The 43,867-nt window shown below is 67.7% G+C and carries 40 protein-coding genes; 20 read left to right on the forward strand and 20 right to left on the reverse strand.

Features of this window, described 5'->3' with window-relative positions; all coding sequences use genetic code 11:
- Positions 1 to 78: 78 nt before the first annotated feature.
- Both OK17_RS14415 and OK17_RS14420 read right to left on the reverse strand, forming a co-directional pair.
- Positions 79 to 1,611, reverse strand: coding sequence for a catalase (locus tag OK17_RS14415; RefSeq protein ID WP_232716901.1), 1,533 nt, complete (start codon positions 1,609 to 1,611; stop codon positions 79 to 81).
- 101 nt (positions 1,612 to 1,712) lie between these two features.
- A complete protein-coding gene (locus OK17_RS14420; RefSeq protein ID WP_232716902.1) occupies positions 1,713 to 2,897 on the reverse strand; it encodes a CaiB/BaiF CoA transferase family protein in 1,185 nt (394 codons plus the stop codon).
- A 121-nt stretch (positions 2,898 to 3,018) separates the two neighbouring features.
- Here OK17_RS14420 and OK17_RS14425 point away from each other — a divergent pair, with 121 nt between their 5' ends.
- Entirely contained in the window at positions 3,019 to 3,648 is a 630-nt protein-coding gene (locus tag OK17_RS14425; protein ID WP_461417856.1) for a TetR/AcrR family transcriptional regulator, read from the forward strand.
- The gene (locus OK17_RS14430) at positions 3,645 to 5,036 is read left to right on the forward strand and encodes a DJ-1/PfpI family protein (protein WP_461417857.1); all 1,392 of its coding nucleotides are present in this window, start codon (positions 3,645 to 3,647) and stop codon (positions 5,034 to 5,036) included. Before OK17_RS14425 ends, OK17_RS14430 begins: the two co-directional genes overlap by 4 nt.
- Here the strand turns inward: OK17_RS14430 and OK17_RS14435 are convergent.
- Positions 5,031 to 6,722, reverse strand: coding sequence for an MDR family MFS transporter (locus OK17_RS14435; protein ID WP_461417858.1), 1,692 nt, complete (start codon positions 6,720 to 6,722; stop codon positions 5,031 to 5,033). The genes OK17_RS14430 and OK17_RS14435 overlap by 6 nt on opposite strands.
- 260 nt (positions 6,723 to 6,982) lie before the next feature.
- Positions 6,983 to 7,495: a MarR family winged helix-turn-helix transcriptional regulator gene (locus OK17_RS14440; protein ID WP_461417859.1), complete on the reverse strand. Its 513-nt coding sequence runs from the start codon at positions 7,493 to 7,495 to the stop codon at positions 6,983 to 6,985.
- A 166-nt stretch (positions 7,496 to 7,661) separates the two neighbouring features.
- Between OK17_RS14440 and OK17_RS14445 the strand changes: the two genes are divergently transcribed.
- Positions 7,662 to 8,078, forward strand: coding sequence for a DUF5313 domain-containing protein (locus OK17_RS14445; RefSeq protein ID WP_461417860.1), 417 nt, complete (start codon positions 7,662 to 7,664; stop codon positions 8,076 to 8,078).
- A gap of 677 nt (positions 8,079 to 8,755) precedes the next feature.
- Positions 8,756 to 10,363: a GMC oxidoreductase gene (locus OK17_RS14450; RefSeq protein WP_461417861.1), complete on the forward strand. Its 1,608-nt coding sequence runs from the start codon at positions 8,756 to 8,758 to the stop codon at positions 10,361 to 10,363.
- Between the two features lie 201 nt (positions 10,364 to 10,564).
- On the opposite strand, the gene OK17_RS14455 is transcribed toward OK17_RS14450, so the two are convergent.
- Complete coding sequence (locus OK17_RS14455; protein WP_461417862.1) at positions 10,565 to 11,203, reverse strand: TetR/AcrR family transcriptional regulator; 639 nt, start codon at positions 11,201 to 11,203, stop codon at positions 10,565 to 10,567.
- 207 nt (positions 11,204 to 11,410) lie between these two features.
- Between OK17_RS14455 and OK17_RS14460 the strand changes: the two genes are divergently transcribed.
- Positions 11,411 to 13,432 (forward strand): OPT family oligopeptide transporter, encoded by a 2,022-nt coding sequence (locus OK17_RS14460; protein ID WP_461417863.1) that lies wholly within the window; start codon positions 11,411 to 11,413, stop codon positions 13,430 to 13,432.
- 25 nt (positions 13,433 to 13,457) lie between these two features.
- Here the strand turns inward: OK17_RS14460 and OK17_RS14465 are convergent, their stop codons facing one another.
- Positions 13,458 to 14,780, reverse strand: coding sequence for an aspartate aminotransferase family protein (locus OK17_RS14465; protein ID WP_461417864.1), 1,323 nt, complete (start codon positions 14,778 to 14,780; stop codon positions 13,458 to 13,460).
- A gap of 134 nt (positions 14,781 to 14,914) precedes the next feature.
- Here OK17_RS14465 and OK17_RS14470 point away from each other — a divergent pair, with 134 nt between their 5' ends.
- The gene (locus tag OK17_RS14470) at positions 14,915 to 15,532 is read left to right on the forward strand and encodes a maleylpyruvate isomerase family mycothiol-dependent enzyme (RefSeq protein ID WP_461417866.1); all 618 of its coding nucleotides are present in this window, start codon (positions 14,915 to 14,917) and stop codon (positions 15,530 to 15,532) included.
- Positions 15,533 to 15,536: 4 nt separating this feature from the next.
- Here the strand turns inward: OK17_RS14470 and OK17_RS14475 are convergent, their stop codons facing one another.
- A complete protein-coding gene (locus OK17_RS14475; RefSeq protein ID WP_461417867.1) occupies positions 15,537 to 16,106 on the reverse strand; it encodes a type 1 glutamine amidotransferase domain-containing protein in 570 nt (189 codons plus the stop codon).
- Between the two features lie 224 nt (positions 16,107 to 16,330).
- Between OK17_RS14475 and OK17_RS14480 the strand changes: the two genes are divergently transcribed.
- Entirely contained in the window at positions 16,331 to 17,398 is a 1,068-nt protein-coding gene (locus OK17_RS14480; protein ID WP_461417868.1) for an alpha/beta hydrolase, read from the forward strand.
- On the opposite strand, the gene OK17_RS14485 is transcribed toward OK17_RS14480, so the two are convergent.
- Positions 17,395 to 18,531 carry a hypothetical protein gene (locus OK17_RS14485; RefSeq protein WP_461417869.1) on the reverse strand — a complete coding sequence of 379 codons (1,137 nt, stop codon included), beginning with the start codon at positions 18,529 to 18,531 and terminating at the stop codon, positions 17,395 to 17,397. The two genes, OK17_RS14480 and OK17_RS14485, sit on opposite strands and share 4 nt — an antisense overlap.
- A gap of 4 nt (positions 18,532 to 18,535) precedes the next feature.
- Positions 18,536 to 19,669: a phosphotransferase family protein gene (locus OK17_RS14490; protein WP_461417870.1), complete on the reverse strand. Its 1,134-nt coding sequence runs from the start codon at positions 19,667 to 19,669 to the stop codon at positions 18,536 to 18,538.
- A 104-nt stretch (positions 19,670 to 19,773) separates the two neighbouring features.
- On the opposite strand from OK17_RS14490, the gene OK17_RS14495 reads away from it, so the two are divergent.
- The 3 genes from OK17_RS14495 to OK17_RS14505 are packed head-to-tail and all read left to right on the forward strand — an operon-like array spanning position 19,774 to position 21,697.
- Entirely contained in the window at positions 19,774 to 20,406 is a 633-nt protein-coding gene (locus tag OK17_RS14495) for a TetR/AcrR family transcriptional regulator (RefSeq protein ID WP_461417872.1), read from the forward strand.
- 58 nt (positions 20,407 to 20,464) lie between these two features.
- The gene (locus OK17_RS14500) at positions 20,465 to 20,905 is read left to right on the forward strand and encodes a CoA-binding protein (RefSeq protein WP_280072652.1); all 441 of its coding nucleotides are present in this window, start codon (positions 20,465 to 20,467) and stop codon (positions 20,903 to 20,905) included.
- Between the two features lie 18 nt (positions 20,906 to 20,923).
- Complete coding sequence (locus OK17_RS14505) at positions 20,924 to 21,697, forward strand: hypothetical protein (RefSeq protein ID WP_232716923.1); 774 nt, start codon at positions 20,924 to 20,926, stop codon at positions 21,695 to 21,697.
- 10 nt (positions 21,698 to 21,707) lie between these two features.
- On the opposite strand, the gene OK17_RS14510 is transcribed toward OK17_RS14505, so the two are convergent.
- On the reverse strand, positions 21,708 to 22,586 hold the full coding sequence (locus OK17_RS14510; RefSeq protein WP_461417873.1) for a LysR family transcriptional regulator: 879 nt from the start codon (positions 22,584 to 22,586) through the stop codon (positions 21,708 to 21,710).
- 97 nt (positions 22,587 to 22,683) lie between these two features.
- Between OK17_RS14510 and OK17_RS14515 the strand changes: the two genes are divergently transcribed.
- The 5 genes from OK17_RS14515 to OK17_RS14535 all read left to right on the forward strand — a co-directional run bounded on the left by OK17_RS14515 (position 22,684) and on the right by OK17_RS14535 (position 26,560).
- Positions 22,684 to 23,052 (forward strand): YybH family protein, encoded by a 369-nt coding sequence (locus OK17_RS14515; RefSeq protein ID WP_461417874.1) that lies wholly within the window; start codon positions 22,684 to 22,686, stop codon positions 23,050 to 23,052.
- Between the two features lie 114 nt (positions 23,053 to 23,166).
- Positions 23,167 to 24,561, forward strand: a complete 1,395-nt coding sequence (locus OK17_RS14520; protein WP_461417875.1) for a phosphotransferase family protein — start codon at positions 23,167 to 23,169, stop codon at positions 24,559 to 24,561.
- Between the two features lie 32 nt (positions 24,562 to 24,593).
- On the forward strand, positions 24,594 to 25,865 hold the full coding sequence (locus tag OK17_RS14525) for an acyl-CoA dehydrogenase family protein (protein WP_232716927.1): 1,272 nt from the start codon (positions 24,594 to 24,596) through the stop codon (positions 25,863 to 25,865).
- A 58-nt stretch (positions 25,866 to 25,923) separates the two neighbouring features.
- Entirely contained in the window at positions 25,924 to 26,400 is a 477-nt protein-coding gene (locus OK17_RS14530) for a hypothetical protein (RefSeq protein ID WP_232716928.1), read from the forward strand.
- A 7-nt stretch (positions 26,401 to 26,407) separates the two neighbouring features.
- Positions 26,408 to 26,560: a hypothetical protein gene (locus OK17_RS14535; protein WP_232716929.1), complete on the forward strand. Its 153-nt coding sequence runs from the start codon at positions 26,408 to 26,410 to the stop codon at positions 26,558 to 26,560.
- Between the two features lie 144 nt (positions 26,561 to 26,704).
- On the opposite strand, the gene OK17_RS14540 is transcribed toward OK17_RS14535, so the two are convergent.
- From OK17_RS14540 to OK17_RS14550, 3 genes are all read right to left on the reverse strand, one after another.
- The gene (locus OK17_RS14540; protein ID WP_232716930.1) at positions 26,705 to 27,244 is read right to left on the reverse strand and encodes a DUF1697 domain-containing protein; all 540 of its coding nucleotides are present in this window, start codon (positions 27,242 to 27,244) and stop codon (positions 26,705 to 26,707) included.
- Positions 27,245 to 27,265: 21 nt separating this feature from the next.
- Positions 27,266 to 28,552 carry a DUF4185 domain-containing protein gene (locus tag OK17_RS14545; protein WP_232716931.1) on the reverse strand — a complete coding sequence of 429 codons (1,287 nt, stop codon included), beginning with the start codon at positions 28,550 to 28,552 and terminating at the stop codon, positions 27,266 to 27,268.
- Positions 28,553 to 28,790: 238 nt separating this feature from the next.
- Complete coding sequence (locus tag OK17_RS14550) at positions 28,791 to 29,558, reverse strand: methyltransferase domain-containing protein (protein ID WP_232716932.1); 768 nt, start codon at positions 29,556 to 29,558, stop codon at positions 28,791 to 28,793.
- Positions 29,559 to 29,677: 119 nt separating this feature from the next.
- Between OK17_RS14550 and rnhA the strand changes: the two genes are divergently transcribed.
- The 3 genes from rnhA to OK17_RS14565 are packed head-to-tail and all read left to right on the forward strand — an operon-like array spanning position 29,678 to position 31,925.
- On the forward strand, positions 29,678 to 30,166 hold the full coding sequence (gene rnhA / locus OK17_RS14555; protein ID WP_232716933.1) for a ribonuclease HI: 489 nt from the start codon (positions 29,678 to 29,680) through the stop codon (positions 30,164 to 30,166).
- Positions 30,163 to 31,074: a D-isomer specific 2-hydroxyacid dehydrogenase family protein gene (locus tag OK17_RS14560; protein WP_461417876.1), complete on the forward strand. Its 912-nt coding sequence runs from the start codon at positions 30,163 to 30,165 to the stop codon at positions 31,072 to 31,074. The genes rnhA and OK17_RS14560 overlap by 4 nt, the downstream gene beginning before the upstream one ends.
- 59 nt (positions 31,075 to 31,133) lie before the next feature.
- Positions 31,134 to 31,925, forward strand: coding sequence for an SDR family oxidoreductase (locus OK17_RS14565; protein WP_154884477.1), 792 nt, complete (start codon positions 31,134 to 31,136; stop codon positions 31,923 to 31,925).
- Between the two features lie 68 nt (positions 31,926 to 31,993).
- On the opposite strand, the gene OK17_RS14570 is transcribed toward OK17_RS14565, so the two are convergent.
- Positions 31,994 to 32,566, reverse strand: coding sequence for a YdeI/OmpD-associated family protein (locus OK17_RS14570; protein ID WP_461417877.1), 573 nt, complete (start codon positions 32,564 to 32,566; stop codon positions 31,994 to 31,996).
- A gap of 45 nt (positions 32,567 to 32,611) precedes the next feature.
- Between OK17_RS14570 and OK17_RS14575 the strand changes: the two genes are divergently transcribed.
- Positions 32,612 to 33,307, forward strand: coding sequence for a hypothetical protein (locus OK17_RS14575; RefSeq protein WP_461417878.1), 696 nt, complete (start codon positions 32,612 to 32,614; stop codon positions 33,305 to 33,307).
- 102 nt (positions 33,308 to 33,409) lie between these two features.
- On the opposite strand, the gene OK17_RS14580 is transcribed toward OK17_RS14575, so the two are convergent.
- The 6 genes from OK17_RS14580 to OK17_RS14605 all read right to left on the reverse strand — a co-directional run bounded on the left by OK17_RS14580 (position 33,410) and on the right by OK17_RS14605 (position 42,338).
- Positions 33,410 to 35,326 (reverse strand): ABC transporter ATP-binding protein, encoded by a 1,917-nt coding sequence (locus OK17_RS14580; protein ID WP_461417879.1) that lies wholly within the window; start codon positions 35,324 to 35,326, stop codon positions 33,410 to 33,412.
- Positions 35,323 to 37,056 (reverse strand): ABC transporter ATP-binding protein, encoded by a 1,734-nt coding sequence (locus OK17_RS14585; RefSeq protein ID WP_461417880.1) that lies wholly within the window; start codon positions 37,054 to 37,056, stop codon positions 35,323 to 35,325. The genes OK17_RS14580 and OK17_RS14585 overlap by 4 nt, the downstream gene beginning before the upstream one ends.
- A 97-nt stretch (positions 37,057 to 37,153) precedes the next feature.
- Positions 37,154 to 37,954, reverse strand: a complete 801-nt coding sequence (locus tag OK17_RS14590; RefSeq protein WP_461417881.1) for a family 1 encapsulin nanocompartment shell protein — start codon at positions 37,952 to 37,954, stop codon at positions 37,154 to 37,156.
- 49 nt (positions 37,955 to 38,003) lie between these two features.
- On the reverse strand, positions 38,004 to 39,008 hold the full coding sequence (locus tag OK17_RS14595; protein WP_232716943.1) for a Dyp-type peroxidase: 1,005 nt from the start codon (positions 39,006 to 39,008) through the stop codon (positions 38,004 to 38,006).
- A 114-nt stretch (positions 39,009 to 39,122) separates the two neighbouring features.
- On the reverse strand, positions 39,123 to 40,784 hold the full coding sequence (locus OK17_RS14600; RefSeq protein WP_461417882.1) for an FAD-binding dehydrogenase: 1,662 nt from the start codon (positions 40,782 to 40,784) through the stop codon (positions 39,123 to 39,125).
- A 75-nt stretch (positions 40,785 to 40,859) separates the two neighbouring features.
- Positions 40,860 to 42,338, reverse strand: a complete 1,479-nt coding sequence (locus OK17_RS14605; RefSeq protein WP_232717100.1) for an amidase — start codon at positions 42,336 to 42,338, stop codon at positions 40,860 to 40,862.
- A 410-nt stretch (positions 42,339 to 42,748) separates the two neighbouring features.
- Here OK17_RS14605 and OK17_RS14610 point away from each other — a divergent pair, with 410 nt between their 5' ends.
- On the forward strand, positions 42,749 to 43,711 hold the full coding sequence (locus OK17_RS14610; protein WP_232716945.1) for an alpha/beta hydrolase: 963 nt from the start codon (positions 42,749 to 42,751) through the stop codon (positions 43,709 to 43,711).
- Positions 43,712 to 43,867 lie beyond the last annotated feature (156 nt).

Consider the following 43,867-nt stretch of genomic DNA (forward strand, 5'->3'; position numbering starts at 1 on the left):
ATTGCTCCTCGCACCTCAGGGAGCGAGGGGGCGTGCTACCGCTCCTCGCGCCGCAGGGAGCGGGGAGGAGCGGTGAGGTCAGGGCTTCTCGGCCTTCGCCTTCTCCTGCATCGACGACCGGGCCGGGTTGGCCTGGTCATCCGCCTTGGGGTCGGACTCGTCCTTCTTCTCGGTCACGCCCGACTTGATGCGGGCACCGATGTCGGGATCGACGCGGTGCCAGTACTCGAACGCGCGCTGCAGCACGGGTTCGGAGACACCGTTGAGGAGATGGCCGACGACGTTGTCGACGAACCGCTCTCGTGCGGCGTCGTCGAACACCTCGCGGACCAGCGTGCCCGCCTGACCCCAGTCGTCGTCTTCCGGATGGTCGACGTAGGCGCTGCGGAGGATCTCACCGTTGGCGGCCCACTGTGGTTCGCCCTGACCGGGATACAGCGCCGACGGCCCGCCCTTGGAGTTGGGCGCGTAGACCGGGTCGGTGACGTTGTGGATGCGCATCGCGCCGTCCTTGGAGTACGAGTGGACCTCGTTCTTCGGCGCGTTGACCGGGATCTGCTTGTAGTTGCCGCCGAGACGGTGCCGGTGGGCGTCGGCGTAGGAGAAGACGCGTCCCAACAACATCCGGTCGGGGCTGAAGCCGATACCGGGGACGACGTTGTTCGGCTCGAAGGCGACCTGCTCGATCTGCGTGTGGTGATCGACCGGGTTGGTGTGCAGCGTCATCTTGCCGACGTCGATCAGCGGGTAGTCGCCGTGCGGCCACACCTTGGTCAGGTCGAACGGGTTGAAACGGTAGTTCACCGCGTCGTCGAACGGCATGAGCTGGACCTTCAGAGTCCAGCTCGGATGGTTGCCGTCGGCGATGTTCTCGAACAGGTCCCGGGTGTGGAAATCGGTGTCGGCAGCGGCCATCTGGTCGGCTTCGTGCTGCGTCAGGTGTTCCACGCCCTGGTCGGACTTGAAATGGTATTTGACCCAGTGCTTCACACCTTCGGCGTTGACCCACAGGTAGGTGTGCGAGCTGTAGCCGTTCATGTGGCGCCACGTCTTCGGGATGCCGCGATCACCCATCAACCAGGTGACCTGGTGGGCGGACTCCGGCGACAGCGTCCAGAAGTCCCACTGCATGTCGTGGTCGCGAAGGTTGTTGTCCTGCCGACGTTTCTGGGAACGGATGAAGTGCTGGAACTTCATCGGGTCCTTCACGAAGAAGATCGGCGTGTTGTTGCCGACCATGTCGTAGATGCCCTCGGACGTGTAGAACTTCAGCGCGAAACCGCGCGGGTCACGCCAGGTGTCGGGGCTGCCGCGTTCGCCGGCCACCGTCGAGAACCGTGCCACCATCTCCGTCTTCACGCCGGGTTGGAACAGTGCGGCGCTGGTGTAGGCCGAAACGTCCTCGGTGGTCTCGAACGTCCCGAAAGCGCCGCTGCCCTTGGCATGTGGCTGTCGTTCGGGGATTCGTTCGCGGTTGAACTGGGCCATCTGCTCGATGAGGTAATGATCGTGCAGGACGATCGGTCCTCCGGCGCCCACCGTCAGAGAGTGTTCGTCACTCCCGGCCGGCGCACCCGAGTCCCGGGTTGTGTAGAGCGAATCGTCGGACATATCGCCTCCAAGAGGTCGTCGTATCCGTGCATGAAAAAGCGTGACCCGAGGGCTGCAGGTCTGCCCCGCCGATCCTACGCCGAGCCGACCACCCGTCAGGGCTACTCGCCCGTGGCGATGCCGAACTCGCGGAGCACCGCTTCGGTGTGTTCGCCCAGTGCGGGTACCGGACCCATCGCGAGTTCGATGTCGTCGAAGGTCATCGGCGGCAGCACGGCTTTGATCGGACCGACCTCGGTGTCGACGTCGCGCCAGCGGTCGCGTTCGCTGAGTTGGGGATGCTCCACCACGGCCTCGAGGTCGCGGATCTCGGCGGCGGGCACACCCGCGTCGGCGAGACGGCGGTCGAGTTCCGCGGTGGTGAACCGTTTGGTCTCTGCCGCGATGATGGCGTCGACCTCCGCCCGGCGCGAGACGCGGTCGATGTTGGTCTTGTACCGGGGGTCCTCGGCGAGGTCGGGCCGTTCGAGTACGACGCGGGTCAGCGTGTCCCACCCGCGGTCGTTCTGGACTCCGATGAGGATGGTCCCGTCCTGGGTGGGGTACTTGTCGTACGGCACGATCGCCGCGTGGCCGAGGCCGACGCGGGCGATCTGTTTGCCGCCGTAGAGCCGCATGTACATCGCGTGACCCATCCACTCGACCGTGGCGTCGAACATCGACACCGCCACCCGTGCACCGACCCCGGTGGTGGCGCGGCGGAACAGTGCCGACAGCACCGAGGTGAGGGCGTACATCCCGGCGGCGATGTCGGAGGACGGGATGCCGGTCTTGGTCATGTCCTCGGGCGTTCCGGTCACCGAGATCAGCCCGGTCTCGGCCTGGACGAGCATGTCGTAGGCCTTGCGGTCGCGGAACGGGCCGGCGTCGCCGTATCCGGACATGTCGACGACGATCAGCTCCGGATGATCGGCGCGCAGCACGTCGGCGCCGAGTCCGAGGCGGGCGGCGGCGCCGGGTGCCAGGTTCTGCAGGAAGACGTCGGCCCCCGCGATCAGGGTCTTGATCGCGTCGCGGCCGGCCTCGCTCTTCAGGTCGAGTTCGACCGATTCCTTGCCGCGGTTCAGCCAGACGAAATGCGTACCCGCGCCGCCGCGTACGGCCGAGTCGTACTGCCGGGCGAAGTCCCCTTCACCCACGCGTTCGACCTTGATGACCCGCGCGCCCAGGTCCGCCAGATGCCGGGTGGCCAGGGGAGCGGCGACGGCCTGCTCGAGTGCGACGACGGTTATCCCCTCCAGCGGCAGCAGGGCTGAGTCCGACGGGGGCGACTGGTCCGATTTCACCGGCCAAGGATCCCCTGCGGTCGCCGGGTTCGTCAACGCGACCGGAAATAACCCGAACATAGGTGTTCGAGTTGTGTTAACTTGAACACATCTGTTCGAGATACTCGGTGAAGGAGCCGTCATGGCCGAGACCCCGACACGTACCCAGCGTGCGGACGCCCGCCGGAACGTCGAGGCGATCCTCGACGCCGCAGTCCGCGTACTCGCCCGCGATCCCGATGCCTCGGTCGCCGTCATCGCCAGGGAGGCCGGCGTCGGACGCGTGACCCTGTACGGGCATTTCCAGAACCGCGTCGCGCTGCTGTCAGCCGTCGTCGACCGTGCACTGAACGAGACCACCGCGGCAATCACCGGGGCACGCCTCGACGAGGACGAACCGTTCGATGCCCTGGCCCGGCTCGTCGTCGCCACGTGGTCGGTGACCCACCGTCATGGCGCACTCGTCGTCGCGGCTCAGCGGTCGCTGCCGCAGGATGCGCTGACGTCGGCCCACGCCGCACCGATGGCCGCAGCGGAGACGCTGTTCGAGCGGGGGCAGAGATCGGGTGCATTCCGCGACGACATCGCCGCCGCGTGGCTGGTCACCCTGCTGCACAACGTGACCCACGGTGCGTCGACCGCGGTGCACGACGGCCGGCTCGATGCCGTCGAGGCGCCGCGGCTGATATTCGCGACGATGGCCGGGACCGTCACCCCGCCCGGGACGCCGGTTCCGACGGCAGTCGATCAGGCAGTCGGGGGTATGTCGTGAGCGCCGGTCCGCGAGGGGTGGTCCGGCGTTCGGTGGGTGTGGCGGCCTGGACCGCGGTCACGCTTCTGGTGGCGGCAGGCGTGTTGGTGGCGGTGGGCCTGCCGTCGGCGAAACATGCTGCATCACAGGTGTACCCGGAACCGGCCGTCCTACCCGCCGCGGCTGTGTCGATGGCCTCGGAGCGGGCGCCGGAGTTCCGTCCCGACCGCCCGACTGTCGCGATCCTGCTGGCCGCGGAGGGAACGAACGTCGCCGATTCGCTCGCGCCCTATGAGGTCTTCGCCCGGTCCGGTGCGGTGAACGTCTTCCTGGTCGCCGAGAAGTCAGAGCCCATCACACTCGGCGGCGGGCTGACAGTGCTGCCCCAGCACACGTTCGCCGAGATCGACACGATGACCGGCGGCGGACCCGACGTCGTCGTCGTGCCACAGCTGCACGGGAACGTAGACGACGAGATGCGCTGGGTCACAAGGGTCTTCGAGCGAGAACCGAAGTCGACGGTGATGAGTGTCTGTGTCGGGGCGGAATACCTCGCCGAGGCCGGATTGCTCGACGGGCGACGGGCAACCGCGCACTGGCTCAAACTGATCGGTTTGCGCCGCGATCATCGACAGGTCGACTGGGTCGACGACGTGCGGTTCGTCGAGGACGGGCGCATCATGACCACGGCGGGCGTGCTCTCCGGGATCGACGGTGCGATGCGCGTGCTAGAACGCCTCGGCGCCGGTGACCAGGTGCGTCGGATCGCCGACGAGATCCATTGGAACGGATACGGTTCGGGCACACCGGTGGAGATCGACGCGGCGGGGCCGGGTCCCGCTGATCTCCCGTTCGCCCTGAGCGCCGCCTATCGATGGGACCGCCCGCACAACAACGTGTTCGTGACCGACGGGGTGGGTGAGATCGAATTGGCCTCCACGTATCGGCCGTACACCGAGCTGTCCTGGCTCGCAACGATGACCACGACGACCGTCGACGGGCAGCCCGTCGTCTCGCAACACGGTGTCACCGTGGTGCCCGCGGAGGCGGCGGACAAGGCCGGGCAGGTGGACCGAATGCTCGTGCCCGGCGGCGAGGCCGCCCGCACGCGGATCGCCGAGGCCGCGCCGTCCGGGCCCGACCCGACGTACCTGCACTCCGGCGACCGTTTCGCCTTCGACCCGGTCATCGACGACATCGCGGTCCACTACGACCGAGCGACGGCGACCTGGGTGGCCAAGAGTCTGCAGTATCCGGTGGACGATCCGGGGTCCGGTCGAGACGGGGTGTCGTCGTGGCCCTGGGCCCAGACGGCGATCGCGGCCGCCTTGGTGGCGGCCGCGATCGGTCTCGTTCAGTTGTCCCGCGTCACGATCGGCGCTGCGCGTCGTCGCGGGTGGGGGTCATGACCTGCGGTCGACGGGGTCCGCTGCCGGGTCGGCGAGCGCCCGCCGGTCGAGGTCGGTGTCGACCCCGGTGCCGTCGACCGTCTCGCCGGCGACGACCTGTGCGAACTCCTCGTCGGTCGGCGCCACGGTCGCCTGCGCGGCGAGTCGCTGCTCTTCACCGGTCAGGGTGTTGAGGGCGACCTCCTTGATGAACAGGACAGCGATCGTACCGACGATCGCCATCGCCATCGAGACCAGGAAGATCCGGGCCGTGCCGTCGCCGTACGCGCCGCGGACGATCGCCGCGATGGGTGCGGGCAGTTCGTTGAGGTTCGACAGGCCCGCACCGCCGGAGCCGGACTGGGTGATGCCGATCGCACGCAGGCCCTGACCGATGAGGTCGGTGACGTGGTTCGACAACACCGCTCCGAGCACGGAGACGCCGGCGGCGCCACCGAGCGAACGGAAGAAGGTCACGGTCGAGGTGGCCGCGCCGAGGTTCTTCGGTTCCACGGTGTTCTGCACCGCGAGCACCAGGTTCTGCATGGTCATGCCCATGCCGAGTCCCAGGGCGAACAGGTAGCCGCTGAGGACCGCCATGTTGGTGTGGGCATCGATCGTCGCCAGGAGACCGAAGCCGATCGCCATCACGATGGAACCGGCGAGCAGGTAGTTCTTCCAGCGGCCGTACTTGGTGATGAGGCGTCCGGAGAGGGTCGCCGAGACCACCGAGCCGAAGACCATCGGGAGGGTCAGCAGGCCGGCCGCGGTGGGGGAGTAGCCGCGAGCGATCTGGAAGTACTGGCCCAGGAACACCGCGCCGCCGAACAGTGCCACGCCGACCGCGATGCTCGCGATGGTCGCGAGGGTGGTCGTGCGCTCCTTGAACAGGTGCAGCGGGATGATCGGGTCCTTCGCCTTGGACTCGGCCCAGATCGCGGCGGCGAGCAGTGCGAGCCCGAGTGCGACGAGACCGAACGATGTGGCTGAGACCCAGTCGAAGTTCTTGCCGGCGAGGGTGACCCAGATCAGGATGACGCTGACGCCGCCCGAGATCAGCAGGGCACCGGCGTAGTCGATGTAGACCTTGCGCCGGACGACCGGGAGGTTCAGGGTGCGCTGCACGACGACCATCGCGATGACGGCCAGCGGGACGCACACATAGAACGTCCAGCGCCAACCGAGCCAGCTCGTGTCGACGATGACGCCACCCATCAGCGGTCCGGCGACGGTTGCGATCGACATGACACCGGCGATGGCGCCCTGGTAGCGGCCGCGCTCACGCGGGCTGAACATCGATGCGATGACGATCATGACCAGCGACTGCATGCCGCCGAGGCCGAGGCCCTGGATCACGCGGAAGCCGATCAGCATCGAGACCGAGGTCGACAGACCGGCGAGCATCGAGCCGATCGTGAACACGCCGAGCGACAGCTGGACGAGGAGCTTCTTGCTGAAGACGTCGGACAGCTTGCCCCAGATCGGGGTGGCGGCCGTCGAGGCGAGGAGGGTCGCCGTGACGACCCAGGTGTACTGATCCTGGGTGCCGTGAAGCTGGGTGATGATCGTCGGCAGCGCGTTCGACACGATCGTCGCCGAGGTCAGGGCGACGAACATGCCGAGCAGCAGCCCGATCAGCGCGTTGATGCGCTGCTTGTGGGTCATGGGGGCGTCGACGGGTTCCACGACTGGTGGGGACGTTGTCATACGGGGGGTACCTCCGGGGTCGAGCGTGCGCCGTGTGGACGGAGCCGAATGGCGGCGACCACAGATCGTCGACGAAACGGGCTCGTCGACCTCGTGGACACAGGTGCCGGGAACGGGCTGGTGGAAACGGGGGTCCGGCATAGGCCGCCGCCCGTTTAGTTGAATGCTGCAACTATAGGGCGTGAAAGGTGTAACGCGCAACTAACCGAGTTATTCCCCCGGGGCTCGGGAACCCTGCGCCTGCCCGACCGTGGTCGGCGTCAGGACTCAGGGTCGACGGAGGACTCTGGCTCGACGGTCGGGTCGTTGGTCGCCTCGCCGAGTCGATGGAGCAGGCGCGTGAGGGTGCGGATGTCCTCGGGGTCCCACTGGGCCAGGCGGGCGCGCCACTCGGCGACCGCCGAGGCGAGGACGGCGTCGACCCGTTCGCGCCCGTGATCGGTCAACGTGACGACGCGGGCCCGCGCGTCACGGGGGTCGGGGTGCCGCTCGGCGAGCCCCAGGCGCACGACCGCGTCGATCTGCCGCGTGACCGTCGACTTCTCCATGCCGACGGCGCTCACCAGGTCGGACATCGGCATCGAGTTCTGGCGGGCGAGCACCGAGATGAGTGGATAGCACGACGGATCGAGGCGGGAGTCGATCTCGCGAGCACGCAGACGCGTCCGGATGCGACCGCGGCGCCAGAAGTCGGTCAGCTCGGCTTCGAGACCCCCGATGGCGTCGGGATCGATAGGACCCGGGGTTGCGACGGGGGTCGGATCCGAGCTCATGTCGCGGAGTCCTTTCGCCGAATCGCTGTGCCGAGTCGCGGTCAGACTACCGACCGCGACGTGCTCGGGCACACGCAGCCATGTCTGATTTGCCGCGCTCTGTCCGCGCCCGGACCGGTCGCGTGGAGTGTGGCCTGCGTCAACCTCTTTGGAGACGGCCTCCCCGATGGTGCACGATCGAAGAGTGAGCACGACTGAACGCACCACCCCGAACGCCGCCGAGTACGTCAAGTACTGCTACTGGGCGCCCCTGCCGAAGTCGATGACCGCCTGGGTCGAGAACGACCTCGCAGGGCCGGGGGCCTCGGCACGTATGGTCGTGCGCTGGGCGATCCCGTGCATCATCATCCTGCTCCCGATGCTCTTCGTCCCGGCGGACTGGGGCGTCAGGTTCACCATGACGGCGCCGATCCTCATCGCCTATCTCTTCTTCTCGATCGCGCTGAACCGCGTCTACCGCCGGCACCGGCTGGCCCAGCACGGGCTCAACCCCGACCTGGTCAACCGGCTCGAGCGCGAGAAGAACTCCGACCTCTACGACGAGTACCACCGCAAGTACCGCGGCGAGCAGCGTCGTCGCTGATCCCGGCTCTCACGCCGCCGGTGGGGTGACCGGCGACGTCAGCCGATAATTCCGGGGAGGCAGAGGCTACCGGTGCATTCGGGGCCGCTCCGGCCAGGTGTACGAGCCCGCCCCGCCGCCTCGTGTTGGCCTGTCGCGACAAAGGTCGAGTCGGTGCCCGGTTGCTCACTCGGCGGGGTGATCTGCTCATTCTTTTTGCAGAGTGCGGGTTGAGTGCCGGAGACCGCCACTCGGCCTGCACGTCAACGTCGACGTCCAGTGGTCGGGTCATCCCAACTGTCAACGCGGACAACGGAATCGACGCGCGTCACCCGGCCACGGCGTGCACCCCTCAGTACGCCGTGACCGAGGCGACGCATCAGGGGAGCGGGCCGGATCCGCGGCCCTGCTCGGAAAGACCGGCCCCGGTCGATCGTCTGGTGTGGGTCTGTGGTGCAGACCCGCCTGCCATCGATTCAGTCATATGACTGAGGATCTGTCAAGCCGCACAGCCCGCTGGTAAGGACAAGAGCCGAAAACCGTTGTAGCCCTTGACAGGGCTGTCTTCATGCCGAATTCTGCTTCGGGCGGCTGCATCTCGCAGGCGTCGTCTTCTCCCTCTCGCGGTCGAGAGAGCCGTGAGTTCCCTCAGTGCATGCGTGTGCGGGATCTTCTCGTGCACCGACGACAGGAGATCCATGACCGGGGCGTTACCGACCAGACGTACCTTCCTCAAGGCCGCGGCGGTCACCGCGGCCGGCGCTGCGAGCGCGGTCACTGTGTCCGCGAACGGAACTGCGGCGTCGGCGGCGCCGGCCCGCCGTGTCCGGCGCACTCGAGAAGAACACCGGGTGGTGGTCGTCGGCTCGGGTTTCGGCGGAGGCGTCTCCGCGCTCCGTCTCGCGCAGGCCGGTGTGCCGGTCCTGATGCTCGAGCGGGGCAAGCGGTGGCCGACCGGGCCGAACTCGGAGACCTTCCCGCGCGCGCTGAGCCCCGACAAGCGCATGCTGTGGCACGAGTCCACCCCGAATCTGTTCGGCAAGCCGCTGAGCGTCGAACCATATGTGGGACTGTTCGAATCGGTTGCGGGAGCGAACATGACGGCGCTGTGCCCTGCGGGGCTCGGCGGCGGATCGCTGGTCTATCAGGGCATGACATTGCAACCGAGCGAGGCGGTCTTCAACGAGCACTTCCCCAACGCTCTCGACTGGGAGCTGATGAACCGCGTGCACTATCCGCGGGTCGCGAAGATGCTCAAGGTCGCGGTCGCGCCCGACTCGGTCGTGCGGTCGCCGCAGTACCTGGCGCCGCGACAGTTCGCGAAACGGGTTCGGGCCGTGGGGCTCCCGTTGCAGAAGATTCCGATGCCCATCGACTGGGGATACGCCGAGGCGGAACTCCGCGGTGAGATGAAGCCGTCGTACACCAACGGCGACGGTGCCATCGGTGTGAACAACGGCGGCAAGCACAGCGTCGACGTCACCTACATCAAGCAGGCCGAGGCGACCGGGCTCGTGACCGTGCGGACACTGCACACCGTCCGGCAGGTCGGCAGGCGCAAGGACGGCAAGTGGTACCTCGACGTCGAACGCACCGACGAGAGCGGAAAGGTGCTGGAACACAGGGAGGTCATCACCCAGACGCTCATCATGGCGGCGGGCAGTGTGAACACCACCAAATTGCTCGTGCGCGCCCGCGAGGCGGGCACGATCACCGACCTGCCCGACGGCCTCGGTCGAGGCTGGGGGACCAACGCCGATCGCATCTACACGTGGACGAGCCCGAGCATCGATTTCGGCGCGGTGCAGGGCGGTCCGGTCGTGTACGGCAGTCCCAACTGGAGCGACCCCAAGAGTGCGTTCACCGTCATCCAGGCGTCGATCCCCCCGATGCCGGTCTCCGCCAGGACCACGATGCTGGTCGGCTTCGGCGTCAGTTCGGGACGCGGCGTCATCTCCTACGATTCGGCGGCCGGCGATGCGATCATCAAGTGGCCGCACGAAGGCGACTCGGAGATCCAGACCAAGCACATCGACGGCGCGGTCCGGAAGATCGCCGGACCCGACGCGATCCTCACCGACACCAACGCCTTCTTCCCGTCGACCTGGCATGCACTCGGCGGCGCCAACATGGGCACGGTCTGCGACCTCGAAGGGCGGGTCAAGGGGCAACCCGGTCTCTACGTTCTCGACGGTGCGCTCATGCCGGGCACCACCGCGGCCTGCAACCCATCGATGACCATCGCCGCGGTGGCCGAACGCGCGCTCGACCACATCGTCGCCGAGGACGTGGGGGTGACGGTCTGACCCTTCGTGGCTCGCTTCGCTCGCACCTCAGGGAGCGGCGGGTGGACGCTTCGCTCGCACCTCAGGGAGCGGCGGTCTTGCGTCTGAGATCCGCCCCTGGAATCCGCCCTCCAGGGTCCGCCCGTCGACACTATGTCGGCGGCGCCCCTGCACAGGGCGCATTTCCGGGGTGGTTCTCAGCAGCGGTCCACACCGCGCACCTCAGGCAGCAGTGGTCGGGGCGAGCCACATCCCGGTGAGGGCGTCGACGACGATCTCGCACTGCTGCTGCCAGGGCGTGACCGGGTGATCACGGGACTCGGCGGCGCGCTCGATGTCGGCCAGCGTGTTCACGATGATGTGGCGCGTCATGTTGTTGCGCATCTCGAGGACGGGACCGGGGAACTCCGGCAGCGCGCCGTAGAGGCCCTCGAGGATCGCCAGCAGGGGTTCGGACTCGCCCATCTTCTCGTACAGCAGGATGGTGGTCGCCGGGTCGCTGGACACATTTGCGAAGAACCGGGCGAAATAGGTCGGTGCACCGAGCCCGCCGAGATACTCGATCTCGGGGCACACCAGGCACCGGATCCAGTCGCGGACCTCCGGGTCCGACGCGATCGCGTCGAGTGCCTTCTGGCGCAGTCGATCGATGGAGGCGTTGTGTCTGTCGAGGGTGGCCCGGATCAGGTCGTCCTTGGAACCGAAGTGATGTCCGACCGCGTAGTTGTTGCCCTGACCGGCAGCTTTGCTGATCTGCCTGCTGGAGACCGCGGACACGCCGTGCAGCGCGATCAACTCCTCCGCCGCGCCGATCAGCGCCAGGCGGGTACGGGCAGACTGCTCGGTCTTCCCATCGGTCATGGGTAGATGATGCCCTACCGTGGTCGTCGTCGGGCGCCGGGATCGCGACCTGTCTCCGCCGCATTCGACGCCCGCGCCGACCTCCGCGGAGGGACCGGGTTTGCGTCGGTCAGGCCACCCGGTCCTAAGGTGGATCGACTGTACTCAAGTGAATCCGGTCCGCGTTCTCATGCGGCGGGCCGTTCACGACCTGTGTGAGGGGACCTGATGGCGACGACGCCCACGGCCACGACAAGTTTGCGAGAACTGACGTTCCGAGGGGTCATCCTCGGCGGGGTCATCACGCTCGTCTTCACCGCGGCCAACGTCTATCTCGGGCTCAAGGTCGGCCTCACCTTCGCCACCGCCATCCCGGCAGCGGTGATCTCGATGAGCATCCTGCGGTACTTCGCCAACCACTCGGTGGTGGAGAACAACATCGTCCAGACGATCGCGTCCGCGGCCGGCACGCTGTCGGCGATCATCTTCGTGATCCCCGGTCTGGTGATGATCGGGTGGTGGACGGGATTCCCGTACTGGATCACGGTCGCGGTCTGTGCGATCGGCGGCATCCTCGGCGTCATGTACTCGATCCCGCTGCGCCGGGCGCTGGTCACCGGATCGGACCTGCCCTATCCCGAAGGCGTTGCGGCAGCCGAGGTCCTGAAGGTCGGCGACTCGGCCGGCGGTGCCACGGAGAACAAGGCCGGTTTGCGCACGATCGTCATCGGTTCGATCGCGTCGGCGGGATTCGCCCTGCTGACGAAGCTGAAGGTCCTGAGCGACTCGATCGCCACGACGATCAAGATCGGCGCGGGCGGCACCCTGTTCACCGCCGGACTGTCGATGTCGCTCATCGGCATCGGGCACCTCGTGGGCGTCACCGTCGGTGTGGCGATGCTCGTCGGTCTGCTCATCTCCTACGGTGTGCTGCTGCCGATCCAGAGCCAGAACCAGGGTGAGGCCGGGGAGTCGCTCAGCGACGTGGTCTCCGGCGTCTTCGCCAACGACGTCCGACTCATCGGTGCGGGCGCCATCGCCATCGCCGCGATCTGGACCCTGATCAAGGTCATGGGACCGATCGCCCGCGGGATCAAGGGTTCACTCGCCTCGTCGCGGTCACGTCGCGAGGGCCAGACCGTGGACATCACCGAGCGCGACATCCCGTTCAACATCGTCGGCGGCAGCATTCTGGTGCTGCTCATCCCGATCGGCCTGCTGCTGTGGGACTTCGTGCACGACACCGTCCTCGAGGGCAGCGCCGCCGGGATCATCGCGGTGAGCATCGTCTTCGTCTTCGTCATCGGTCTCGCGGTGGCGGCGGTCTGCGGCTACATGGCCGGCCTCATCGGCTCGTCGAACTCCCCGATCTCCGGTGTCGGCATCCTGGTGGTCCTCATCGCCGCGATCCTCATCAAGGCGACCTTCGGTGGCGCCGACTCCTCCCAGACCGACGCCCTGATCGCCTACACGCTGTTCACGGCCGCGGTGGTCTTCGGCGTCGCGACGATCTCCAACGACAACCTGCAGGACCTCAAGACCGGTCAACTGGTCGGCGCGACCCCGTGGAAACAGCAGGTCGCATTGGTGATCGGTGTGCTCTTCGGTTCGGCCATCATCCCGCCGATCCTCGGCCTCATGTACGACGTCTTCGGCTTCGTCGGCGCCCCCGGTGCCGGCCCCGACGCACTGGCCGCACCGCAGGCGGGCCTGCTGTCCACCCTCGCCAAGGGTGTGCTCGGCGCCGATCTCAACTGGGGCCTCATCGGACTCGGCGCCCTCATCGGCGCAATCGTCATCCTCATCGACGAACTGCTGGGCCGTGCGGGCAAGTTCCGCCTGCCGCCGCTCGCGGTGGGCATGGGCATGTACCTGCCGATGTCGGTCACCCTCATCATCCCGGTGGGCGCCTTCCTCGGACACTTCTACAACCGCTGGGCCGAACGCAGCGGCGGCGCAGTCGAACACAAGAAGCGTATGGGTGTGCTGCTCGCGACCGGCCTGATCGTCGGTGAGGCACTCTTCGGTGTGGTCTTCGCGGGCATCGTCGCCGCGACCGGTGACGACTCCGTGCTGGCCATCGTCGGCGACGGCTTCGAGACCTGGGCGCAGATCCTCGGTGTCATCGTGTTCGCCGGCGTGATCGCCCTGCTCTACGACCGCATCGCCAAGCTCGCCGCCGCCAGCGGCACCGTCCCGGACACGGCTGTCGCCGGAGTCGACACCACCAAGACCGACCCCAAGGGCTGAGGCCCGAGGGGTCAGCCTCGGCGGATCAGACTGCCGCCGAGGCGCATTCGCCGATCGCGGTGTCGAGGATGTCGAGACCTGTGCGGATCTCCTCGTCGGAGGCGGTCAGCGGGGGCGCGATGCGGAAGATCCCGCCCATGCCCGGGAGCTGGACGACGTTCATGTGGAGTCCGAGCTCGAAACACCGTGCGGTCACGGCCGATCCGAGCCGGTCGGCGCCCTGCTTGGTCGCGCGGTCGGTGACGAGTTCGATGCCCTGCATGAGTCCGCGGCCGCGCACGTCGCCCACGCAGTCGTGGCGATCCTGCAGTTCGAGCAGTCCGGCGCGCAGGACCGAACCCGCCTGCGCTGCACGGATGTCGAGGCCGTCGCGCTGAAGTACGTCGAGCACGGTCACGCCGACCGCCGCCACCAACGGGTCGGACACGTGGGTGGTGAAGAAGAGGTAACCGCGGTCGTGGGCGGCCTGCTCGATCTCGGCGGTGGTGATGACCGCGGCGAGCGGTAGACCCGCACCGAGTGTCTTCGACAGGGTGAGGATGTCGGGCACGATCCCGTCGCGTTCGAAGGCGTACCAGGAACCGGTACGGCACAGTCCGGTCTGCGCCTCGTCGACGATCAGCAGCATCCCGCGTTCCTCGCATTTGCGTTTCAGCGCGGCGAAATAGCCTGCCGGCGGCTCGATCACGCCACCGGAGGAGAGGATCGGTTCGACGATGCACGCCGCCAGGGAACCGGTCGACTGGGCGTCGATGAGTTCGAAACCGAAGTCGAGCTGGCGCTGCCAGTCGAGAGTGCCGTCGGCATCGGTGAAGTCGGGACGGTAGGGGTTGGGCGTCGGCAACGCGAAGTTGCCGGGTGCGACCGGTCCGTAGCCGGTACGGCCCGCGCTGTAGGTCGAGGCGGCCGCGGCGTGGGTCATGCCGTGCCAGGACCGCGCGAAGGACACGATCTCGTGCTTGCCGGTGACGAGCTTCGCCATGCGGATCGCGGCCTCGTTGGACTCCGCGCCGGTGCTCAGCAGGAGCACCTTCTCGAGTGCGTCGGGCAGCGTCTCCGCCAGGCGGGACGAGAGTTCCAGCACCGGAGGGGAGATCATCCCGCTGAACAGATGATCGAGCTCGCCGATCTGCCGGGTGACGGTCGAGACGATGTCGGGGTGTGAATGCCCGAGGATCGCCGACATCTGCCCCGAGGTGAAGTCGAGAAGGGGTCGCCCGTCTGCGGTGTGGACCCAGCTGCCAGACGCCCGGACGATCAGCTCCGGCGAGAACTGGCCGCCGTAGCGGACGAGATTGCGGGTGTCGACGCCGGTGGTGCCGGTGATGCTGTCGGGCTGCGTGGTCATGACAGACACGGTACGAGTGACCGCGGCGCCGTGCGTACCCAGACCGGGCCATGGTGACCTCGCACACCACGCCGGCGAGACGCCGAATATCGTGTGCAATGCAGTCGGTTTCCTCCGAAGAACCAGGAGACACCATGGCAGTCGAGCAACCGTTGGATGCGGCGATCGAGGACTACCTCGCGGGCGCCGAACACTACCTGGCCCTGGTCGCGCAGGTGGGCCCGCAGCAGTGGGAGGAGCCGGGCCTGGGGGACTGGTCGGTGCGCTCCCTCGTCGGACACACGAGTCGATCCCTGATCACGGTCGCCGACTATCTCGCCGAACCCGAACCGGACGTTGTCGACATCGATTCGGTGGCAGGTTATTACGCCCGTATCCAGGGGCTGGCGTCCTCACCGGAGGTGACCGCGCGCGGCGTCGCCGCCGGAGTCGACCTCGGCGACGACCCGCTCCGGGCGGCGACCGAACGCCGGGACCGCGCGGTCGCGGCGATCACCGGGATCGAGGATCGACGGGTGGCGACCCCGTGGGGCGCAATCCTGTTGTCGCACTATCTACCGACGAGAACCTTCGAACTGGCCGTTCACGGCCTCGACATCGCCCGCGCCATCGGATCGTCGTCGACGCTGCCACGGAATGTGCTCGCCTCGGCCCTGGCCACGGCGGTGGAGGCCGCCGATCTGACCGGCCAGGGCGAGCAGGCGTTGCTGATCCTCACCGGACGCGAGCAGGGGCCGATCTCGGTGGTGTGACCCCTCAGCCGGGCACGCGGCTGTGGGCGAACTCGGCCACGATCGCGGCGTTGAATGCCGGCAGGTCGTCGGGCTTACGGCTGGTGATCAGCACGCTGTCGCCGCCTCGACACGTGACGACCTCCTCGTCGACCCAGTTGCCGCCGGCGTTGATGACGTCGGTCTTGATGCTCGGGAACGAGGTGAGGGTGCGTCCGCGCACGACGTCGGCCTCGATGAGCGTCCACGGCGCGTGACAGATCGCCGCGACGGGCTTGCCGGCCTCGAAGAAGCCGCGCACGAAACGAACCGCCGGCGACGACGCGCGCAGGAAATCGGGGTTGGCGACACCGCCCGGGAGGACCAGGGCGTCGAAGTCGGCGATGCGGGCGTCTTCGAGAGTCCGGTCGACGGGAAAGGTGTCGGCCTTGTCGAGGTGATTAAACGCCTGGATGGTGCCGGAGTCGGTGGAGACGAGCACCGGCTTCCCGCCGCAGGCCTCGATGGACTTCCAGGGTTCGGTGAGTTCCACCTGTTCGGCGCCCTCGGTGGCCACCAGGAATGCGACGGTGACGTTGTTGAGTTCTTCGGCCATGGTGTCTCCTCCTCGTATGCACAGGCGGGGTCGGGGGTGCTCCGTCGTGCGGGCTGATCGATCCGACCGCGTCTTGATCGCAGGCACACGGCGGAGGCCGCGCTGCCTGGATCGGACATACCCACCCACGCTCGGCCCCAATCGTGACGCGCGTCGGCACACCGTGTTGAATGGCCAGCGATCACGGCTCCGCGGGGGCGGATGAGGTGAAGGGGGAAGCTGTCATGGCCGGTCTCGACGGCGTCGCGAAGCTGCTGCATCTGGCTCGCGGTGGGGAGGTCGGGGAACCCCACGAAACCCCGAACACCGTGCTCGAAGACGCGCCACATCGTCAGTTGCGGCGCTACGGCAGCGTCGAGCAGCTGACGTCGGCCCGCCGGTCGTCGCAGCGGCCGGTGCTGCTCGTCCCGCCGCTGGCGGTGTCCACGGACTGCTACGACCTCGCGTTCGGACTCAGCGTGGTGGAATACCTGCTGTCGACGGGCCGGGTGCCCTACGTGCTCGACTTCGGGGACATGACCCGCGACGACCGGCACCTCGGGTTCGCCGACTTCTTCGCCGACATCGTCCCCGGCGCGATCGCTGCGACCCTGGCGGACTTCGACGAGGGGTCATCGGGCGGCGGCGGTGTGGACCTGCTCAGCTGGAGTCTCGGCGGCACCATCTCGTTCCTGACCGTCGCCGCCGACCCGGCCCTGCCGGTGCGGTCCATCACCGCGGTCGGCACCCCGCTGGACTATGACCGCGTCCCGCCGTACCCGCTGGTGAAGACGCTGATGCGGCCCCTCGGGCCCAAACCGGTGTCTCTCGCGCTGCGGGCTCTGGGCGGTATCCCGGCCCTTCTCGTGCGTACCGCCTACCGCGGTACCGCCTGGCAGCGCGAGCTCAAGAAACCCGGCTACATCATCCGCAACGCCGACGACACCGAGGCCTTGACGAGGATGAAGGCCATCGACCGCTTCCAGGACACGATGCCCGGTTACCCCGGCAAGGCGTCCGAGGAGATGTGGGAGAAGTTCATCATGCACGGCGACCTGGCCCGTGGCGTGCTGACCTTCGACGACGTCACGGTCGAGTTGTCGAAGGTCGCGGTGCCGGTGCAGCTGTTCGGCAGCCACCGCGACGCCATCGTCAGCTGGGAGGCCGCCCACCACGGCGTCGACCTGTTCACCGGGTCACCGCGCGTCGAGTTCACCACCGTGGAGACCAGCCATCTCGGGCTCATCGCCGGATCGGCCGCCGTCGAACAGACGTGGCCGCGGATCGACGAGTTCCTGTCGAGCCTGGACTAGGGGGCGACGCTCAGCCAGTCGGCGAAGCCCGACGGGTCGTGACGGCCGAGCGCGCCGTGCTCGAACAGGCCCCAACCGGTTCGGGTCGTGCCGTCGCCTTCCCGGCAGGTCGCCCGTCCGACGTGGTCGATGACGCCGAACGGCATGCGCCCGATGATCTCCGGGCTGGTCATGTCGTAGGTGAGGCGCTCGGTGAAGTCCTCACCGCGCCAGACGCCGTGGAGCCAGTCGGGATCTCCGCCGTACCCGCCGCCGACGTGGATCGGGACGGGCAGCAGTGACTCCACCTCGAACGTCACCGCTGACCCGTCCGACGCGGTGGCGGAAATGGTTGCACCGGTGGGAATCCGGGTTCCCGAGGCGTAGTGCACCGAGATCCGCGGCCAGCCGAGTTGCTCGACGCGGCCGTCCTTCCACACCCGGGAGCAGTCGTTGAGGGTGCGGAACCCGTTGGGGTCCTCCTGCACGATGAGGACGAGCTGGAAGTCGTCGAAGGCCATCGGCACGTACAGCCACCACATGCCCTCGAAGGGCGGATCTGCCGGTCGCCCTGCGGGTTCCGGTTCGCCCACCGGCCGGATGCCCCAGGACCGGTCGCGGGTCCCGACCCACGTCGACGGGTCGACCGCGATGTGTTCGCCGTCGACGGTGATGGACCCGCGCCAGGTGCCGACCTGGGCGAAGCGCTGCGCGTCGAGCGTGACCTTGGTGCCCTGCCGCATGATGTGGGGCTGCTCCAGGAGTGGGTCGAACAGGCCTTCCCAGTGCAGGTCGACGGCGATGCCCTCGGTCTCGGCGAGCGTGAGATGCAGTGTGCGCAAGGGCTCGTCGACAGACAGTCGGTACGCCCCGACATGCTGGTCGAGTCGGTTGCCGTCGATGGCGTCGGACAGGTGCACCGCGGTCTGGGTGTCGGGGCCGTCTTCCTGCCGGCGTCGGATCAGGACGAAGGCATCCTTGACCCCGAGGTTCGGGTAGTAACCGATGCCGGTGATCAGGAAGATGTTGCCGCTGCGATCGTGGGCGTTGAGATAGGCGCGGTCGTAGAAGTTGCGGTCGGAGTTCGCCGGCCAGGCGATCGGTTGCGGCAGTTGATGAATCGGGAACTCGTCGAGTGGTCCGAGACCGGACATGGGATCAGCCTTCCTCGAGCAGACGGTCGAGCAGCGGACGGTGGTAGAAGAGCGTGCCGTCGACGTCGTCGGGCCGCTCGAGTTCGCCGAAGTGCACGCGTCGGGCGCCGGTGCGCATGAAGACGCAGCACCACTGCACGGCGGCATAGACGTAGAACCAGCGCAGGTCGCCCAGTTCGGCCCCGGTCCGTTCCCGATAGGTTGCGCGGACGTCCTCCTCGCGAAGGAGGTCGGGGAGGCCGGGCAGCCCGGCCATCGTGGAGAGCTCCTGGAACACACTGTGCGCGAAGATCACCCACGCCACATCGAGCTCCCGCGGGCCGATCTTCGCCATCTCCCAGTCGAGCACGGCGGTGGGTTCGAAGTCGACGAACATCATGTTGCCCAGGCGGGAGTCGCCCCACGACAGCACGGGGTCGGCGGAGGCGGCGTCGTCGGGGAAGTTCGCGGTGAGCCACTCCAGCGCCCGCTCCACCAGGGGTGAGCGGCCGATGCCCTCGACCGACAGGTCGTACCAGTCCTGCAGCCAGGCGAGCAGTCGCGCCAGGGTCGAGTCCCCCGCGGGCAGGTCGTCGAGCAGAAAACCGAAATGCTCGGCCGCGTCGGGGATGGCGTGCAAGTCGGCGATGACGTGGACCGCGGCGTCCTGCGCACGGCGTCGATCGGCGGGAGGCGCGTCGGCAAACCAGTTGTCGCCGAACGTGTACGGCATGACGTCGGGCGGCACGTCGCCCTCCAGACGGTCCATGAGGAAGAACGGTGCGCCGAGCAGCGATCCCGTCGGCTCGAGGTGATGCACGCGCGGGACCGGGACGTCGGTCAGTTCGGCGACTTTGCGCATGACCTCGAACTGATGGTCCATCTGGTAGGTGCGGAACACGGGGATGTCGCCGGCGGCGGGCGCCATCCGCATCACCCACTCGCGGGTGTCCGAGCCCGGCCAGGTCGCGGTGACCGGGATGGTCTCCGACGACATGCCGTTGGCGTCGCCGCCGGCGGCCACCGTCACCTCCGGGGTGGTGTCGGGGGTGTCGGGTTGTTCGGCGAGCCAGGACGCGAGGACGTCCGGGACCGACGTGTTGTCTCTGCTGGAGCGTTGTAGATGGTCGATGTGTTCGACGGCGGGCTCGGTGGCCACGGGCACCCCCAGGATTCGCTACGGTGAGTAGCGTAATGACAGCAGACAGGTCGCGGCCCCGCAGCGACTTCGGCGAAATCGCGACTGCGACGAGAGTTGGTCTCATGGACGCTGGACCCGACGGAGCCGGTCTCGCCGCTGCGGGCCTCGATGGCGCGGGACCGGTCGAGACGACGGCCGGGCGGCCCCGCGACGCGCGGATCGACTCCGCGGTGCTCGACGCCGCGGCCCGACTCGTCGTCGAGGTGGGTTATCACCGCCTGACGATGGCCGCGGTCGCCGAGCGGGCGGGCACCACCAAGACGGCGCTGTATCGGCGATGGTCGGGTAAGGCCGAGCTCGTACACGACGTGGTGTTCGCGCAGATGACACGTCTACCGCCGTCGGGCGGCGAGATGGAAGCCGATCTGCGGTCGATGGTCGACGCCGCCCGAGACCTGTTCGCCCGACCGGTGACCCGTGTCGCGCTGCCCGGCCTGATCGCCGACATGTCCGCCGACCCGGCTCTCGCCGCCCGCGTCCACGCCGGTTTCGCCGCGGTGTTCGGCGGTGTGCGCGAGAGGCTGGTGGTCGCGGTCGAGCGCGGCGAGGTGCACCCCGACGTCGACCCCGACCGGCTCATCGAGGTGGTCGGCGGATCGGCGATGCTGCACGTACTCCTGCTGCGGGACCAGGAATTCGACGACGACTGGGCAGAGCGGTTGGTGGCCATCGTCCTTCACGGCGTGATGCGCTGACCTCCCCGATCACCGGTGACGTGGCGAATCGTCCGGTGTGGGCACCTACACTCACTTCATGGCTACCCCAGACTCCGCCGGCCCCCGCACGACGGACGAGATCGTCGAGAAGATCCTGTCCACCTACGACACCATCACGGTGGTCGGTGCCAGCGCCAACACGGCCAAGGCCGCCAACGAGGTACCCGCGCACATGAAGCACCTCGGGTGGCGGATCATCCCGGTCAACCCGACCGCCGACGAGATCGTCGGCGAGAAGGTGTACCGATCGCTCGCGGACATCCCCGAACAGGTCGGCCTCGTCGACGTGTTCCGTCCCGGTCCCGAATGTGCCGACGTCGCGCGCGCCGCGGTCGAGGCAGGCGCGACGGCGCTGTGGCTGCAGCTCGGAATCCGGTCCGAGGAGGCCCGCAAGATCGCCGAGGACGCCGGACTGCTCTACGTGGAGGACCGCTGCCTGATCATCGAGCAGCGGCGCACGGGCATCGTGCCCGCATGATGAGGGAGTGAGTCGACGGTGGAGTTCCTCGATGATCTGACCCATCAACGACTTCCGCTGTTCCTGCTGTTCGCCTCGTTCACGGTGACCTTCGTCGTGACGCGGGTGATCACCCGGTTGATCCGAGCCGGTAAGGGGCCGTTCAAGAACAACGTGTCGGGCGGGGTCCACGTCCACCACATGGTCCCGGGGCTCGCCCTGATGATCGTGGGCGCGTTCATCTCCGTCGGCGTGAACGGTGTCGAACCGGGTGCCTCGATCAGCGCGGTCCTGGTCGGCATCGGGGCTTCGCTGGTGCTCGATGAGTTCGCGCTCATCCTGCGTCTCCAAGACGTGTACTGGTCGAGCGAGGGCCAACTCTCCGTACAGGTGGTCGCCCTGACGGTCGCCGCCCTGGGCATGGTCATTCTCGGGTTCAACCCGTTCAATGCTGAGACCGACGTCGAGTTCGGTCCGGTCGCCTTTGCGGTGACCGCTCCGATCAACATCGCCTGTGCGATCTTCTGCGTGGTCAAGGGCAAGTATTCGACGGCGATCGTCGGCGTCTTCATCCCGATCTTCGCCTGGGCCGGTGCCATTCGTCTGGCCCGGCCGAAGTCCACCTGGGCCCGGCGTCGCTACTCGCCGGCCAAGCTGGAGAAGGCGACCGTGCGGGCGCAGCGATTCGACCATCGTTGGGGTCGCCGCGGATTGAGCATCGGTGACTGGATCGCCGGTGCACCCACCGATTCGGCGAATCCGGCCGTTCCGGAGAAGCCGACGGACGAGACCGGGGACGCGCTGGCGAGCTGAGTCCGCCGCGTCAGCCCGTATCGAGACCGAAGGTCTCGCGGACGACGTCGACGAACCGTCTTGTCGCGGGAGGCGGATCGGTCCTCCACAGGAAGCCGAGCCGAGCCCGGACGTCGACGCCCTCGACCGGCAGGCCGGCCACCCGATCGTCCGCCGCCGCGATGGATGCGCTGAGAATGCCGGTTCCCATGCCGCTGCACACCAATTCGACGATCGCGTCGGGCGACGACGCCTCGATCGCGGGCCGGATGGGACCGCCGTGCGTGACCGCGGCGTCGTCGAAGACGGTCCGGATACCCGCACCGCGCGGCAGGCAGATGAGGGACCGTTGTCGCAGATCAGCGAGCCCGATCGAGGTGCCGTACTCCTCGTCGGTCGGGATCACCGCGACGACGGGTTCGGCGATGACGGTCAGTGATTCGATGCCGCGCGGCAACTCGTCGCCGTAACCGGCCAGCGCCACGTCGAGACCGCCGTCGACGACCGAGTTGATCAACCGGTCCGATGGCGATTCCCGAAGGCTCAGAGCGATTTTCGGATGGGCGGAACCGAAGGTGCCCAGGGCGGTGAACAGCGGTGCGATGGTGCACCCCTCGACCATGCCCACCGACAGACTCCCACGGAGCAGTCCACGAACCTCCGACACCGCATCGGCCACCTCGCGTGCGGCGGCCAGCGCGGCGCGAGCCGCGGGGAGGGCGGCCTGCCCGGCATCGGTGAGACGGACCGACCGTGCGGATCGATCGAAGAGTGCTGATCCCAACTCGCGTTCGAGACTGCGGACCTGTGCGCTGATGTTGGGCTGCGTGGTGTGCACCCGCTGCGCCGCCGCGGTGAAACTCTCCTCGTCGGCGACGGCGACGAAGTACTCGAGCTGCCGCATCTCCATAACCCACGATGATACCCACCATCAAAACCATCACTTGGAATTATTCATGCTGGCGACGCACGGTGGAGGTATCCGGAAAAACCACCAGGAGGAATTCATGACCACCTACGAGACCGCCCGCACCCCCGAAGATCTCACCCGGCTCTTCGTCGAATACTCCAATGCCGGAGATGCCGACGCCGTCGCCTCGCTCTACCACGAGGATGCGGTCATGGCCTTCCCGCCAGGGCGGGTCACCCGGGGCAGGGCAGCGATCCGGGACCTCTGGGCGTCGGTCCTCGAACACCGCCCGACCTTCGTCCCCGAACCCCCGTTGCCGACGCTCGTCTTCGGCGACGACCTGGCCCTGACCTCGACTCCGCCGCGCGACGGTGCGGGTGCTCGCGCACAGGTCGTCACCCGACGCGCCGACGGAACCTGGGTACGGATCATCGATCAGCCGGAGTTCCAGACCCCGACATCCTGACGCCGGGTCGTCACCGGCTTTTTCTGACAGTGGATTCACCTTCCGTGCTAGCTTCGCTGTGTCGGGGATTACACCGGCAGAGCGGTCGATCGGTGCGTGAAGGGATGGGTCTGCGTGGGAGTGCCTGAGGCCGGCGAAGTGGCCGCACGAGTCGCCGAACGGCTCAGCACGACGCGAGGTACCCCGGTATCGGTCGGGTCCGCTCGACAACTACCTGCGGGCGCGAGTCGCGCGACCTACGCTGCGACCCTCGTCGACGCTGCCGGTACGGACGAACCGATCATCATCCGCGCCGTTCCGACCGCGGCGGACGACGGTGGGCTGGGTGCCGAAGCCGAGGTCCTACGTGCCGCCGCCGACGCCGGGGTCCCGGTGCCGGAAATCCTCGACGCCGGCCTCGAAGACGACAGCGTTCTCGGATTTCCCTATCTGGCAATGAATTTCATCGACGGCGAGTCGATCCCGCGACGGATCCTCCGGGACGACGCGTATGCCGCCGCGCGCGCCGGGTTCGTCGAACAGTGCGGCGGCATCCTGGCGCGCGTCCACCGTATCGACGCCGCACAGACGCCGGGACTCGAGGAACTGGTCGACCCGGTCGAGGCACTGCGCACGCTGTTCCCGCGCGAGTTCGACACGATGCCGGCCGGCCTTGTTCTCGCGACCCAGTGGCTCGTCGCCAACCCGCCGCCCGCGTCCCCCGGAACCTGCGTCGTGCACGGTGACTTCCGGCTGGGCAACCTCCTCGTCGACGCCGATGGTGTTGCCGCGGTACTCGATTGGGAACTGGTGCACATCGGCGATCCGGTCGAGGATCTCGGCTGGTTGTGCGCCAAGGCCTGGCGTTTCGGGGGCTCGACCCCGGTCGCCGGGATGGGTGAGCGCGCAACGCTGCTCGATGCCTATGCCGAGGTGGCCGGGTGGCGTCCCACCGAAGAAGCGCTGCGCTGGTGGGAGCTGTACGCCACGGTGAAGTGGGGTCTGATCTGCGCGGTGCAGGCGAATAGGCATCTCGACGGTGTCGAACGGTCCGTCGAACTCGCCGCGATCGGACGGCGAAGTGCCGAACAGGAATTCGACGCACTGCTCGATCTGGGGATCGTGTCGCCCGAGGTGGTCGCGGACCCGTTGGGCGTCGACACCCCTGGCCCCGACGAGGAGCCGCACGGATCCCCATCGTCGCTCGAGTTGCTCGACGCCCTCGCCGGTTTCCTCCGCTCCGACTCCGTGACCGCCGAGATGTCACCGCAGGTTCGGTTCCACACCCGCGTCGCCGGCAACGTCGTCGACGTCGTCCGGCGCCAGGTGCTGCTCGGCGCCACCCATGCCGCGGAGTCTGCGGAGCGCCTGGCCACTCTGGGCGTCACCGATCAGCGGGCCCTGTGCGACGCACTGCGGTCCGGCGAACTCGACGGCACCGACGAGAAGGTCCGCGCAGCGATCGCCGCCGATGTCCGCGCGCGGTTACTGGTCGCCAACCCGAAGTACTTCGCGGTCCCGCATCCGTGACCGCGTGACACCCGACCGAGAAGGATTCAATCGTGGACTTCGCACTGCCCGAGTCACTGAGCGACTACCTGGAGGAGCTCGACGCCTTCATCGAGGCGGAGATCAAGCCGCTCGAGCAGGCCGACGACAACATCCGGTTCTTCGATCACCGGCGTGAGGACTCGCGCACGGACTGGGAGCGCGGCGGTCTGCCGAATGCGGAATGGGAAGCGCTGCTCGGCGAGGCGCGTCGACGGGCCGACGCCGCGGGCCACTTCCGCTATCCGTTCCCCAAGGAGTTCGGCGGCCGCGACGGATCGAATCTCTCGATGGCGATCATCCGCGAGCACCTCGCATCGAAGGGGCTGGGCCTGCACTGCGATCTGCAGAACGAGCACGCCATCGTCGGCAACAACATCGGCCTGCTGCTGATGTTGGAGTACGGCACCCCCGAACAGCAGGAGGAGTGGGTCGAGGGGCTCGCCGCCGGCACCAAGTTCTTCGCGTTCGGGATCACCGAGCCCGAGCACGGTTCCGATGCGACGTACATGGAGACGACTGCGGTTCGCGACGGCGACGACTGGATCATCAACGGCGAGAAGACCTGGAACACCGGTATTCACGCCGCCCACCGCGACATCGTCTTCGCCCGCACGAGCGGCGAACCCGGTGACGCACGGGGCATCACCGCGTTCCTCGTCGACCCGCAGGCGCCGGGCTTCGCCGTCGAGGAGTACCTGTGGACGTTCAACATGCCCACCGACCACGCCCACATCAGCCTGCGCGACGTGCGGGTGCCGGATTCGGCGGTCTTCGGTGAGGAGGGTGCCGGCCTGCAGGTGGTGCAGCACTTCTTCAACGAGAACCGGATTCGGCAGGCCGCGTCGAGTCTCGGCGCCGCGCAGTATTGCGTGAACCGGGCCGTCGAGTACGCCAACGAGCGGGCGCCGTTCGGCAAGAAGCTCTCGACCAATCAGGCGATCCAGTTCCCGCTCGTCGATCTGCACACCCGCTGCGCTATGGTCCGTGCGCTCATCCGGGAGACGGCCTGGAAGATGGACACCTACGGCAACTTCGCCGCATCGGCCGAGGTCTCGATGTGCAACTACCAGGCCAACAGGTTGTGCTGCGACGCCGCCGACCAGGCCATGCAGGTGTTCGGCGGGAAGGGGTACTCGCGGCACGAACCGTTCGAACACATCTACCGTCACCACCGCCGTTACCGGATCACCGAGGGCGCCGACGAGATCCAGATGCGACGCGTCGCCGGATACCTGTTCGGTTTCATGTCGGGCAAGGCGCCCAAGGGTGTGGGCTCGGCCTGAGTAGGCTGGGCAGCATGCGAGATCGTGTGCGAACAGTGCCGAATCGGGTGATCCGGCCATGATCGCGGTCATCATCATCGTCGCGACCGTGGTGGTCGCGCTGTTCGTCCTGGGCGGGGCTGCGTGGTTCGCCTGGGACTCCGACAAGCGGGTGCGCAACTTCGCGCGGTCCACCGACCTCATCCCGGGCCGACCCGGGCGCGCACCGGAGAGCTGGACCACCGACAACAGCCGAGAAGCCCTGCTGCATCGACGTATTCGTTATGCGATCGCCGATGTGCACGCCAACCCCGCCATCCCGCTCGACGACGAACTGGTGTCGGCGCGGGACCGGCTGGACGACGCGGTGTTCGAGCTCGACGACCGCCTCATCGCGGCCGCCGGCAGCGGGGGCGACGAGGCCACCGAGGTCCTCGACCGCGCCGAATCGGCGGTCAAGGCCCTCGAAGCGTTACCCAAGAAGTTGTGGGAGGCGCCCAAGTCGGATCAACTCGCCGACCTCGACCGCGTGACGCGGGTCCTGTCCCGCGGCTGATCCTCAGATGACCGTCGGGCGCGGCGGCGGGTCGGGCTCGGGCGGTGCCGGTTGCGGATCAGGCACCGGCGGCGGTGGGGGCGTCGGGATCGGTGGTTCCGGTGGTGGTTCGGGGATCGGCTCCGGCGCCGGCATCGGATCCGGCGGCGGTGGGGGCTGAGGTACCGGCTGGTTCACGAGGACTCCTCTCGACGTGCGCGTCTGGCGTCGGAGTCCCGACGCTACGCCCGCACCGAGCGTCCGGCCACCGGCTCGTCAGCCCTCGGTCTCGTCGACCCCTCGGTCTTGTCAACCCGCGGTCTTGTCAACCCTTGGTGAGGTCCAGCAGTTTTCGGACTGTGCGCAGGTTGCGGCCGGTCCCCTGCACGCCGAGTCCCCGGGCGATGGCCGGAGCGGTCAACTTCGACCGGCCCGCACCCTCGGCGTAGCGGATGTGGAGATCGGAGCCGATCACGCGCCGGACGTCATCGCCGAAGTCCTTCTCCTCGAACGCGGCAGCCTTGTCGGCATCGGGTTCGGCGACGAGGAAGTAGACGTAGGAAAACCTGTCGTCGACGACCTCGAAGGGGTGCGCATCGAGTGCGGCCCGTACCTCGGCCGGGGTGCGGCTGATGACCTCGCGGAAGAAGCCGTAGCGTTTCTCGATCTCACGCTCGAGTGCGCGGTCGAACTCGGCGGCATCGCCGGGCGGTGAACAGAGCAGGTTGCCCGACGCGATGTACGTCGAGACGTCCGTGGCCCCGAGTTCGGTTGCGATCTCCCGCAGTTCGGTCATCGGCAGCTTGGCGCCACCGACGTTGACCGCCCGGATGAGGACGATGCGCGTCGTCGATGATTCGCTCACCGGTCCATGATGGCAGCGGTTTCACAACTTGGACAGGTCGGTGCGCGCCAGCATCACGTTGTAGTCGTCCCAGCGGGACACCACGAAGTACAGGTTCTTGCCGCTCGAACGCGGGTGGATGTAGGGCGTGTACAGCCCGCTCGACTGCTTGTTGGAGATGAGGACGCGTTCGCCGCTCCACGGACCGACGGGGGTGGGGGAGGTCCGCATCACGACGGTGCCGGCGCGCTCGGTCAGCATGACGAACTTCCTGAGGTAGTTGTTGTAGGCCACTGACATCTCGCTGACCGGTCGGGCGACGATCGGTGCGGCGTCGGCCGGGTTCGGCGACCATGCGTTGCCGCCCCGGAAGTATTGATGGCGACTGAGATTCAGTATGTCGGCGGGCCGGAAGCGGGCGACGAAGGCCGACCCGTGTCGGCCGTTGGGGGTGCCGTACTGGTAGATGTAGTCGCCGCTGCGTAGGAAGGCGCCCATCTGGAATCGACTGTGGCCCTGCGCGATCTGCGGCACGCCGGGCACGGTCAGTTCGAGGTTCGCGCGGATCGTGTTGTTGTCGACGGTCCAGGTCTGACCGTTGTTGCGTGACACCGCGATCGCCGAGTAGTTGGTGGCCCATTTTCCCGGACCCAGCCACTTGTGGATCGACATGAAACTCAGGAACTGGACGCCGTTGATCGAGATGCCGCCGGTGGGGATGCGTCCGACCTCGGTGTTGCGGACGCCTATCGCGTTGAACATCGGCTGCGAATAGGTGGGATGCGCCGGCGTGACCGAGGCTCCGGAGCGGACCGACCCGGGTATCGCGGTCGGGAAGCGGATGGTCTTGTCGAGATTCGAGTTCGCGTCGCTGCGGAGCATCGTGTTGTGTCGCCACACCATCTGACCGGCGCATCTGCCCCAGGTGTCGCCGAAGGCCATGAGCACTTGGCCCGAACCGTTGTCCCACGGCACCCCGACGTCGGTGGCGGTGATCCCGAAGCGGGCGTCGGTGCGTTCGGGGCTGCGCGGTCCGGTGACCCACGAGACGGCGGTGGTCGCGCCTTTGAGCTTGGGCAGCGGCCCTTGCGGTTTCTTGCCGTCGGCGCGGTAGCTGCCGAAATCGACGCTGCCCCACCCGAGGTCGCTGGACCCGGAACTGCCCGTGCTGCCGACGTCGCCACCGGTGATGCCGGTGGCATTGCAGACCGCCGCGGTGGCGGGGGAGGCCGCCGCGGAGAGGAGTCCCGCGGTCAGGCCGACGGTCACGCCACCGACCACCAGGGCGCGCGAGAGCGGGCGCAGGCGTGCTCGGCTGCGTCGGGACATGGGACCCCCTGTGGCTACGGCTGGTGCCAGTGTTGCAGAAGTGGCAGGTCCGAGCGGTCGAGGTGGCCAAAGCTTGACCGGGGCGTGACCCTTCGAGGCTCGTCGCTGATCCCGACTGCCGAACCTCAACTCGTCCGGCAGACGTCGGTCGAGGTCTGCCGGTCGGGTTGACGTCGACCGGTCGATAGGTGGGCGGGCGGAGGGCGTGCGTGTGCTTCTCGCGCCTCAGGGGGGCGGGCTAGTGGCGCGTGGCGACCGCGAAGGCGCGTCGGAACGGCATCAGGGTGCCCCAGTCGTGGCGGGGATAGGCCTCGGCGAGGCGGCGCTTGAGTTCGGTGACGAACTCCTCACGCAGATGGGTGGGTAAGGCCTGCAGGTACGGCCGGGCGCCGGTGCCCGAGATCCAGTCGAAGACCGGGTCGTTGCCGCCGAGGACGTGCAGGTAGGTGGTCTCCCAGGCGTTGACCCGGAAGCCGCGGTCGAAGAAGAACCGGAGGTAGTCCTCGGCGTCCATGCGCGGCAGCGGCCGCACGTCGCTCAGCGATTCGGCGAACGGTTCGGTGCTCGCGAGATCGGCCAGCGCGGTGCGGAACGGGGCGTCGTGACCGTTCGGAACCTGGATCGCGAAGGCGCCGCCGTCGGAAAGATGACCCAACAGGCGGTCGATGACCTCGAACTGGTCGGGGACCCACTGGAACATCGCGTTCGAGATCATCAGGTCGAACGGGCGGTGCGGTGTCCACTCGATCACGTCGGCGACGTCGAAGTTCGCGTGGGGGTCGGTGTTGTCGCTGATGGCGCGGTCGATCATGGCCGCGGATTCGTCGATGCCGAGGATCTCGGCGCTCGGCCACTGCGCGCGCAGATGTTTGGTGAGATGCCCCGGTCCGCATCCGAGATCGACGATCGTCGTGGGATTGGTGGGGATCTGCGCGATCAGGTCGAGGAAGGGTCTCGACCGGTCGTCGGCGAATTGCAGATAGCGTGCTGGATCCCAGACAGCCATGCGTCCACATTAGGGGCGCGCGGGGGTGGTGTCACGGGGAGACAGGCATCGACGCAGCGTGGTTTCGTGACGTGATCTCCGCCGCGGAGCGGTCACGGCGCTGACGTAGGCTTCCCTGCGTGACAGATCCCGTGAACCCCGCTCCCGAGAACTCGACCGGCGCCGACGCCGCGGCGGTCGTGGAGATCTCCACCGACGGCGCCTGCCTCGGCAACCCCGGCCCCGGCGGGTGGGGTGCGGTGCTCCGGTACAAGGGCAACGAGAAGCGGATCTCCGGGTCGGACCCCGACACCACCAACAACAAGATGGAGCTCACGGCGGCCATCGAGGGGCTCGCCGCGCTGACCAGGCCGTCGAAGGTGATCATCTACACCGACTCCACCTATGTGCGGAACGGGATCATGAAGTGGGTCGCCGGCTGGCAGGCGAACGGCTGGAAGACCAAGGACAAGAAACCGGTGAAGAACGCCGACCTGTGGCGACGCCTCATCGAGGAGGAGAAGCGTCACGAGGTCGAGTGGCGCTGGGTCAAGGGGCACGCCGGTGACCACTTCAACGAGATCGCCGACGAACTCGCCACCACCGCGGCCCGGGCGGTCTCCCGATGAGTGGCCTCCCTGTCGCCGTCGAGCCCGAACACGACGAGCATCTCGTCGCGGCTGTCGAGAGCGCCGGCGGCAAGATCGTCGGACTCGACGAGGCACGGGTACTGGTCTGGATCGGTCCGCCCGCCGAGTTCCCCGAACTGCCGGATGCCGTCGAGTGGGTGGCGCTCAAGACCGCGGGCATCGAGGACTTCCTGAATGCCGGACTCCTCGACGACCGCCGGGTCTGGACCAATGCCTCCGGCTTCTACGCCGAGAACGTGGCCGAGCACGCGCTCGCGCTGCTCCTCGCCGGGCTGCGGCAGATCAACACCGCCGTCACCCGGCACTGGGACAAGGAACGGATCGACACCTCCGTGCGGTCGCTGCATGGTTCCACCGTCGCCATCGTGGGCGCGGGTGGGATCGGCGCCTCACTGGGCCCGCGGCTGAAGGCCTGCGGTGCGCGCGTCGTCGCGGTGAACCGGTCGGGCCGCGACGTGCCCGGCGCCGACGAGGTGCGACGCTCCGACGAACTCGACTCGGTCTGGGCCTCCACCGACCACGTGGTGCTGGCCGCGCCGGCGACCCCGGAGACGCGGCACATGATCAACGCCGAAAGCCTTGCCGCACTGCCGAAACACGCATGGATCGTGAACGTCGCGCGCGGCCCGCTGGTCGACGAGGAGGCCTTGTACCGGGCCCTGGTGGACGGCGAGATCGCCGGCGCGGCACTCGACGTGACCGATCCCGAACCGCCGGCCGAGGATCACCCGCTGTGGTCGCTGCCGAACGTCATCATCACCCCGCACGTCGCGAACCCCGCGTCGGGGCTGACACTTGAGATGGCGCCGTGGCTGGCCGAGAACGTGCGTCGATTCGCCGCGGGCGAGGAACTGATCTCGACGGTCCAGCCCGGTCGAGACTACTGAACGAGATCATTTTCTAGAACACGTTCTCGTTTTGGGCCTGTTCGTGGCAGAGTCGGGGAGTGATTCTCGACAGATTCCGTATCGATGACCATGTCGCTGTCGTCACCGGTGCCGGTCGCGGCCTGGGTGCGGCCATCGCGGTGGCCTTCGCCCAGGCGGGCGCCGACGTGGTGATCGCGGCGCGCAGCGAATTCGACCTCGACCAGGTGGCCGGACAGATCGCCGACGCCGGTCGTCGCGCCCACGTCGTCCCGGTCGATCTCAGCAACGCCGACGCCGCAGCCGCCCTCGCCGAGACCGCGGTCGAGGAGTTCGGGCGGCTCGACACGATCGTCAACAACGTGGGCGGTGCGATGCCCCGTCCACTCCTCGACACAACCCCCAAGCACCTCGTCGAGGCCTTCGACTTCAACGTCGCCAACGCCCACGCGCTCGTCGTGGCCGGCGCCAAGCAGATGCTCGCGACCACCGGACACGGCTCGATCATCAACGTCACCTCGGCCGTCGGCCGGGTGCCGGGTCGCGCGTATGCCGCCTACGGAACCGCGAAAGCCGCTCTGGCGCACTACACCCGGATCGCCGCGATGGACCTCAATCCGAAGATCCGGGTCAACGGCATCGCGCCCGGAGCGATCCTCACCTCGTCGCTGGAGATCGTCGCCGGTAACGACGAGATGCGGACCGCCCTCGAGAACGCCACCCCGATGCACCGGCTCGGCGATCCAGAGGACATCGCCGCCGCGGCGCTGTACCTGGCCTCGCCGGCGGGTGCCTACGTCACCGGCAAGATCCTCGAGGTCGACGGCGGGATCATCGCACCGAACCTGGACCTCCCGATCCCGGATCTGTAGGGGGTTTCGACAAGCTCAACCAGCGGGGAACGAGCTCAACCAGCGGGGAAACGAGCTCGAGCAGCGGGTCAGGACGGGCGGATGTTGTGCGCGGCCTGCTCGACGATGGTCGCGATCCGCTTGGTCTTGGTCTCGGGTCTCTTCGCCAGCGCGATCTGACCGAGACCCATCTTGCGGGCGCTGGGTGGAAAGGCGTCCCAGTTGGAGCGGGCGATCGGGTTCGCGTCGAGGGCGGCGGTGAGTTCGGGGGACTCGATGCCGGCCTCGGCGTCGTCGAAGATGGTCCACAGGCCACGTGCCTTGGCGTCGTCGATGACCGCCTGGCCGGCGGGTTGCATGCGCCCTGACTCGATGAGGTCGGCGACCCGCGCCTTGTTCGACGCTGCCCACGGGCTGTTGCGGCCACGCCGGGTGAACCACAAGCCGCGCCGAGCGTCGTCGAAGACCCGGGTGTGGCCGTCGATCCAACCCCAGCAGAGGGCCTCCCGGACCGCTTCGTCGTAATCGAGCGGCTCGCGTCCGGAGTCTTTGCGCCAGAAGATGAGCCACACTCCGGATGAGGTCTGGTGGTTGTCGCACAACCACTCTCGCCACTCGTCGATGGTTTCGACGACGAGCTGAGGCGCGCTCGGATCGGCCATGGGTTCACCCTAATCGCGAGCCGTCCATCTCGGTACAGTGAGAACGTGACCGGCATTCTCGAGTTCGCGAGCAACAACTGGTGGCTGATCTTCCCCATCGGTGGTGTCGTCGGCGGCTGGGCCGGGTCGATCGCGAAGTACAACGAGAAGCGCCGCAAGGACAAGATCGAACTCGCTCGCATCAAGGCCGCCGCCCAGACCGAGCAGCTGAAGCTGACCACGACGTCCGTCGAGCAACTCCGCAAGACACTGAAACAGCACGATGCGCTCAACGAGAAGTGGTTCGCCTACGAACTCGACCTGGCCACGCTCATCGAGTACCCCCTCATGACCGACATGCGCGAACCGCTCACCCTCGCCTTCCATCGTGCGCGGGTCCACGCCGACGACCTGCGGCCGGAACCCCCGCGCGCCGGCGACACCGAGACGACGATCGCTCCGTCCGACTTCGCCGAGTACCGCGAGGCTGTCGGTGACTACGCCGCAGCCTTCGACGCCGCCGAACGCGAGGCACGACGCCGCAAGCAGGCCGGGTTCTCGCCGATCGAACGCGAAGCGCTCGACCGCGCCCGCAAACTCATCAACATCGCCTCCGACTCCGGTGCCACCGCGGCGGAACGTCAGGCCGCCTACAAGAAGGCGCGTGCCGAACTCGACGGGCTCCTCGACGTCCCGCCGCTAGCCGCCGAACACCTGGAACGCCAGATCGCCGGTGCGCTCGAACGGGGTCGCGGGGACTGAGCCGGTGGGCAGATGTCGCCGTTCGTGTCGTCGGACGATACGAAACGCGACAGGTGCCTGGCGGACCACCCGCCGCTCAAGGAGCAAAAACCTTCCGCCGGGTCAGCCCGCCTCGATCGCGCCGGTGAACTGGCTCTCGTAGAGGCGGCAGTAGGCGCCGCGGGCGGCGAGGAGTTCCTCGTGGTTGCCCTGCTCGACGATGTGGCCGTTCTCCATCACGACGATCACGTCCGCGTCGCGGACCGTCGAGAGACGGTGTGCGATCACGAAACTCGTGCGGTCGGTGCGGAGGTTGGCCATCGCCTTCTGGATGAGCAGCTCGGTGCGGGTGTCGACGGAACTGGTCGCCTCGTCGAGGATGAGGATCGTGGGCCGGGCGAGGAAGGCCCGGGCGATCGTGATGAGCTGTCGCTCACCGGCACTGACGCCGCCGCCCTCGTCGTCGAGGACCGTGTCGTAGCCGTCGGGGAGGGTTCGGACGAAGTGGTCGACGTGGCTCATCCGGGCGGCCTCGAGTACCTCGTCGCGGGACGCGGAGGGGTCTCCGTAGGCGATGTTGTCGTAGATGGTCCCGCCGAACAGCCACGAGTCCTGCAGCACCATGCCGGTGCGCTCGCGGAGGTCGTCGCGGGTCATCTCGGCCGAGTCGACGCCGTCGACGCGGATGGTTCCGGAATCGACATCGTAGAACCGCATGATCAGGTTGACCAGCGTCGTCTTGCCGGCGCCGGTGGGTCCGACGATGGCGACCATGTGCCCGGGACGCGCTGTCAGGGTGAGGTTCTCGATCAGCGGCTTGTCCTCGACATAGCGGAACGAGACGTCATCGAACTCGATGAGACCGTGGTCGACCGCAGGTGTCTTCGGATCGGCGGCATCCGGGGTCTGCTCCTCGGCGTCGAGGATGTCGAAGATGCGTTCGGCGGACGCGACACCGCTCTGCATCAGGTTGATCATCGACCCGATCTGGGTGAGCGGCTGCGTGAACTGGCGGGAGTACTGGATGAACGCCTGCACCTCACCGAGGCTCAGCGAACCCGAGGCCACGCGCAGACCGCCGACGACGGCGACCGCCACGTAGTTGAGGTTCCCGAGGAACATGATGGTCGGCATGATGACGCCGGAGATGAACTGTGCACGCCAACTCGATTGGTACAGCTTCTCGTTTCGCTCGTCGAAGGTCGCCTCGATCTCACGCTGACGACCGAAGGCGGTCACCAGTTCGTGTCCGGTGAAGGCTTCCTCGACCTGGGCGTTGAGGGCGCCCGTCGACGCCCACTGTGCGGAGAAGTGGGGCTTGGAACGCTTGGCGATGACGGCTGTCGCGATGACGGCCAGCGGGACGGTCGCCACCGCGATCAATGCGAGCAGCGGCGAGATCCAGATCATCATCACCAGCAGTGCGATGACCGTCAGCACCGAGTTCATGAACTGGGCAATGGTCTGCTGCATGCTCTGCGACAGGTTGTCGAGATCGTTGGTGACCCGGCTGAGCAGCTCCCCGCGCGGCATCGTGTCGTAATACCGCAGCGGCAGGCGGTGGACCTTCTCCTCGACCTTCGCGCGAAGGTCTCGGATCGTCTCCACGACGATGATGTTCAGCAGGTACGCGGCCAGCCACGCGAGTCCCGACGCCACGACGTACATCACCAGGGTGAGGAGCAGGACGCGACCGACATCGCCGAAATCGACTCCGACGCCGGGTGTCACGTCCATCGACGAGACCATGTCGGCGAAGGTGTCGTCGCCACGGTCGCGCAGACCGGCCACCGCCTGGTCCTTCGACTGTCCGGCGGGCAGCATCCGCCCGATGACGCCGTTGAAGACGAGGTCGGTGGCGTGGCCGAGGACGCGCGGCGCGACGGCCAGCAGGATGACCGAACCGACGATCGAGCTCAGCGTCACGGTCATCAGGCCGCGGTACGAACCGAGCTGGGCGACAACTCGTTTGATCGACGGCCAGAACGAGCGCGGCTTGGACTCGGGGCCGCCGGCCATGGGTCCACCCGGGCGGGTCATGCGCGCTCCTCCATGGCCATCTGGGATTCGGCGATCTCGGCGTAGGTGGAACACGAGGCCAGCAGGTCGTCGTGTGTCCCGATGCCGACGATGCGGCCGCGGTCGAGGACGACGATCTGCTCGGCATCGACGATGGTCGAGATGCGTTGTGCCACCACGATCACCGACGCGTCGCGGGTGGCCGGCCGCAGCGCCGCCCGGAGCTTGGCGTCGGTGGTGAGGTCGAGCGCCGAGAACGAGTCGTCGAACAGGTAGATGGCGGGGCGCCGGACCAGTGCACGGGCTATCGCGAGGCGCTGCCGCTGGCCGCCGGAGACGGTGGTGCCGCCCTGCGCGACCCGGGTGTCGAGGCCGTCGGGCATCGCCGCGACGAACTCCTCGGCCTGTGCGATGCGCAGTGCCTCCCAGATCTCGTCGTCGGTGGCGTCGGACTTGCCATGCAGGATGTTCGACCGGATGGTCCCGGAGAAGAGGTACGGACGCTGCGGGACGAGGCCGACCACCGACCGCAGTTCGTCGGGGTCGAGTCGCTTGACGTCGGTGCCGCCGACGCTGACCGTGCCCTCGGTGGCGTCGATGAGCCGGGGCACGAGTCCGAGGAGTGTCGTCTTGCCGGAGCCGGTCGAACCGACGATGGCGGTCGTGGTCCCCGGAGTCACGCGGAAGCTGATGCCGCTCAGCACCGGATCGTCGGCGCCGGGATAGCGGAACTCGGCGGCGTCGAACTCGACGATGCCGGGATGGCCGGCGAAAGCGACCGGGTCGACGGGCGGATGCACCGAGGTCTCCGTGTCGAGGACCTCGGTGATGCGCTCGGCGCAGACCGCGGCGCGCGGCGCCATCATCGCCAGGAACGACGCCATCATCACCGACATGAGGATCTGCATGACGTAGCTCATCAGTGCGGTGAGTGCGCCGATCTCGACTTTGCCGTCGGACACGGCGTGGCCACCGAACCAGATGACCGCGACGATCGTGACGTTCGTGATCACCATGACCAGCGGGAACATCAGTGCCATCAGCTTGCCGACCCGCAGCGTGGCGTCGGCGAGATGGTCGTTGGCGACCCCGAAACGCTTGCGCTCGTGCTCCTCCCGCACGAAGGCGCGTACCACGCGGATGCCGGTGATCTGCTCGCGCAGAACACGATTCACCGCGTCGATGCGTTCCTGCATGGCGCGGAAACCGGGGATCATGCGTGCGATGACGAGACCCATCGCCAGGCCGAGGATCGGCACCGCCACCGCGATGACCCACGACAACGCCGGGGCCTCGCGGATGCCCATCACGATCCCGCCGATGCACATGATGGGCGCCATCACGAGGATCGCGCTGCACATGACGATCAGCATCTGCACCTGCTGGACGTCGTTGGTGGTGCGGGTGATCAGCGACGGCGCGCCGAACGTGCCGACCTCACGGGCGGAGAACGAGTTGACGCGGTGCAGCAGGTCGCTGCGGATGTCGCGGCCCACCCCGAGGGCGGCCCGCGACCCGAAGAACTGCGCGATGATCGTCGCCACGATCTGCACGACGCTCACCAACAGCATCCAGCCGCCGATGCGCATGATGTAGCCGGTGTCGCCGGTCGCCACACCGTTGTCGATGATGTCGGCGTTGAGGCTCGGCAGGTAAAGCATCGCCGCGGTCGCCACGAACTGCAGCGTCACGACCATGACGATGTTGATGCGGTACCGCCGGAGGTACGTGCTGATGAGTTGGGTCAGCATCTCGGCGCCGTACTCGGACTCAGCGGGCCGATGGTCTCTGCGATCACCTGCGTCAGACTAGTTGCCCCGGCTAAGGGGTGGGAATCGTCTGGCGTGGTCAGCTGCCGAAGAGGGCGACGGCTGCCTCTCCGGTGTGGGTGAGGTAGGTGAACGATTCCTGGAAGTACAGGTTCACCACGTCGGCGTCGTGGGAGTCGTAGCCGATGGACACGTCCTGGCCGATGGTCAGCTCGAAGTCGCCGCCGCGGGTGCTCATGACGAACGCGCCGCGGATGGCCGGGGCCCACACGATGTCGCCGGTGACCAGTCGCTTGATGTGGTCGCGGATCGGGTAGCCGTGGTTCGACGTCTCGTTGACCTGCGTGTAGACCTCTGCCGACATGGCGACCGAGTACGGCCCGTCGACCGAGGCGAGACGCAGGGTGGTGAGGGCCTGGCTGACGGCTTCGGGGTAGTCGCGCACGTCGGCGGGCAGCTGGATCGGGGTTGCCGACGCCTCGGCGCGGATGCCGGTGATCGATGCGGCCGCGTAGCCCTCGAAGATCGCGCGGTCCTCGGCGAGGGCGAGCTGGCGCGCGGCTTCGACGACCGGATCCCAGTCGGCGTCCCGGGCGCCGCGGTCGACGTCGTCGATGGCCTCGCGGGAAACGGTGAACGGCACCTTGAGCTCGACCAGCGACTGGGTGCGTCGGATGAAGGCCTGGATGCCGTCGGCCGGGGAGTCGATCTTGCTGCGGTGACCCAGGGTGACGGCCGCGGTGTCCTGGCCCATCGGCCCCTTGACGTCGACGAGTCGGCGGCCGGCGATGTTCCGCTTGAACGACCGGGTGGCCTCCTCCTCGATCTCTGCCCAGGCGGCGTCGGAGATGGGGGCGAGTTCGCGGTGCAGGTTGTTCATGGGGGCCTCCTGGTGCGGTGGTGTCGGGCGGTGGTCGGTCTGTGGCCGGCTAGTGCAGGGAACCGATTCCCAGGGAACCGTCGGCGCGGGGGGCCGGGGTCTGGACGGCGGGTTCGGCTGGGCCGGGCGCGGGCGGCAGATCCTCGAGGAAGTCGAGGGTCGGGGTGAAGAACTGCGACCCGGTGACGGCGGTGGTGAAGTCGAGGAGGCGGTCGTAGGTTCCCGGCGGGTCGCCGATGAACATCTTGCGCAGCATCTCCTCGGTCACCTCGGGGCCGGCGGAGTAGGCGATGTAGAAGGTGCCGTTCTCGCCGTTCCCGGAGACGTCGCCGTAGGGCATGTTGTCGCGGACGACGTCGATCTCCTCGCCGTTCTCGTCCTCGACCTTGTTGAGGGCGATGTGGGAGTTGGGCGGCTTCACGTCGTCGGACATCTCGACGTTGTCGAGCTTGGTGCGTCCGATCGCGGCTTCCTGCTCGCTCGTGCTCAGGTCGTTCCACGACGACAGGTCGTGGACGTAGCGCTGGATGGCGACGTAGCTGCCGCCGGCGAAGTCGGGGTCCTCGTCGCCGACGGTGATGGCGTCGACCGCGGCCTGTCCGACGGGGTTCTCGGTGCCGTCGACGAAGCCGATGAGGTCACGCAGGTCGAAGTAGCGGAAGCCGTGCACCTCGTCGACGACCGTCACCGCGTCGCCGAGTGCGTCGGTGATGAGGCGTCCGAGCTCGAAGCACAGGTCCATGTGGTCGGACTTGATGTGGACCAGGAGATCGGCGGGGGTCGCCGGTGCGGTGTGGACTGCGCCCTCATACGGGACGAAGGGGCGTAGTGAACGCGGGCGGGGGCCGTCGAACAACCGGTCCCACGCGTCGGAACCGATCGAGACGATGCCGGCCAACGCTGCCTCCGGGGCGCGCGAGGAGACCGCGTTGTTCAGTCCCGGGATCTCCTCCAGCACATCACGAACCGTGTCCTCGCCACCGTCGTTGATGGTGAGGACGAGAAAGATCGCCGACTTGGTCTTACGCGTCAGGATCGTCTGCGGCACGGGCACGCCCAATACCCTAGCCGACCCATGTCCGAAATGGGATCGCAGATCGTGCCGTGAAAAAGTAGGGCAGGCAACCCTTTTCAGAACTGCCCGGAAAATCCGTGCCGGATGCCGAGATCAGCTGCGCGCGATGGCCCTTCCGGCAGCACGGCCGGAGAAGATGCACCCGCCCAGGAAGGTGCCTTCGAGCGCGTTGTAGCCGTGCACACCGCCGCCACCGAAACCCGCGACCTCACCGGCCGCGAACAGGCCGTCGAAGGCGCTCCCGTCGGGTCGGAGCACCTGCGAGTCGAGGTTGGTCTCGAGGCCGCCGAGGGTCTTGCGGGTGAGGATGTTGAGCCGCACCGCGATCAGCGGACCGTGCGCGGGGTCGAGGATGCGGTGGGGTTTGGCCACCCGAACGATCTTGTCGCCGATGAACTGTCGCGCATTGTTGATCGCCATCAGCTGGGCGTCCTTGGAGAACTTGTTCTCCACATCGGCGTCGCGAGCGGAGATGACGCGCTCGATGTGCGCGAGGTCGAGTTCGGGACCGCGGGCGATCGCATTCATCCCGCTGACCAGTTCGGGCAGATTGTCGGCGACCACGAAGTCGATGCCGTTGCGCACGAAGGCATCCACCGGACCGGGCGTGCCCTTGGCGAGGCGGCTGCGCGCGGCGAACCTGAGATCCTTGGAGGTGATGTCGGGATTCTGTTCGGAACCCGACAGCATGAACTCCTTCTCGACGATGGTCTGCGTGAGGATGAACCACGAGTAGTCGTGGCCGGCGGCGAGGATCGCCTTCATCGTCGAGTTCGTGTCGAAGCCGGGGAAGTTCGGCGGCGCGAGGCGGTTGCCGTTTGCGTCGAGCCACAGCGACGAGGGTCCCGGGATGATCCGGATGGCGTGGTCGGGCCAGATCGGGTCCCAGTTGTGGATGCCCTCGGTGTAGTGCCACATGCGGTCGCGGTTCACGATGCTCGCGCCGGCGTCCTCGCTGATGCCCAGCATGCGGCCGTCGACGTGTACCGGGACGCCGGAGATCATCGTCTCCGGTGCGGGGCCGAGGCGGTCGACCGGCCAGTTCTTGCGGATGAGGTCATGGTTGTGGCCGATGCCGCCCGACGTCACGATGACCGCTCCGGCGCGAATCTCGAAGTCGCCCACCACATCGCGGTTCGACGCCTTGCCGCGTTCGAGGTCGGTCGGGGCGAGGGTGGCCCCCCGCACGCCCACGGCGACACCGTCTTCGACGACGAGTTCGTCGACGCGGTGGCGGAACCGGAATTCGACGAGTCCACGCTTCTCGGCCTCGAGGACCGGTTCGGCGAAGACCCGGACGACCTCCGGTCCGGTGCCCCAGGTGAGGTGGAAGCGTGGCACGGAATTGCCATGACCGTCGGCGAAACCGCCGCCGCGCTCGGCCCAGCCGACGACCGGGGTGATGCGCAGACCGAGATCGTGCAGGTACTGCCGCTTCTCGGTGGCCGCGAAGTCGACGTACGCCCGAGCCCACTGACGCGGCCAGTAGTCCTCGTCGTCGCGGTCGAAGCCCGCCGACCCCATCCAGTCCTGCAGGGCGAGGTCGGCGGAGTCGGAGATGCCGAGCCGGCGCTGTTCGGGGGTGTCGACCATGAAGAGCCCGCCCAGCGACCAGAAAGCCTGTCCGCCAAGGTTGTTGCGGTTCTCCTGGTCGACGACCACCACGCGTCGGCCGGCCTTGGTGAGCTCGTATGTCGCGACCAGACCAGCCAGACCCGCACCGACGACCACCGCGTCGGCCACCTGCTTCGTCACGACAACTCCTCACCGCGTCGATGTGCCGCCTGTCCCCACCCGGACATGCGATCCCGAGAGAACATTAGCGCCGCGTCACACCGAGATGTCGGCGTACCGGTGGAACCACGGCGCGGCGTCCTCGAGGGATGCGGCGAGCGCCAGGAGGTCGCCGTCGGCGCCCAAGCGGCCGACGAACTGGACCCCGAGCGGGAGCCCGGTCGCGGTCCAGTGCAGGGGCACGCTGATCGCCGGACGTCCGGTCATGTTCGCCAGCTGCGTGTAGGGCACCCAGCCGAGGTTCTCCTCGACGAGCTGGTCGACGATCCCCACCCGCGACATCACCTTGCCGATGCGGGCGCGGGCTGCGAGCCGCGCCGCCTGCTGGAGGAGCGGCGGGGTCGTCATCGACCCGACGGCCGGCGGCGGAACGGCGAGGGTCGGGGTCAGGAGCAGGTCGTGGGTCTCGTGGAATCGTTCCAGAGCACGAACGTGGTGGTTGACGTGGTCGAGCGCGCGGAAGAGCGGCACCACCCCGGCGGCCCGGCCGATCTCGGCGAGGGCGAGCGTGTCCGCCTCGAAGTCGGCGTCCCGTGCCCCGGACAGGCGGCGTGCCTCGTCGACCTGGGCGGCCGCCTTGGCGAACCAGATCTCGAGGAAGTCGCGGGCCAGTTCCGCGTCGTCGTGCGGCGGCTCCACCTCCTCGACCTGGTGGCCTAGCTCGGTGAGCAGCTTCGCGGCGTGCTCCACGGCCGCGACTGCTTCGGGGTGCGGTGCCGGGTTGATGGCCGAACGTGTGGTGAATCCGACCCGGAGCAGCCGCGGGGGAGAGGCGATCCGCGTCGTGAACGACTCGGTGTGCAGGGGGGCTGGATAGGTCGACGACGCGGTGGGTCCGATGATCGCGTCGTACAGGCCGGCCGCGTCGCGCACCGTGCGGGTCACGACACCCTCGACGCCCATCCCGAAGAGCGGCTCGCCGGTGGCGGGCCCGAACGGCATCAGGCCGCGCGACGCCTTGAGTCCGACGAGCCCGGTGCACGCCGCCGGGATGCGGATGGAGCCGCCTCCGTCGTTCGCGCCCGCCGCCGGCACGACGCCTGCGGCCACGGCCGCGGCACTGCCTCCGGATGAACCGCCGGGCGTCACGTCGAGGTTCCAAGGGTTGCGCGCCGGACCCCACAGGACGGATTCGGTGATCGCCTTGGAACCGAACTCCGGGGTGTTGGTCTTGCCGAAGACGACCAGCCCCGCATCGAGGAAGCGCTGGACGACCGTCGCGTGCTCGGTGGCGACGTGCCGCGCCAGCGAGCGGGAACCGCGGGTCGTCGGATAGCCGCGGTAATCCTGGGCGAGGTCCTTGATCAGGAAGGGGACACCGACGAACGGTCCGGTCAGCTCGGTGCGGGCGCGATGGTCGGCCTCGGCCTCGATCGGGATGACGATCGCGTTCAGGTGGGGGTTCACCGCGGCAGCACGGGCCCGTGCCAGGTCGAGGAGTTCGGCAGCCGTGACCTCGCCCGATGCGACGAGTCCGGCGAGGGCGGTCGCATCCTGGCCGAGGTATTCACCCATGTTCACGGCCCCGACCCTAATGAGTGCGGGGCCGGGTCGCGGCCGGGTTGGCCGATACGCCCGCCCAGGAGATCGAACCGATTCCCACATCACCGTTAACCACCCAAACGAATAACGGTGCGGTCGCGGCAATTTCGTTCGTTCGGACGGCAGAATCGGACAGTTGTGCCGCGTATGGCCCATATGAGCTGTTCACAATGGGGCAAATGTGACACGCACCACTACCCGCCGGCGTCACGAAGCCCGATCCAGCCTTTGCCGCGACGTTATCGTGCCGTTACACTTCTCGACGACGGGTACCGCTCCTGACGGGGATCAATAGAATCCCCCTACGTACGACTTCCGCAGTACCCGGTAGGCAAGACCCAGAAGCGGCCGACTCCGGCCGAGATCCAAAGGAAAACTGACGAATGCTGACTCGCGCCCGTAAGCGCCTCGTCGCCGGACTCGTGGCTCTCGTGGCCTTGTCAGGTGCCACGCTGGTCGCAGCTCCGCCGGCGTCCGCAGCCAATGGTTGCAACGTCGAATACGTCCGCTCGAACGCCATGAACCGGACCGTGCCCGTGTGCATCGTCTCGGCCGGTGGCGGCGGACCGAAGCCGACGCTGTACCTCCTCGACGGCCTGCGTGCCCCCAACAACAACAGCGGTTGGCTCATCAACACCGATGTCGCCCGCTACATGGCCGGCAAGGGCACGAACGTCGCCATCCCGTTCGGCGGCGGCGGCAGCTTCTACACCGACTGGCAGTCCTACGACCCCAAGCTCGGCAACAACAAGTGGGAGACCTTCCTGACCCGCGAGCTGCCGCGCCACATGGCCGCCCGCCACGGCAGCGACAACCGCCGCAACGGCATCGCCGGTCTGTCGATGTCGGGCACCTCGGCGCTAAACCTCGCGTCGCGCCACCCGGGCTTCTACAAGGCGGTCGCCTCCTACAGCGGCTACCCCACGGTCACCCTGCCGGGCTTCACCCAGGGCATCCAGGCCTCGGTCATCGAGATGGGCGGCAACCCCACCAACATGTGGGGCTTCTACCCGGCCGGCAGCTGGTTCCAGAACGACCCGTTCCTGAGCGCGGGCAACCTGGCCGGCAAGCACGTCTACATCTCCTCCGGTAGCGGCGTCGGCAGCAAGTACGACTCGTCGGTCAACCCGACCAGCGCCAACTTCGACCCGGTCAAGTTCGCGCAGATGATCCCGCTCGAGGTCGCCGCGTCGACCAGCAGCCAGCTGTACGTCGGCCGCGTCGCGCTCGTCCCGGGCGTCAAGCTCACCACCCGGATCACCCCGGACGGTGCGCACTGGTGGGACTACTGGCAGAACACCTTCAAGGAGTCGTGGACCAAGACCTTCCGCCCGGCGTTCTTCTGAACCGAGTAGACGGTCTCGCAACTCCATAGAGACAACGGCAAGGGCCGGTGACCTTCGGGTCACCGGCCCTTGTTGTTGTACTGCTCTCCGCTCCTGAGGGCTCCTGGAGCGTTGGTCGGCGGCCCTTCGTGGCTCGTCGCTGTCGCTCCTCGCACC

Source organism: Gordonia sp. GN26, assembly GCF_054823965.1.

Excerpts from the sequence above, each read along its gene's own strand:
- OK17_RS14585 (WP_461417880.1), bottom strand. The coding sequence starts at position 37,056 with ATGCTGACCCAACTCATCAGCACGTACCTCCGGCGGTACCGCATCAAC.
- OK17_RS14415 (WP_232716901.1), bottom strand. The coding sequence starts at position 1,611 with ATGTCCGACGATTCGCTCTACACAACCCGGGACTCGGGTGCGCCGGCC.
- OK17_RS14545 (WP_232716931.1), bottom strand. The coding sequence starts at position 28,552 with ATGTCCCGACGCAGCCGAGCACGCCTGCGCCCGCTCTCGCGCGCCCTG.
- OK17_RS14550 (WP_232716932.1), bottom strand. The coding sequence starts at position 29,558 with ATGGCTGTCTGGGATCCAGCACGCTATCTGCAATTCGCCGACGACCGG.
- OK17_RS14580 (WP_461417879.1), bottom strand. The coding sequence starts at position 35,326 with ATGACCCGCCCGGGTGGACCCATGGCCGGCGGCCCCGAGTCCAAGCCG.
- OK17_RS14515 (WP_461417874.1), top strand. The coding sequence starts at position 22,684 with ATGACCACCTACGAGACCGCCCGCACCCCCGAAGATCTCACCCGGCTC.
- OK17_RS14475 (WP_461417867.1), bottom strand. The coding sequence starts at position 16,106 with ATGGCCGAAGAACTCAACAACGTCACCGTCGCATTCCTGGTGGCCACC.
- OK17_RS14445 (WP_461417860.1), top strand. The coding sequence starts at position 7,662 with ATGGTGCACGATCGAAGAGTGAGCACGACTGAACGCACCACCCCGAAC.
- OK17_RS14465 (WP_461417864.1), bottom strand. The coding sequence starts at position 14,780 with ATGACCACGCAGCCCGACAGCATCACCGGCACCACCGGCGTCGACACC.
- OK17_RS14460 (WP_461417863.1), top strand. The coding sequence starts at position 11,411 with ATGGCGACGACGCCCACGGCCACGACAAGTTTGCGAGAACTGACGTTC.
- OK17_RS14470 (WP_461417866.1), top strand. The coding sequence starts at position 14,915 with ATGGCAGTCGAGCAACCGTTGGATGCGGCGATCGAGGACTACCTCGCG.
- OK17_RS14495 (WP_461417872.1), top strand. The coding sequence starts at position 19,774 with ATGGACGCTGGACCCGACGGAGCCGGTCTCGCCGCTGCGGGCCTCGAT.
- OK17_RS14480 (WP_461417868.1), top strand. The coding sequence starts at position 16,331 with ATGGCCGGTCTCGACGGCGTCGCGAAGCTGCTGCATCTGGCTCGCGGT.
- OK17_RS14535 (WP_232716929.1), top strand. The coding sequence starts at position 26,408 with ATGACCGTCGGGCGCGGCGGCGGGTCGGGCTCGGGCGGTGCCGGTTGC.
- OK17_RS14455 (WP_461417862.1), bottom strand. The coding sequence starts at position 11,203 with ATGACCGATGGGAAGACCGAGCAGTCTGCCCGTACCCGCCTGGCGCTG.
- OK17_RS14425 (WP_461417856.1), top strand. The coding sequence starts at position 3,019 with ATGGCCGAGACCCCGACACGTACCCAGCGTGCGGACGCCCGCCGGAAC.
- OK17_RS14485 (WP_461417869.1), bottom strand. The coding sequence starts at position 18,531 with ATGTCCGGTCTCGGACCACTCGACGAGTTCCCGATTCATCAACTGCCG.
- OK17_RS14435 (WP_461417858.1), bottom strand. The coding sequence starts at position 6,722 with ATGACAACGTCCCCACCAGTCGTGGAACCCGTCGACGCCCCCATGACC.
- OK17_RS14560 (WP_461417876.1), top strand. The coding sequence starts at position 30,163 with ATGAGTGGCCTCCCTGTCGCCGTCGAGCCCGAACACGACGAGCATCTC.
- OK17_RS14440 (WP_461417859.1), bottom strand. The coding sequence starts at position 7,495 with ATGAGCTCGGATCCGACCCCCGTCGCAACCCCGGGTCCTATCGATCCC.
- OK17_RS14500 (WP_280072652.1), top strand. The coding sequence starts at position 20,465 with ATGGCTACCCCAGACTCCGCCGGCCCCCGCACGACGGACGAGATCGTC.
- OK17_RS14510 (WP_461417873.1), bottom strand. The coding sequence starts at position 22,586 with ATGGAGATGCGGCAGCTCGAGTACTTCGTCGCCGTCGCCGACGAGGAG.
- OK17_RS14530 (WP_232716928.1), top strand. The coding sequence starts at position 25,924 with ATGATCGCGGTCATCATCATCGTCGCGACCGTGGTGGTCGCGCTGTTC.
- OK17_RS14590 (WP_461417881.1), bottom strand. The coding sequence starts at position 37,954 with ATGAACAACCTGCACCGCGAACTCGCCCCCATCTCCGACGCCGCCTGG.
- OK17_RS14450 (WP_461417861.1), top strand. The coding sequence starts at position 8,756 with ATGACCGGGGCGTTACCGACCAGACGTACCTTCCTCAAGGCCGCGGCG.
- OK17_RS14605 (WP_232717100.1), bottom strand. The coding sequence starts at position 42,338 with ATGGGTGAATACCTCGGCCAGGATGCGACCGCCCTCGCCGGACTCGTC.
- OK17_RS14610 (WP_232716945.1), top strand. The coding sequence starts at position 42,749 with ATGCTGACTCGCGCCCGTAAGCGCCTCGTCGCCGGACTCGTGGCTCTC.
- OK17_RS14570 (WP_461417877.1), bottom strand. The coding sequence starts at position 32,566 with ATGGCCGATCCGAGCGCGCCTCAGCTCGTCGTCGAAACCATCGACGAG.